Genomic DNA, 53,181 nt, shown 5'->3' with positions numbered 1-53,181 from the left:
GGTCGCCGTAGGGCAGGGCGCCCGCCGGATCGTCGGCGCGGTGCATCAGCTGGATGCGGTCGAGCCAGTCCTTCGCCCGCTCGACCGCCGCCTTCTCGGCCCGGCGATAGGCCGGCAGGCCGAGGAGCCCCGCGATGGTGAAGCCGGAGGCCACCATCAGCGGGTTGTGCTGGGCCACCAGCAGGTTTTCCAGCACGGTCATGCCGGTGAACAGGCGGATGTTCTGGAAGGTGCGGGCGACCCGCGCGTTCCGGTTCACCGCGTAGCCCGGCAGCTGCTCGAGCAGGAACTCCGCGCCGTCGCGGTGGCGCAGGGTCATCATGCCTTCCGTCGGCTTGTAGAAGCCGGTGATGCAGTTGAAGACCGTGGTCTTGCCGGCACCGTTCGGGCCGATCAGCGCCGTGATGTCGCCGCGGCCGACCCGGAACGACAGGTCGTTGACGGCGACGAGGCCGCCGAAGCGCATGGTGACGTGATCGACCGTCAGGACCGGGTCGGCCATGCGGGGGGAGGCGAACGTCTCGGCCATCAGCCGTGGCCCTCCTTCACGAGCGAGCCCGAGATGCGCTTGCGCTCCTTCAGCACGATCGAGGGCGCGCGCTCCGAGATCAGGCCGCGGGGGCGCCAGATCATCATGATCACCATGGCGAGGCCGAACAGGAGCAGGCGGTACTCGCTCGGATCGAAGCCCTCGCCGAACACCGCCTTGAGGAAGCCGAGGTTGCGCAGGAGTTCCGGCCCGCCGACCATCGCGACCGCCGCGACCGCGACGCCGATCTGCGAGCCCATGCCGCCGAGCACCACGATCGCCAGGATGATCGCGCTCTCGAGGAAGTTGAAGCTCTCCGGGCTGACGAAGCCCTGGCGCACCGCGAAGAACGAGCCGGCGAAGCCGCCGAACATCGCGCCGAGCGCGAAGGCCGTGAGCTTGGTGTTGGTGGTGTTGATGCCGAGCGAGCGGCAGGCGATCTCGTCCTCGCGCAGCGCCTCCCAGGCCCGGCCGATCGGCAGGCGGCGAAGCCGCAGGGTCACGCCGTTGGTGATGAGGGCCAGCGCCAGGATCAGGTAGTACAGGAAGATCACCCGGTGCATCGGGCTGAAGTCGAGTCCGACCTTGGCGGCGAACCCGTCCTCGTCCGCCGTGAACGGGATACCGAAGAAGGTGGCGCGGGGGATCGACGAGATGCCGGCGGCGCCGCCCGAGAAGTCGGTCCAGTTGATGAGGACGAGGCGGATGATCTCGCCGAAGGCGAGGGTCACGATGGCGAGGTAGTCGCCGCGTAAGCGAAGGACCGGGAACCCCAGCACCATGCCCCACAGGCCCGCGAACAGGCCGGCCAGCGGCAGGCAGACCCAGAACGACAGGCCGAACACCGTGGAAAGCAGCGCGTAGGAATAGGCGCCGACGGCGTAGAACGCGACGTAGCCGAGATCGAGGAGGCCCGCGAGCCCGACCACGATGTTGAGGCCCCAGCCCAGCATCACGTAGGTGAGGATCAGGATGCCGAGATCGATCCAGTAGCGCGATTCGCCGAGGCCCCCGGTGCCGAGCACGACGAGCAGCGGAAAGGCGAGCGTGACGCCGAGGAAGGCCGGCAGGGCGTAGGACGAGAGCTTTTGCGAGGCGTTCGGCTCGGCGTGGACCGCCTCGGTCGCCTGGACCGGCGACGGGGTCAGCGCCCGGCGGGCGTCGCGGTTGGCCAGCACCAGGCGCTGCGCGAGCCGCGCGACGAAGACGACGCCGCACAGGATGGCGACGAGGCCCCAGCGCGGCACGAGGTCGAGCGAGGAGGTCTGGCTCAGGTCGGTGCGGAAGGCGATGACCGGAATGCACAGGCCGAGGGTGACGAGCGCGAACAAAGCCGCGTCCTTCACGATCGCCGCCATGTCGGTGGCGGCGCGGTCGGCGGCGTTCGGCGCCGCCAGGGTGTTGGCCGGGTTCGCCATCAGACCTTCTCGACCTCGGGCCGGCCGAGGATGCCGGACGGCATGAAGATGAGCACGATCGCGAGGATCGAGAACGCCGCCACGTCCTTGTATTCGATGGAGAAATACGCCGACCAGAAGGTCTCGACGAGGCCGATGAGCAGGCCGCCGAGCACCGCGCCGGGCAGGCTGCCGATGCCGCCGAGCACCGCCGCCGTGAAGGCCTTGACGCCGGGGGTGAAGCCGTCGGCGAAGGACACGACGCCGTAATAGAGCAGGTACATCGTGCCGGCGACCGCCGCGAGCGCGGCACCCAGCACGAAGGTCAGCGAGATGGTGCGGTCGACGTCGATGCCGAGAAGCGCTGCCATCTTGCGATCCTGCTCGCAGGCGCGCTGCGCCCGGCCGAGCGGCGTCTTCTGCACCAGGTACCAGAACCCGGCGAGCAGCACGACGGTCGTCAGCATGATGATGATCTGCTTGTACGAGAGCGCCACGGCGTAACCGTTATCCCCGGTCCACAGCGTGATCACGTCGCGCATCATCGGCGGCGTCGGCTTGTTGCGGGCGCCCTGCACCACCTGGACGAAGTTCGACAGGAAGATCGAGACGCCGATCGCCGAGATCAGCGGCGCGAGCCGGAACGAGCCGCGCAACGGCCGGTAGGCGATGCGCTCGATCGCCCAGCCCCACAGGGCGGTGAGAACCATCGCGCAGATCAGCACGATCAGCAGCGCGAGTGCGATCGACGAGATGCCGAGCCAGGTCGTGACGATCAGGAAGGTGATCAGCGCGATGAAGGCGGAGAGCATGAACACGTCGCCGTGGGCGAAGTTGATCATGCCGATGATACCGAACACCATCGTGTAGCCGATGGCGATGAGGCCGTAGATCGACCCCAGCGTCAGCCCATTGATGAGCTGCTGCGCGAAGACCTCCATGCGGTCACGTTCTCCATTCGCGGGCTGTTCGGGCCCGTGCCTCCCTGGCCGCGCCCCGTCATCCGGGTGTCACGGCCGTCCCTTGCCGTGAGCCTTAGCAAGCACCGCACCACTCGACAATCCGGGGTTGCCGAGCGGGTGTGCGAAAGGCCGACTGGCCGTGACCCTACGGCTCCGCTACCCTCTCGGCGAGGCCCGTTCCACAACGACAAGGGGAGGCTCGCCGCCATGGCGATGACGATGACCGGCGAGGTCGTGCTGCCGGCCGACCAGCAGACCGTGTGGGAGAAGCTCAACGACCCGGAGGTGCTCAAGCGCTGCATCCCGGGCTGCGAGACCCTGGAGAAGGTCGGGGACAACGAGCTGCAGGCCTCGGCCAAGATCGCCGTCGGCCCGGTCAAGGCGACCTTCAAGGGCAAGGTGACGCTGACCGACATCGACCCGCCGAACGGCTACCGCATCACCGGCGAGGGCCAGGGCGGCGTCGCGGGCTTCGCCAAGGGCGGCGCGGTGGTGCGCCTGGAGCCGGCCGAGGGCGGCCAGACCAAGATGACCTACGACGTCGAGGCCAGCGTCGGCGGCAAGATCGCCCAGCTCGGCGGCCGCCTGATCAACGGCGTCGCCAAGAAGTACGCCGACAATTTCTTCGACACCTTCGCCAAGGAGGTCCAGGGCAGCGGCGTCGCCGGCGAGACCTCGGCCGCCTGAGCGCACCTTCGATCGCCCGCGATCAACTTGTTGCGAGGCGAATGGGCAGAATGCCGCGAATCGGCGAAAAAACGGCCGGTTTGCGCGCCAAAAGGCCGAGGCGGAGCGCCTTGACCGGCGCTTCCGCCCGGTTGACACTCGAATTCGAGCGATTCCAGAGAGGCACGGCCGGCCCGGCCACCACGAGCGACAGGGTCCGACAGACAGGATCCGCGGGTTTCCGGCCAGGAGGAGGATGTCCACCATGAGCGCTGTCAGCCTGACGGTGAACGGCAAGGCCGTGACCGCCGACATCGATCCGCGCACCCTGCTGGTGCAGTACCTGCGCGACACCCTGCGTCTCACCGGCACCCATGTCGGCTGCGACACCTCGCAGTGCGGCGCCTGCGTGGTCCATCTCGACGGCGAGGCGATCAAGGCCTGCACCGTGCTGGCGGTGCAGTGCGACGGCCGCTCCGTCACCACCATCGAGGGACTGGCCTCGGGCGGCGAGCTGCACCCGATGCAGGCGGCCTTCCGCGAGCATCACGGTCTCCAGTGCGGGTACTGCACCCCCGGCATGATCATGACCGCGGTGGACCTGGTGCGGCGCAAGGGCAATGCGCTCGACGAGCAGACCATCCGGCACGAGCTGGAGGGCAACATCTGCCGCTGCACCGGCTACCACAACATCGTCAAGGCGATCGCGGCGGGGGCGGAGAACATGGCAGCCGAGCCGCAGAAGGTCGCGGCGGAGTAACGCGACGCTAACCCTCCCCCCTCTGCGGGGGAGGGTGCCCCACAAAGTGGGGCGGGAGAGGGGGCGACGCTTCCGGAGATGTCGCGACTATTCTGAAGGGCGCTACTCTCGGCAGCGTCGCGCTGCCCCTCTCCCGGCTCGCTCCGCTCGCCACCCTCCCCCGCAGAGGGGGGAGGGTTCACGGTCTGCGCTATCCGAAAAAATGTCCGCATCATCCGGACCAACAAAAAACGCCACGACAATCCGAGGCCGGCCTCTCGCGCCGGCCCGCTGAGGCCAGATCCGGGAGAGACACGCACATGACCGCCACGGGCATCGGCGCCTCGGTGCGCCGCAAGGAAGACCAGCGCTTCATCACCGGCAAGGGCCGCTACGTCGACGACTACAACCGTCCGGGCCAGGCCTATGCCTACTTCCTGCGCTCGCCGCACGCGCATGCCACGATCCGCGGCATCGACACGGCGGCCGCCGCCGCGATGCCGGGTGTGGTCGGGATCCTGACCGGCGAGGACTTGGCCGCCGACAAGGTCGGCGGGCTGATCTGCGGCTGGATGATCCACTCCAAGGACGGCACGCCGATGAAGGCCGGCGCCCACCCGGCGCTGGCGCAGGGCAAGGTGCGCTACGTCGGCGACCACGTCGCGGTGGTGATCGCCGAGACCCTGGCCCAGGCCAAGGACGCCGCCGAGGCGATCGCCGTCGATTACGACGTGCTGCCGGCGGTGGTCGAGACCGCGAAGGCCGCGGGCGCCGGCACGGTGGTGCACGACGTCGCCCCCGACAACACCGTGTTCAACTGGCATCTCGGCAACCAGGCCGACGTCGAGGCGGCCTTCGCTCGCGCGGCGCACGTGACGAAGCTCGACATCGTCAACAACCGCCTGGTTCCGAACCCGATCGAGCCCCGCGCCGCGGTCGGCGAGTACGACGAGGCCGAGGAAGCCTTCACCCTCTACACCACGAGCCAGAACCCGCACGTCGCCCGCCTCGTGCTCTCGGCCTTCATCGGCATCGCGCCGGAGAACAAGCTCCGGGTAGTGGCGCCCGACGTCGGCGGCGGCTTCGGGTCGAAGATCTTCATCTACGCCGAGGAGACGGTCTGCGTCTGGGCGGCGAAGAAGGTCGGCCGGCCGGTGAAGTGGACCAGCGACCGCACCGAGGCGTTCCTGTGCGACGCCCACGGCCGCGACCACGTCACCCATGCCGAGCTGGCGATGGACGAGGGCGGCAAGATTTTAGGCCTGAAGGTCCACACCATCGCCAATCTCGGCGCGTATCTCTCGACCTTCTCCTCGTCGGTGCCGACCTACCTCTACGCGCCACTCCTGTCGGGCCAGTACAACATCCCGGCGATCTACTGCGAGGTGGATGCGGTCTACACCAACACCGCGCCGGTCGACGCCTATCGCGGCGCCGGGCGTCCCGAGGCGACCTTCGTCATCGAGCGGCTGGTCGAGGTCGCGGCGCGCGAGCTCAACCAGGACCCGGCGAAGTTCCGGCGCAAGAACTACGTCAAGAGCTTCCCGCACCAGACGCCCGTCATCATGATGTACGACGGCGGCGACTACTCCGCCTCGCTCGACAAGGCGCTGGAGATCGCCGACCACAAGGGCTTTCCCCGCCGCCGGCGCGAGAGCGCCCGCAACGGCAAGCTTCGCGGCATCGGCTTCTCGTCCTACATCGAGGCCTGCGGCATCGCCCCCTCGCAGGCGGTGGGCTCGCTCGGTGCGGGCGTGGGTCTGTGGGAATCGGCCGAGGTGCGGGTGAACCCGACCGGGTCGATCGAGGTGCTGACCGGCTCGCACAGCCACGGGCAGGGGCACGAGACCACCTTCGCCCAGCTCGTCTCCGACCGGCTCGGCGTGCCGATCGAGAGCGTCACCATCGTCCACGGCGACACCGACAAGGTGCAGTTCGGCATGGGTACCTACGGCTCGCGCTCCGGCGCGGTCGGCATGTCGGCCATCGCCAAGGCGATCGACAAGGTCGTGGCCAAGGGCCGCAAGGTCGCGGCCTACGCGCTGGAGGCCGGCGAGGACGACATCGAATTCAAGGACGGCCGCTTCTCGGTCGCCGGCACCGACAAGTCTCTCGCCTTCGGCGAGGTGGCGCTGCAAGCCTACGTCGCCCACAAGTTCAGCGGCGCGCAGCTGGAGCCCGGCCTGAAGGAGGGGGCGTTCTACGATCCCACGAACTTCACCTTCCCGGCCGGGATGCACATCTGCGAGCTCGAGGTCGACCCCGATACCGGCGTCGTCACCATCGAGAAGTTCACCGCGGTCGACGATTTCGGCAACGTCATCAACCCGATGATCGTCGAGGGCCAAGTCCATGGCGGCATCGCGCAGGGCGTCGGCCAGGCCCTGTTCGAGGGCGCGCTCTACGATTCCGACGGCCAGCTCGTCACCGCGAGCTTCATGGATTACCGCATGCCGCGGGCGGCCGACCTGCCCTCGTTCGAGGTCGGCATGACGGTGACGCCGTGCCCGTCGAACCCCCTCGGCATCAAGGGCTGCGGCGAGGCCGGCGCCATCGCGGCGCCGGCGGCGGTGATGAACGCGCTCACCGACGCGCTCGGCCACGAGAACATCGCGATGCCGGCGACCCCGCTGGCGGTATGGCGGGCGGCTCAAGAGAGCCCCCACCTGCGCCCCGAGGCCGCGGAATAAGATCAAGTCTGGAGAGCATCATGTACGCTTTCGCCTATCACCAGCCGACCAGCCTCAAGGAGGCCGTGAGCCTGCTTTCCGGCGAGGACGCCAAGCTCGTCGCCGGCGGCCACACCCTGATCCCGACGATGAAGCAGCGCCTGGCCGCCCCCGGCACGCTGATCGACCTCGGCAAGGTGCCGGACCTCGTCGGCATCGAGCGCAGCCCGCGCTCGATCACCATCGGCGCCATGACCACCCACGGCGCGGTGGCCGACTCGAACGACGTCAAGGAGGCGATCCCGGCTCTGGCCGAGCTGGCCGCGCTGATCGGCGACCCGGCGGTGCGCCACCGCGGCACGATCGGCGGCTCGGTCGCCAACAACGATCCGGCGGCCGACTACCCGGCGGCGTGCCTCGCGCTCGGCGCCACGATCAGCACCAACAAGCGCAAGCTCAGCTCGGAGGAATTCTTCACCGGGCTGTTCGAGACGGCGCTTGAGGAGGGCGAGATCGTCACCGGCGTCTCGTTCCCGATCCCCCACAAGGCGGCCTACGAGAAATTCCGCAACCCGGCCTCGCGCTACGCCCTCGTCGGCGTGTTCGTCGCCAAGCGCCCGAGCGACATCCGCGTCACGGTGACCGGCTCGGGCTCGAACGGCGTTTTTCGCTGGACCGAGGCCGAGGAGGCTTTGGGCAAGCGCTTCGCCGCGAAGTCGCTGGAGGGGATGTCGCCGTCGGCGAGCGGGCTCAACAGCGACATCCACGCCGATGCCGACTACCGCGCCCACCTGATCGGCGTGATGGCGCGCCGCGCGGTGCAGAAGGCGGCGGATCGGTAAGCCGCGACGGCGTCAAGAGAACCCTCCCCCCAACGAAACTCGGGCCTGCCCGAGTTCCTCATCCTCTTGCCCAAGTCGGGCAAGCCCGACTTGGGACGGGGGAGGGTGCCCCGTGGATGCGGGGCGGGAGAGGGGACCGCGACGGTGCCGAACGGTGGCGCCCGTGATCACGGTCGCGACCTCTCCGGAAGCGTGGTTCCCCTCTCCCGACCCCCGCTGACGCGGGGGCCACCCTCCCCCGCAGAGGGGGGAGGGGATGGAACGGCGCGGTTCCGCTCTAATATTCCACCCTCTGAGTATTCGGCGGAAAGCCGACCGCCCTCGCGAGAAGCCCCCTCCGCCGAATGAATCTCCCCGCCTCCATCGACGCCACCCAGGCGCTGCTCTCCTCCGCCGGCTACGTCGCCGACCGCGCTCTCTCGACCGTCGTCTTCCTGTCGCTCAAGCTGGGACGCCCGCTCTTCCTCGAAGGCGAAGCCGGCGTCGGCAAGACCGAGATCGCCAAGGTGCTGGCGAAGTCCCTCGGGCGGCCGCTGATCCGGCTGCAATGCTACGAGGGGCTCGACGTCGCGGCCGCCGTCTACGAGTGGAACTACGCCGGCCAGATGATGGCAATCCGGCTCGCTGAGGCCGGCGGTGCCGTCGACCGCGAGCGGCTGGAATCGGAACTCTTTTCCGAGCGCTACCTGATCCGCCGGCCGCTGCTCCAGGCGCTGGAGCCCGGCGCGGGCGGGGCGCCGGTGCTGCTGATCGACGAGCTGGATCGCACCGACGAGGCCTTCGAGGCCTTCCTGCTCGAAGTGCTGTCCGACTTCCAGGTGACGATTCCCGAACTCGGCACCGTGCGCGCGCCCGAGCCGCCGCTGGTGATCCTGACCTCGAACCGCACCCGCGAGATCCACGACGCCCTCAAGCGCCGCTGCCTCTATCACTGGGTCGATTACCCGGACGCGGAGCGCGAGTTGCAGATCCTGCGCTCGCGCCTGCCGAACGCGCCCGAAGCCCTGTCGCGCCAGGTCGTCGCCTTCGTGCAGGCGATCCGCAAGGAGGACCTGTTCAAGGCGCCGGGCGTCGCCGAGACCCTGGACTGGGCCACCGCGCTCGTCGAGCTCGACGCCATCGCCCTCGACCCGACGCTCGTCATCGACACGCTCGGCGTCTTGCTGAAGTACCAGGACGACATCCAGGCGATGCAGGGCGGGCGCGCCAAGGCGCTCCTCGACGAGGTGAGATCGTCCGCCGGATGACAGACGGTCTCCCGGGCACCGGCCGGCTTCCCGACAACATCGCGTATTTCGCCAGGGCCCTGCGATCTGCGGGCGTGCCGGTCGGGCCCGGCGACGTGATCGACGCCGTCACCGCGGTGGAGGCCGCTGCCATCGGCACCCGCGAGGACTTTTACTGGACGCTGCACGCCGTGCTGGTGCGCCGGCACGAGCACTCGGCCCTGTTCGCCGAGGCCTTCCGGCTGTTCTGGCGCCGGCGCGACCTCATCGAGAAGATGATCGCCCAGATGTCGCCGGTCGCCCCCGACAAGGCGCCGTCGAAACCCCCGAATGCCGGCGCGCTCCGGGTGCAGGAGGCGCTGTCGCCGAAGACCGAGCGGCCGAAGCCCAAGGTCACGGAGGAAGACCTCACGACCGTCACCCTGTCGGTGTCGCAGGCCGAGGTGCTGAAGGGCAAGGACTTCGCCCAGATGAGTGCCGACGAGGTGGCGCAGGCCCGCCGCCTGATCGCCTCGTTGCGGCTGCCCGACGACGCCACCCGCACCCGGCGGTTCGAGGCGCGACCGCGCGGACGCATCGACCCGCGCCGCAGCTTCCAGCGCACGGTGCGGGCGGGCGGCGCCATCGACCTCGCCTTCCGGGCGCCGCGCGAGCGGCCGCCGCCGATCGTGGCGCTCTGCGACATCTCCGGCTCGATGGCGGAGTATTCCCGCCTGTTCCTGCACTTCCTGCACGCCATGAGCGAGCAGCGCCGGGTGCACAGCTTCGTCTTCGCGACGCGGCTCACCAACATCACCCGGGAACTCACCCGCCGCGATCCCGACGAGGCGCTCGCCCGCGCCAGCGCCCGGGCGCAGGACTGGGAGGGCGGCACCCGCATCGCCGAGGCGCTACACCTGTTCAACCGGCACTGGTCGCGCCGGGTGCTCGGCGGCGGCGCCGTGGTGCTGCTGTTCACCGACGGGCTCGAGCGCGAGGTGACGCCGGAGCTGACCCACGAGATGGACCGCCTGCGCCGCTCGTGCCGGCGGCTCGTCTGGCTCAACCCGCTCTTGCGCTTCGAGGGTTTTTCGGCGCGGGCCAGCGGCATCCGGGCGATGCTGCCCCACGTCGACGATTTCCGGCCGATCCACAGCCTGTCGGCGATGGCCGATCTCTGCCGCGCGCTCGGCGCACACCAGCCGCGCGGCCGCGCCCCGAAGGCGTGGTTGCGCGCGGCGGGCTGACGCCTAACTCTTGTGGCGGGGCTCGCCAGTCCCGGAGACCATTTCCATGCTGTCGACAGATACCGACATCCTCGCCACCGCCGAGACCTGGCGCGAGGCCGGCCGCGGCGTGGCGCTCGCCACCGTGATCGAGACCTGGGGCTCGGCCCCGCGCCCGGTCGGCAGCCACCTCGTCATCGACCAGGAGGGCAACTTCCTCGGCTCGGTCTCGGGCGGCTGCGTCGAGGGCGCGGTCATCGCCGAGGCCGCCGACGTGATCGAGGACGGCAAGCCGCGGGTGCTGGAGTTCGGCGTCGCCGACGAGACCGCCTGGCGGGTCGGCCTGTCCTGCGGCGGGCGCATCCGCGTGCTGGTCGAGCCGGTCGCGTGAGGCTCGACATCCTGCGGGAGATGAACCGGGAGCGCGCCGCCCGCCGCGCCGTCATCCTGGTGACCAACACCGCCGACGGCGCCCAGCGCCTGGTGCGCGAGGCCGACGCGGAGGGCGACCCGCTCGCCGCCGAGCTGTCGGCGCGGTTCCGCTCAGGGAAAAGCGGGATCGTCGAGGCCGAGGGGCAGTCGCTGTTCCTCACCGTCCAGGTGCCGCCGCCGCGCCTCGTGGTGATCGGTGCCGTGCATATCAGTCAGGCGCTCGCCCCGATGGCGCGCCTGACCGAGCTCGACGTGACCATCATCGATCCGCGCACCGCCTTCGCGACGCCGGAGCGCTTCCCCGACGTATCCCTGCTGGCGCTCTGGCCGGACGACGCGCTCGCCCAACTGCCGCCCCTCGACCGCTACACCGCGCTCGCCGCCCTGACCCACGACCCGAAGATCGACGATCCCGCCCTCGTCGCGGCGCTGAAGGCTGAGTGCTTCTACGTCGGCGCGCTCGGCTCGCGAAAGACCCACGGCCGGCGCGTCGAGCGCCTGACCGCCGCGGGCCTGGGCGAGGCGCAGATCGGCCGCATCGCCGCGCCGATCGGCCTCGACATCGGCGCCGTCAGCCCGGCCGAGATCGCCGTCTCGGTGCTGGCGCAGGTGATCGCGGCCTTGCGCCAGGATCGGCGCCGGGCCCCCGCATGAGGTTCGGCCCGGTTCCGATCGGAGAGGCCGCCGGGCTGATCGCCGCCCACTCGGTGCGCGCCGGCGATGCGGTGGTGAAGAAGGGCCGGCCGATCGGCGCCGAGGAAGCGGCCCGGCTCGCGGCGGCCGGCATCGCCGAGGTGGTGGCAGTCGCCCTCGAACCGGGCGATGTCGGCGAGGACGCGGCGGCGCAACGGCTCGCCGCCGCGGTGGCGGGGCCGGGCGTCACCGTCGAGCCACCCTTCACCGGCCGCTCGAACCTGCACGCCTCGCAAGGAGGCCTGCTCGTCCTCGACGAGGGGGTGATCGCGGCCGTCAACCGCGTCGACGAGGCGGTGACCCTCGCGACCCTGGTGCCGTTCAAGCCGGTCGTGCTCGGCGAGATGGTCGCCACCGTCAAGATCATCCCCTACGCGGTGCCGGGCGCGGTGCTGGAGCGTGCGCTCGCCGCAGCGGCGCCGGCGATCCGGGTCGCGCCCTACCGCCTGAGCCGGGTCGTGGCGATCTCGACCCTGCTGCCCGGCCTGAAACCCAGCGTCGTCGACAAGACCCTGCGCACCCTCGAGGCCCGCCTCGACCCGGCGGGAGCCCGCATCGTCGGCGAGGCGCGGGTGCCGCACGAGGCCGGCGCCGTGGCGAGGGCGCTCGGCGAGGCGATCGAGCGCGACGGCGCGGAACTCGCGGTGGTGTTCGGCGCCTCGGCCATCGCCGACCGGCGCGACGTGATCCCGGCCGGGATCGAGGCGGCGGGCGGCGTGGTCGACCATCTCGGCATGCCGGTCGATCCCGGCAACCTGCTGCTGCTCGGGCGGTTGCGCCAGGATTCGCCGAGCCCGGTGCCGGTGATCGGCGCCCCCGGCTGCGCCCGCTCGCCGAAGGAGAACGGCTTCGACTGGGTGCTGCAACGGCTCCTCGCCGGCCTGCCCGTCAGCCGCGACGACATCGTCGGCTTCGGGGTCGGCGGGCTCCTGATGGAGATCGTGTCGCGGCCCCAGCCCCGGGACGGCGGGGAGAGCGCGGATGAGGCCTGACCCGGTCGGCGCTGTGCTGCTCGCCGCCGGCCGCGGCACCCGCTTCGGCGCGAGCCCGAAGCTCCTGAGCCTTCTCGACGGCAAGCCGCTGGTGCGCCACGCGGCCGAAGCCGCGGTGGCGGCGGATCTCGGGCCGGTGGTGGCGGTGCTCGGCCACGCCGGCGACGAGGTGCGCGCCGCGCTCTCCGGGCTGCCGCTGACGCTCGTCGAGAATCCCGACTATGCGGAGGGCCTGTCGACCTCGCTGCGCGCGGGGCTCAGTGCCCTGCCGGAGACCGTCCCGGCGGCGCTCGTCCTCCTCGGCGACATGCCGCGGGTCGGGCCCGGCCTGCTGGTGCGCCTCGCCGAGGCGTTTCGCGCAGCGGCGGTCCCACCCTCGGCGGTGGTGCCGGTGCGGGACGGGCATCGCGGCAACCCGGTGCTGCTCAACCGCCGCCTGCTGGCGGACGGCCTCGCCGGCCTCACCGGCGACCGCGGCGCCGGGCCGCTGCTGGCGCGGCGCGACGACGTTCTGGAATGGCCGGTGGACGATCCGGGCGTGCTGGTCGACGTGGACACGCCGGCGGCCCTGGCGGGGCTGACCTGAGTCGTCGCCCGATGCCGTGGTCGAGGCCCCTAGGAGCCCGTCCGCTCGGCCTCCACGGACTTGGCATTCTCCAGGTCATTCCGGGCTCCGCTTTCGTGGCGCCGGAATGAACTGGTGGATGTCAATGACGTCGTGAGATCGGGCAACCTTCGGGATTAGAGGGCCGTGCCGGTCTTACGCCCCGGCCGCCGCGGCACCCAGGTTCAGCAGCCCCATCACCGCGGTGAACACCGCGTAGACGAAGCCGAGGTTGAGCAGCACGCCGAGTACCCCGATGCCAAGGCCTGCCGCCACCACGACGCCGTCGCGCTCGACGAGGCCGAGGCCGACGAGGGTCACGGCGAGGCCGAGGGGGATCTGGCCGACGAGCGGGGCAGCGACGATCAGCACCAGGGACAAAGCCAGGATCAGCAGACCCATGGTCCGCATGCCGATGTCGTTCTCGAACACCCGCAGGCGCGGCCGCGACCAGCGCTCGAGCCGGCGCAGCAGGGGCACGGCGCGGGAGACGGCACGCTGGAGGTCGGAGCGGGCGATCGAGCGGCCGAGCAGCGCGCGCGGCAGCCACGGCGCCGACATGCCGGCGGCGATCTGCGCCGCCACCAGGGCGAGGAGCAGGCCGCAGATCAGCGGGATCGGCGGCGGCATCGGCAGGCAGTTCGGCAGGCCGAGCAGCACGACGAGCAGCGCGAAGGCCCGGTCGCGCAGGACCGCCACGATGTCGCCGACGGTCAGCCGCTCGGTCTCCTGGGCGGCGAGGACGGTCAGGACCTCGGAGGTGCGGGCGAATTGCGTCACGGGGGTCTGGCCGTCCGGTGCCGGGGAGGCGTCCCCTTGCGGGAACGCGGCGCCCGTGGATGACGGGACGGCGCTCGCCGGCGGGGTCGCGGCGCCCCGGGCCGGGGTCGCCCGGCCTCCTCTAGCCCACTCCGCAGCCCGGGCCAACCCGCGCGCGTGGGTGGCGCGCGCGCCGAGATCGGCGCGGACGGGCCCGGCGGCGAGAAGGGGGCCGAGCCGCCGTCGAAGCGGCCCGGCCGCCGAGAGGATGCGCCTGTGCATGGTTCACCGACGTGAGCGCCGCGCTGCTCAACAGCGCGGCCGTGACGGGCCTCTCACACGGCCAACCGGGCAATCGTAGGGCAGAGCCGTCGAAAAAAGGCCGGGCGCCCCGATTTCAGTGCAGCGTCAGCACCCCGTTCACGGCCCGGAACTCCGCCGGCTTGATGAGGTGCGAATGCGCCACCCGGACCGAGTGCAGCGGTCCCTCCAGCTCACGCTTCCAGAAATCCAGGAAGCCGGTGAGCACGGGGAAACGCGGGGCGAGGTCGTAATCCTGCCAGACGTAGGTTTGCAGCACGCCGGGATGATCGGGAATGCGGTAGAGGATGTGGGCCGTCGTCAGCCCGTATCCCTCGATCTGCTGCCGGAACTCCTTGGAGACCATGACACCTCCTGACGGGTTGAGGATCCTTCTCGGGTGCGTAGCGCTTTGCCGGCCAAGCGTCCGATGATGCGGTTAATCAATGGTTACGCTCAAGTGAAAAGAGTATCTAATGCGTTGATTTTTCAAGCAATAGCAGCCTAGTCGAGCGAGTGCTGACAGTCCCGGCGCACATCGCCTCGTCTGCGGTCCGGGCCGCGCCGGATCGCCATCCTGTGCAGTCGCCGCGCCCGTTCGATCACCTGTGCCATCGTCCAGGCCGCGTCTTGACGCAGCGTCTTTTGGAAAAGATATTTCCATGGACGCAACGGCAGGCTCGGTCCTCGTGCCTCATCCCCCGGTTCGACTTCTCCTGCTTCGCGCGGCGGCCGGCCTGGCCTGCCCGGAGGCGGCGCTCGCCGACGAGCGGGACGACGTGCGGACCGTGCTGTTCGGCAGCCTGGATGCCGGCCGCTCGACCTTCGTCAGCGCCGGGGCCAAGGTGGCGCCGGGCGGGATCGCCCGGGACGGCATCGTCACCCTCGCGACCCTCGGCTACGGCCTGCGGCCGGAGCGGGACTGGTGGGGCGATCCGCGCGCCAAGGCCGGCCTCGCCCCGCCGCGCACCCTGCGCCACACGGTGCAGGCCGGGGCGCTCGCCGGGTGGCAATGGGTGCGCGGCTGGGGCGTCGCCGCCCTGTTCGCCGGACCCGAACTCGCCTTCGAGGTGCTGGACAGCCCCGGCACGACGCGGCTGCCGGCCCCGCGCCCCGGCCTGCGGGTGCAGGGCGAGCTATGGGCGCGGCCGAGCGAGGCGACGCTCGTCACCGCGACCCTGATCGGCGGCACCGCGCGCTGGAGCGCCTGGGGCCGGGTCTCCTGGGGCATGCGCGTTCCGGAATGGACCGCGGCCTATCTCGGGCCGGAGGCCGCGCTCTACGCCGACCGGACCGGCTACCGGAAGTGGAGCCTCGGCCTCCACGCCACCGATTTCGCGCTGGCGCAGCTGAGCTTCCGCGTCTCGGCCGGCTGGGTCTACGAGGAGCAGATCCGGCGCCCCGGCGCCTACGGCACGCTCACCGCCTGGCTACCGCTCTGAGGACAGCGAGCCGAGGAAGCGCGCCGAATCCGCGACGATCGTGTCGCGGCGCGCCGGCGCCATCTTGTCGAGGGTGCGGTAGGGCATCGCGAGGCGCGGGTTGCCGCGCAAGGTCTCCTCGTTCCCGATCAGGAAGTTCCAGTACAGGTAGTTGAACGGGCAGGCGGCCTCGCCTTCCTTCTTCTTCACGTCGTAGGCGCAGCCGCGGCAGTAATCCGACATCCGGTCGATATAGGCGCCGGACGAGGCGTAGGGCTTCGAGCCGAGGAGCCCGCCATCGGCCCACAGCGCCATGCCGTGGACGTTGGGGAGTTCCACCCACTCGTAGGCGTCGGCGTAGACGACGAGGAACCACTCCTCGACCTGGCGCGGCGCGAGGCCGGCGATGAGCGCGAAGTTGCCGAGCACCATCAGGCGCTGGATGTGGTGGGCGTGGGCGAAGGCTTTCGTGTCGCGCACGCATTCGGCGAGGCAGGCCATGGCGGTCTCGCCCGACCAGTAGAACCACGGCAGGTCGCGGGTGGCGTTCAGCGCGTTGGTCTCGGGGTAGTCCGGCATCCGCGCCCAGTAGAGCCCGCGCACGTATTCGCGCCAGCCGAGGATCTGGCGGATGAAACCCTCGACCGCGTTGAGGGGCGCCGCGCCCTCGCGCCAGCGCTCTTCCGCCGCCCGGCACACCTCCTCGGCGTCGAGAAGCCCGAGATTGAGCGCTGGCGCGATCAGCCCGTGATACAGGAACGGCGTGCCGGAGCGCATCGCGTCCTGGTAGTCGCCGAACTGCGCCAGGCAGTCGTCGAGGAAGTGGCGCAGGGCCTCGAGGGCCTCGGCGCGGGTCACCGGCCAGCCGAAGCCGTCGAGGTCGCCGAAATGGTCGGGGAAGCGGCGCGCGACGAGGTCCATCACCTCCCGGGTCACCGCATCGGGCGGGAAGCGCCGGCGCTCCGGCACGGCGTGGCCGGCGGGCAGGCGGCGGCGGTTGTCGTGGTCGAAGTTCCATTGCCCGCCCACGGGATCGCGCCCCTCCATCAGGAAGCCGGTGCGCCGGCGCATGGCGCGGTAGAAGGTCTCCATCCGCAGGACCCCGCGCCCCTCCGCCCAGCGGGCGAAGACCGGACGCGCGCACAGGAAGCGGGTGTCGTCCCGGATCTCGACCGGCAGCCCGAACCGCTCCTCCCAGTCCAGCATCATCGCCTCGACCCGCCACTCGCCGGCCTCGGTCACGACGATCCGGTCGGGCCGGTGACGCGCGACCGCGCGGGCGAGCTCGCCGGTGAACGAGCCGGCATTGCCGGGATCGTCGAGGACGACGTAGTCGACCGTGACGCCGCGCTCGCGCAATTCGGCGGCGAAGTGGCGCATGGCGGAGAAGACCAGCACCAGCTTCTGCTTGTGGTGGCGCACGTAGGTCGCCTCCTCGGTGACCTCGACCATCAGCACCGTGTCGGTGGCGGGATCGAGATCGGTGAGGGTGGCGAGCCGCGGATGGAGCTGGTCGCCGAGGACGAGGCGGAGCGTGCGCATGCGTGCTCAGCCCCTGGCGCAGGCATGCGAAACGTTGGCTAACACTCGCGCCATTGCGGCTCCCCTTCGGCTGACCATAACCCTAGCTAGAGCGGTTAGGGACGCCGGCGCGCGGGTTGCGCCGGGCCGAACCGACGCAGGGGCGGGCGGGTTGAGTTCCGTCCGCCGGGAATGATCGGGTCTGAGGAGTCGCGTCGTGAAATTCGCCTTCGCGGGAATCGACTTCCTGGGCGGTGTGTTCGAGGCCCTGGTCGCGGCGGGCTGGCAACCGATCAAGCTGTTCTCCCGCCCCTGCGACGGGATCTACGACCAGAACGAGACGGTCGTGGCGCTCGCCCGGCGCCACCGGGTGCCGATCCAGCTCTCGCGCATCCGCGTCGCCGACATCGAGGCCCTGTCGGCCGAGCACGGGCGCGACTGGGCGCTGGTGGTAGCGGGCTATCCCTGGCTCGTCACCGGCTGGCCGGGCCGGGTGCGCTACGCCCTCAACATCCACCCCTCGCCGCTGCCCGACGGCCGCGGGCCCTACCCGCTGTTTCGCGCCGTCCTCGATTCCTACGAGAGCTGGGGCGTGACCGCCCACGTGCTCGCCGAGGAGGGCTTCGACATCGGCGACATCCTGGCGCAGGACCTCTTCCCGATCTCCGGCACGGAGACGCACGAGACCCTGCTCGCCCGCTGCCAGATGGCGGCGATGCGGCTCGCCCGCGGGCCGATCGCCCGCGACCTGCCCGCCCTGTGGCGCAAGGCCGAGCCGCAGGGCGACGGCGCCTACTGGCCGCGGGTCACCGATCTCGACCGCACCCTCGATTTCCGCCAGCCGGTCGCGGCGATCCTGCGCCGAGTCCGGGCCTTCGGGTCGATCGAGACCCTGGCGCGCGTCAACGACAACCGGATCTTCGTGCAGGAGGCCGAGGGCTGGACGGAGGCCCACCGCCACGCCCCCGGTACGGTGGTGCACGCCTATCGCCGCCAGATCCTGGTGGCGGCCCGGGACGGCTACGTGCAGATCACCCGCTGGAGCAGCATCCCGCTCGCCGATGCCGGCAAGACGGGGCGCTGAGGCGATGCCGAAGATGCGCCGCAAGGGCGACTTGCCGCAGAAGCTGTGCGCCCAGTGCGGCCGGCCCTTCGCCTGGCGCAAGAAGTGGGAGCGGGTCTGGGACGAGGTGCGCTACTGCTCGGATGCCTGCCGGCGGGCGGCGTACCGGGGCGAGCCGGCGCGGTCGCCCGACTCACCCCCTTCCCGATAGCTCACGCCTCGAGGTGGCGGGCCGGAAACAGCCGCCAGACCAGCCCGCCGCGAGGCCCGAGCAGCATCGAGGCGACGTAGAGGGCGCCCGCGGCGAGCACGATCGCCGGCCCGGTCGGCAGGCTGGCGTAGTACGAGACGAGAAGCCCCGCCACGCTCGCGACGAGCGCCAGGATCACCGCCGCCGGCATCAGCCCGCTGAGGTCGACGGCCCAGAACCGGGCGGTGATTGCCGGCAGCAGCATCAGCCCGACGGCGAGCAGGGTGCCGAGCGCCGCGAAGCCGCCGACGAGGTTGAGCACCACCAGGGCGAGGAAGGCGTAGTGCACCGGCCCGCTCGCCCGGCCGACCGAGCGCAGGAACAGCGGATCGACGCATTCCATCACCAGCGGCCGGTAGGCGACGGCGAGGCCCGCGAGGGTCACGGTGGCGATGCCGCCGAGCAGCACCAGGGCGTCGTCGTCGAGCGCCAGCACCGTGCCGAACAGGATGTGCAGGAGGTCGATCGACGAGCCCCGGGCCGAGATCAGCAGCACGCCGGCGGCGAGCGAGATCAAGTAGAACGCCGCCAGGCTCGCATCCTCGCGCAGCACCGTCGAGCGGGCGATGAAGCCCGAGAGCAGCGCCACCGCGAGGCCGGCGACGAGGCCGCCGAGCGTCATCGCCGGCAGCGACAGCCCGGCCCACAGGAAGCCGACCGCCGCGCCGGGCAGGATGGCGTGGCTCATCGCCTCGCTCATCAGGCTCATGCGGCGCAGCGTCAGGAAGACGCCGACCGGGGCGGCGCCGACCGACAGGGCGACGCAGCCGGCGAGCGCCCGGCGCATGAACGAGAACTCGACGAAGGGCGCCGTGAGGAGATCGATCACGCGGCGTGCCCGTGGGTGTGGTCGTGGTGCGCGTGGTCGTGCGACGCAGGATCGTGGGCCGCGGGCTCGTGCGGGCCGTGATCGTGATCATGATCGTGCCCGGGTGCGGCGCGGCACACCGGCGCGTCCTCGTCCCAGGCCTCGCAGAGCCGGCGGGCCCGGCGCAGGTTGTCGGCGGTCAGCACCTCGGACGTCGCCCCCCAGGCCACCGCCTCGCGGGCGAGGAGCAGCGTCGAGGGGAAGTGCCGGGCGACCTGGTCGAGGTCGTGCAGCACCGCCACCACGGTGCGACCCTCCGCGTGCCAGCCGTGGACCAGGCCCAGGAGCTCGTCGGTGGTGCGCGCGTCGATCGCCGCGAAGGGCTCGTCGAGCAGGATCACCCGCGCGTCCTGCAGCAGGACGCGGGCGAACAGGGCGCGGCGCAGCTGGCCCCCCGACAGCGTGCCGATCGGCCGGCGCTCGAAGCCGGTGAGCCCCACCGCCGCGAGCGCCGCCGCGACGGCGGCCCGGTGCGGCTTCAGGGCCCGCCACGGCCCGACTTGGCGCCACAGCCCCATCGCAACGAGGTCGAACACGCCGATCGGGAACGCCCGGTCGATCTCGGCGGCCTGGGGCAGGTAGGCGATGTCCTGCCGCGCCAGGCCGGAGCGGGCGACCTCGCCCTCCAGCGGCGCGATCTCGCCCATGATGCCCTTGAGCAGGGTCGACTTGCCGGCGCCGTTCGGCCCGACCACCGCGGTGAGCGATCCCGCCGGGATCGTGCCGTCGAGGTGGTGGACCGCCGGATGGCGGGCATAGCCGAGGGTGAGGCCGCGGAAGGCGAGGGCGCCGCCCGGGGTAGAGGATAACGTGCCGATCGGCGCGGGATGCTTGAGCGGTACCGTCACGCCATGGCCCAGCCGATCAGGCCCCAGAGGGCCGCTGCCAGGAGCGCGGCCACGGCGAGGCGCGGCCCGACGCCGACCCGCAGCAGGGAGAACGGTGCGGTCTGGGATCGCGGAGCGGCGTCGGCCCGCGGGGCGTGCGAATGCGGCATCGGCGAATCGGTCGTTCGGGTCCGGCTCGCGCCCTCGGCGGGCGGGCGCACGGACCCCATATAGGGGCGGCCGGCTGCCGCCCCGAGGCGGATCGTTACACTGTAACAGGCAGGGCCTGTCAACCGCCGCCGGGTTGGGGTAGGACGGCGTCCGGAGGGTGGCGGATGGACGAGCACGGAACCTGCGGGCATCACGGTCACGGCCACGAGGAGCACGGGCCCGCCCGGACGGCCGACCTCGTCGCGCGCGCCGAGCGGCTGGCGCAGGATCTCGGCCTGCAATTCACGACGCTGCGCCGCCGCACCCTGGAGGTGGTGGCCGAGGAGGGGCGCCCGCTCGGCGCCTACGACATCGCCGAGCGCCTGAGCGCCCCGGGCAAGCGCGTCGCCGCGGTCTCGGTCTACCGCGCCCTCGACTTCCTCACCGAGCACGGCCTCGTCCACCGCATCGCCAGCCGCAACGCCTTCGTCCCCTGCGAGCACGGCCACGGTGCCGGCGAGAGCGCGGTGTTCCTGATCTGCCGCAGCTGCGGCAGCGTCGACGAGACCATCTCGGCCGAGATCGAGCGCAGCCTCGACCGGACGCTCGCCCAGGCCGGGTTCAAGCCGGCGAGCCGGATCGTCGAGATCGAGGGGGAGTGCGGGGCGTGCCAGGGGCGGGGCGAGGGAGGCCGCTGACAGGGCCCGATATCCCCCTGTGGTGCTCGGGTGTCGCCACGCGGTCCATCGGCCCGCCCGGCAGCTCTCCCGTGTTCCGGCGCAGGAATCCGTGCCGCTGCAGCCCGTTCGAGGAACCCACAGGGCCGATCTCGCCATGAACGAGGCCGTGTGCCGCCCCGCGTCAAGGTCGAGGGCTGCGCGGAGTACGAGGCGTAGTGAACGGTCGTCCGACCCCGTCCCGGACTTCACCCAGCTGCCGGCCCGGAAGCCGATCTCGGCTCCTGACCAGTACGAGGGGGAGATGCAAGCGAAGGTGGCTCTGGGAGATGGGATGCCCGGCATACGGGCACGCCGGCCTCAATACGCGTTCTTGAACGCGCTCCGCGCCACCACCGTCATCACCAGGATCCTGATGTCGAACCACAACGACCAATTGTCGATGTAGAACAGGTCGTGCTCGACCCTGCGCTGCATGTCGGCATCGGTCAGGGTCTCGCCGCGCAGGCCGTTCACCTGCGCCCAGCCGGTGATCCCCGGCCGCACGTTGTGGCGCCGGGCGTAGAGCGCGATGCGGCGCTCGAAGCTGCGGTCGTGGGCCACCGCGTGGGGGCGGGGGCCGACCAGCGACATGTCGCCCCGGATCACGTTGAGGAGCTGGGGCAATTCGTCGAGGTTGGTGCGGCGCAGAACGCGGCCGATCCGGGTGATGCGGTCGTCGTCGCGGGTCGCCTGGCGGAAGGCGGCGCCGGACTCCTGGCGCATGCTGCGGAACTTGAACACCCAGAACGCCTCCTGGTTGAAGCCGTAGCGCTTCTGCCGAAACAGGCTCGGGCCACGGCTGTCGAGGCGGATCAGGATCGCGATCAGGATGAGCAGCGGCGAGAGCGCGACGAGGCCGAGCGAGGCCACCACGACGTCGAAGGTGCGCTTGGCGGCGATCTCCAGGGGGGAGAGGGGCGCACGGCCGACATTGATGCCGGTGAGCAGGCCGACCCGGCCGAGGCGGACGTCGCTGAAGCGGTCCATCACCCGGCCCGGGCGCAGGTGCAGGGCGACCGGCACCCGCAGGAAGGCGTCGACGCAGGCCTCGAGGTCCTCGACATCGGCCCAGGGCACAAGCACGAACACGTCGTCGGGCCGCAGGAAGCGCACGACCGACACGCTGAGGTCGAGATCCTCGGCGAGCTGGGCCTTGCGCGCCTCCGGCTCGGTGCCCGGGCCTGAGCTGCGCAGGGTGCTGACGCCGATCACCCGCAGGCCGAGCGCCGCGGTGTCGTGGGTGGCGTAGAAGCTCGCGACGTCCTCCTCGTAGCCGATCAGGTGGATGCGGCGGGCGGAATCGGAGCGCGGCGTGATGAGCCGGCGCACCAGGGTCACGGTGGCGAGGCGGGTGGCGACGAGGACCGGCAGGCCGGCGAGGAAGGTCGCCAGCGTCGCCACGCGGGAATGGTCGCCGGTGGTCTTGCTGAGGAAGCCGAGGACCAGCACCACCGTCCAGGCGCCGAGCCAGAGGCTGACCATCCGGCGGAAACGCGGCGCGCGGGCGAGGTAGTTCTCGATGCTGTACTCGCCGCGCGCGACGTTCGGCAGCACCACGAACAGGCCGAGGAACAGGCCGACCGCCAGCGATGGGCCGAGGTCCGGGTGCCGCTCGTAGGAGACGAGGTGGTAGATCGTCTCGCAGGCGAGACCGGTGACCGCCACCGCCACGAGCTCGGCGAGCGCCGCCCCGCCGGCGATCGCGACGCGCAACGCCGCCCGGCCGCGGCGGGGCAGGAGCGCGTTCCAGACCGCGCGCGCCTCCGAGGTGGCGAGGTGGGCATCGCCGTCTCCGGGGAACCGTTCGTGTCGCATGGCGAGAAGACCCGTGACCGCTGGCTGTGCCGGCGTGGGACGGACCGGGCGGGACCGTGCCGTTTCCGCACGTCCCCCGGGCCGTCGCCGGCTGGTTGACGGTCGGGCAGCAAGCCCGGGACCGGCGGCATCCCAGCCCTGCGGCGAGAGACGGGACGGGAGGATGCGACGGGTGTATGTGAAGCTCGCCGCAACCCCTGCGGACCGTCGGTGACGGGTACGGGGCGCGCGGCGGGAGCGGTCCGCGCCAGGACCGCCAGGGGAGCGAAGCGGGCGATGGATGCGCGAGCGAGCGAGGGCGGCGTGGCCGTGGAGGCGTCGGTGACCGGGCCGCCGGTGGAGGTCGTGACCAGGGCCCCGAGCCCGGCCGCCGCCGCAGGTCCGGCGGCGGTGGTTCTGGGGGGCCTGAGCCTGTCGCACCTCCTCAACGACATGATCCAGTCGCTGCTGCCGGCGATCTACCCCCTCCTGAAGCAGGCCTACAGCCTCGATTTCGGCCAGATCGGCTTCCTGACCCTGGCCTTCCAGCTCACCGCCTCGCTGCTGCAACCGGTGGTCGGTTTATTCACCGACAAGCGGCCGATGCCGTTCTCGCTCGCGACCGGCATGCTGCTGTCGCTCTGCGGCCTGCTGCTCCTTTCCCATGCCGGCTCGTACGGCCTCCTGGTCATGGCCGCCTGCCTCGTCGGCCTCGGCTCGGCGATCTTCCACCCCGAGGCCTCGCGGGTCGCCCGCCTGGCGTCCGGCGGGCGCTACGGCTTGGCCCAGTCGGTGTTCCAGGTCGGCGGCAATGCCGGCACGGCGCTCGGCCCCGTGCTCGCCGCCTTCATCGTCGTGCCCCTTGGCCAGCCGAGCGTGGCTCTGTTCGCGGTCGCGGCGCTCGCCGGGTTCGTGGTGCTGAGCCTTGTCGGGCGCTGGTACCGCGACCGCCTGCGGTCCGGGGCGGCGCGGGGCAAGAAGGGCGGGGCGGCCGTCCGCACGCTGCCGCGCTCGAAGGTGGTCGCCACCATCGCGGTGCTGCTGGTGCTGATCTTCTCCAAGTATTTCTACATGGCGAGCCTCAGCTCGTACTTCACCTTCTACCTGATCCACCGCTTCGGCGTGTCGGTGCAGCAGTCGCAGCTCTACCTGTTCGTGTTCCTCGGCGCGGTCGCGGCCGGCACGGTGGTGGGCGGGCCGATCGGCGACCGGTTCGGCCGCAAGGTGGTGATCTGGGGCTCGATCCTCGGCGTGCTGCCGTTCACCCTGGCGCTGCCGCACGTCAACCTGTTCTGGACCGTGGCGCTGACCGTGCCGATCGGCCTGATCCTGGCCTCGGCGATGCCGGCGATCCTGGTCTACGCCCAGGAGCTCCTGCCCGGGCGGGTCGGGCTGGTGGGCGGCCTGTTCTTCGGCTTCGCCTTCGGCATGGGGGGCCTGGGGGCCGCGATCCTCGGCGAGGTCGCCGACCATACCAGCATCGAGTTCGTCTACCGGATCTGCGCCTTCCTGCCGGCGGTGGGCCTGCTCGCTGCGTTCCTGCCGCGGCTCGACGCCCCCAAGGCCGCCTGACACCGGCGGCCTGACACCCGGGCACCCGTTACCCATTCGCGGCGCGGGGGCGGCCTGACCGGGCCACCCCCGCGTCCCGCCGTCACCCGTTCCGGGCGACGGTCTGGATCGTCTCGAACCCCTCGAATTGCGGGTGGCCGAGATAGAGCGGCTTCGTGCCCGGGGCGCGGCTATGCGCCTTGCGGAACTGCTCGGAGCGGGTCCAGGCCTCGAAATCGGCCTTCGAGGACCAGATCGTGTGCGAGGCGTAGAGGATGTGGTCCTCCGCTTCCGGCCCGCGCAGCAGGTGGAACTCGACGAAGCCCGGCATCTCCCCCAGGTGGCTGTCGCGCCCGAGCCAGACCTGCTCGAAGTCCTGGGCGGCGTCCTTGTAGACCTTGAACCGGTTCATGGCGATGAACATCACGGGCGTCCCTTCTCGGCGTTCTCGCGGGCTCATGCGAACGGCTTAAGTCGTTTGCGCATCAGGCCGCCGGACCAGCTCGATCTCGTCGGTGCCGCGCCCGGATATCCGGGGTGTCGGGCATGGCGACAATTCGAGAATGGACCCGCGGTTCGTCCCCGACGATCCCTGGTCTTGCGGGCCCGGCCCGTGAGATGGGAACCTGTTCGCCATCGGCAAGGTGACCTGTCGGATGCGGGCCGACCCCACCGGATACGCAACTGCCGGACCGGCCCCACTCAGTATTTTTTTCACCTTTGTTCCCTTGGGGAATTCACTCGGAGCGTGTAGACGTGAGTTGGGTTGCATGGCAGACCCGCATCCGCGTCGTCAGCTTGGCGACGGGATGGCGTCGAACGGACGGGAACGACTGGGTTTTGCGCGGTCCGGTCAGGACGCCGGGGTGGGCGGTGGCCGGAACGGGCGATCGGGGAAACGAGCGGACCGGATGCGAGGCGTCTTCGCCGCCGGCCCGGGGACGAGCGTCCGCGAGGGGGGCCGGAGCGGGAAGCGACGGCCGACGCGGGCATGGACGACGCGGGACGGCGGCCCTCTGAGATCGGGGAGGGGGCTTCCGGCAAGCCAGCACGTGAGATGTCGAGGACCGATGCCCAAGCAAACCACTGAGGTCGACCGTCTCGTCGGAGTCCGCATCACGGCCCTGCGCAAGGCCAAGGGCTTGAGCCAGACAGCGCTGGGCAACGCCGTCGGCGTGACCTTCCAGCAGGTGCAGAAATACGAGAAGGGCCAGAACCGCGTCGGCGCCGGCCGCCTGCGCGAGATTGCCCGGCTGCTCGAGGTGCCGGTCTCGGCCTTCTTCGAGGACCAGACCGGCGGCGAGACCGGCGACGACAACGTGTTCGGCTTCCTAAGCGCGCAAGGCGCGATCGAGCTGCTGCGCGCCTACGTGCAGATCGAGGACGAGCAGCTGCGCCGCGAGGTGCTGGCGATCGTGCGCTCCGCCGCCCGCCTCGGCCGCCATGCCGCCGCGGCGAGCGGCGAGGGCACCAGCGCGGCCGCCGAGTAGGGCCCGGCTGCGCTCGGCGCAGCCCGACACGAACCTCGGCCGCGCTCAGCGCAGCCCGACGAGGTGGAAGAAGCTGCCGCTGACCCGACCGCGCCGGTGCCCGGCGAGGCCCGGGCTGCGGCCTTCCGCGTCGGTCACCTCGGCCAGGGCCTCGTCCGGCCCCGGTGGCGGCGTGAGTTCGCTGGCGTAGTGGAACTCGTGCCCGACGAGGCCCTGCCCGGCGGCCCCGAGCGCGCCGGCGCCGACGAGCGTCGCGATCCGGTAGCCGAGATGCAGGCGGCGGCGCGCGTAGGACGTCGCGACCGGCAGGAGGCCGGCCATGCGGTGGGTCGTGCCCTCGGCATCCTCCAGGCTCTCGCCCAGCACCATGTAGCCGCCGCACTCGCCATGGACGGGCTTCGTCCCGGCGAAGGCGCGCAGGCCGTCGAGGAAGCGCGACGCGGCTGCGATCGTGCCGGCATGCAGCTCCGGATAGCCGCCGGGCAGCCAGCAGGCGTCGCACCCGGCCGGCGGCGCCTCGTCGGCCAGCGGCGAGAACGGCACGATCTCGGCCCCGGCGGCGCGCCAGCCGGCCTCGAGATGCGGGTAGACGAACGAGAACGCGGCGTCGCGCGCGACCGCGAGGCGCTGGCCGGGCGGCGGCGGCAGATGCCCGATCGCCGGTTCCGGGACCCGCCCGCCGGCGGCGGCCACCACCGCGTCGAGGTCGATCGAGGCCTCCGCCAGATCGGCAAGGCGGTCGAGACGGGCGTCGAGATCCGCGGTCTCCCCGGCCTGGATCAGCCCGAGATGGCGCTCGGGGAGGACGAGCGCGGCCTCCCGCGGCACCGCGCCGAGCACCGGGATTCCTACCTTCGCCAGCCCGACCTCGACGAGGCGGCGGTGGCGCGGGCTCGCCACCTTGTTGAGGATCACGCCGGCGAGGTGGAGGCGCGGGTCGTAGGCCCGGATCCCGAGGGCGGTGGCGGCGGCCGATTGCGCCGCGCCCGAGACGTCGAGCACCAGCACCACAGGCCAGCCGTAGCGCGCGGCGATGTCGGCGTTGGCGCCGCTGCGGCCCTCTTGCGCGACGACGCCGTCGAACAGGCCCATCGAGCCCTCGGCGAGCAGCAGGTCGGCCCCCGCCCCGGCCCGGCCCGCCACCGCGTCGAGGAGTTCGCCATCCATGGCGAAGCTGTCGAGGTTGTAGCTCGGCCGGCCGGTGGCGGCGGCGTGGAAGGCGGGGTCGATGTAGTCCGGCCCGCACTTCGCCCCGGCGACCGAGAGCCCCCTGCGGCGCAGGGCGCGCAGCAGCGCGAGGGTCACGGTTGTCTTGCCGGAGCCGGAACGGGCGGCGGCGACGAGGAGGCCGCGGGGGGAGCGTGCGGTCACGAAGGTGTCCATCTTCTGGCGATCGGCGCGCATTCACCGCGCCGGCCTACGGTGATACCACGCCGCATGGATGCGACACGACCACGGGAGACCCTGCGCCGCGGCTGGACCACCGGCGCCTGCGCGGCCGCCGCCGCCAAGGCGGCCTATGCGGGCCTCGTCACCGGCGCCTTTCCCGACCCGGTCGAGATTCCGCTGCCGAGCGGCGCCCGCCCGGCCTTCGCCCTGGCGCGGACCGGGATGGTGGCAGACGGGGCGCTCGCCGGGGTGGTCAAGGATGCCGGCGACGATCCGGACGTGACCCACGGGGTGCTGGTGCTGGCCACCGTGCGACGGGGTCCGCCGGGCTCCGGCATCGCGTTCCGGGCCGGGCCCGGCGTCGGCACCGTGACCCGGGCCGGGCTGCCGCTGCCCGTCGGCGAGCCGGCGATCAACCCGATGCCCCGGCGGATGATCGCGGCGTCGATCGCGGAAGCCGCGGGCGGCCTCGGCGGTCCGGCGGACGTGGTGGTGGAGATCGCGATTCCCGGCGGCGAGGCGCTGGCGCAGAAGACCCTGAACCCGCGGCTCGGCATCCTCGGCGGCCTGTCGGTGCTCGGCACGACCGGGGTCGTGGTGCCGTATTCCTGCGCCGCCTGGATCGACAGCATCCACCGCGGCATCGACGTCGCCCGCGCCGGTGCCCTCGACCACGTCGCGGGCGCCACCGGCTCGACCTCGGAGGAGGCGGTGGCGCGCCTCTACGGCCTGCCGCCCCAGGCGCTGATCGACATGGGCGACTTCGCCGGCGGCATGCTGAAATACCTGCGCCGCCATCCCGTCCCGCGGGTGACCGTGGCGGGCGGCATCGCCAAGATGGCGAAGCTCGGCCACGGCCTCCTCGACCTGCATTCGCGCTCGGGCCCCGTCGACCTCGCCTGGCTGTCGGAGCGGGTGGTGGAGGCCGGCGGCGCGCCCGACCTCGCCCGGCGGGCCGCGGGGGCGAACACGGCGCTGGAGGTGCTGCACCTCGCGCAAGGCAGCGACCTGCCCCTCGCCGACCTCGTCGCCCGCTACGCCTGGGCGACGGCGGCAAAGGCGCTCGTGGGCTCAGGGACTTCGCTCGAGGTGGTGGTGTTCGACCGGGAAGGCGGGCTCGTCGGGCGGGCGCCGTTTCATCCGGTCGGGTGAGGAACCTCGTCAACGACCCGGTGACTCGTCCGGCTCCACCGGGTCGAGGGCCGTCAGTAAAGGTCGGTCGACCCGGGCTGACTGAGCACGGCTGGATCGGACCAGTGATATCGAATCACCGGCCGATCGCCGCCGCCGGGAACGTTATGCGTGCTGCGCTCGACGGCCACGCCGCCACGCCGCTCGTAGAACCGGCGCGCCGCCTCGTTCTGCTCGAAGCACCACAGGTAGATCCCCGAATCGGGATAGCTGCGCAGGGACCAGTCCGCGGCGGCGGCGAGCAGGCCCGCCCCTAACCCCCGTCCCTTCGCCTCGGGCAGGACGTGGAGATTGTCGATCAGCGTTCCCCAGCGCTCATCCTCCACCCCGACCGCGCAGACGAAGCCGACCGGCGCGTCGGCGGTCTCGGCGATGAAGGCGGTCACGTGCGGATGATGCGGCCCGATGCGGGACGCCCACGCGCCGAGACGGTCCTCCTCGATCGGACCGGAGAGGAAGTCCGGATCGAGGATCCAGCGATAGGCGCTTCTCCAGCTCGCCGTGTGGATCCGTGCGAGCAGGGCCGCATCGGCCTCGGTGGCAAGTCTCATCCGCATGAGCGAGGTTTACGGACGGGGCGCGAAACCCGCAACGGCCGGAAGCCGTCGCGGGTCGGGTCACGTCGACCGTGATCCGGCCTGCACCGTCACGGCCCCGCCCGGCCGGAACCGCCTGTCGTAATCCGCCGCATACAACGCGCTCTCGCGAAACGCCGTCGCCCCGAGCGCCGGCCCGACCAGGATCAGCGCCGTGCGCTCCAGCCCCGCCGCTGCGACCTGGGCCGCGATGTCGGCGAGGGTCCCGCGCAGCACCCGCTCGTCCGGCCAGGTGGCGCGGAACACGACCGCCGCCGGACAGTCCGGGCCGTAATGCGGGACCAGCTCGGCGACGACCGCGTCGATGACGTGGATCGACAGGTGCACGGCGAGGGTCGCGCGGGTCGCCGCGAAGGCGGCGAGGCGCTCGGTGTCGGGCATCGCCGAGGCGCGGCCGGTGGTGCGGGTGAGCACCACCGATTGCGCCACCTCCGGCACCGTCAGCTCGCGCCCGAGCACCGAGGCGGCCGCCGCGAAGGCGGGGACGCCGGGGGTAAGGTCGTAGGGAATGCCGAGGCGGTCGAGGCGGCGGGTCTGTTCTGCCACCGCGCTCCAGATCGAGAGGTCGCCGGAATGCAGCCGCGCCACCTCGAGGCCGGCCGCGTGGGCCGCCGCCATCTCGGCGACGATCGCGTCGAGGGAGAGGGGCGCGGTGTCGACGATTCTCGCGCCCTCCGGGCACCAGGACAGGATCTCCGGCGCGACGAGGGAGCCGGCGTGGAGGCAGACCGGGCAGCGGGCGATGAGGTCGCGGCCGCGTACGGTGATGAGGTCGGCCGCGCCCGGGCCGGCGCCGATGAAGTGGATCATGAGAGAAGGGCGTCTCCGCTGGCGGCGAGCGCGCAGGTGGCGCCCGCCGAGGCGATGCGGGGCAGGACGAGGCGGCCGTCCGGGCCGGCGGCGGCGAGCGCCGCCGCCTCGGCCAGCGAGCCGACGCCGCGCAGGGCCTCGATGCGGACCGAGCGGGTGACGACCCGGCGGCCGGCCTCGCGCAGGGCCTCGACCCCGACGGCGACGAGGGGCACGCCGAGCGTCCCGGCTGCCTCGACGATGGCGCGGTCGCCGGCCCGGTCCGCGGCGGTGGCGAGGCCCGCGAGCATCAGCCCTGGCCGGTCGGCCTGGCGCAGGCCTTCGGCCACCAGTGCCAGGATCTCCTCGGCCGAGGTGGCGTGGCGGAATCCGATGCCTGCGATCAGCGCGCGGGGCGCCTCGGTCGCGGGCGTGCGGGCGGGGCCTTGCAGGAGCGGCGGCGGCGGGGCGGCGCCCGGAACCCGCGCCTGGATGATCGCGGGCGTCACGGCTTCGTCAGCGCCCATTGCGTCACCGGCATCGCCGGGCGCCAGCCGGTGAGATGGCCGACCGGCTCGGCCCGGGCGACCGAGAGGCGCCGCAGGCTGCCGCCGCGCTCGGCGTGGAGGCGCAGCAGCAGCGCCTCGCTCTCCAGCGTCACCGCGTTGGCGACGAGGCGCCCGCCGGTCGGCAGAGCGTCGAGCACCGTCGCCACGAGCACCGGATTGGAGACGCCGCCGCCGAGGAAGGCCGCGTCCGGTGCCAGCAGCCCGGCGAGGCTGTCCGGAGCCCGGCCGACGACGACCCGGAGGTCGGGCACGCCGAGGTTGCGCGCGTTTCGGCGGATGCGGGCGGCGCGCTCCTCCCGGGCCTCGACCGCGACGGCCCGGTTGGCCGGATGGCGCAAGGACCACTCGATCCCGATCGAGCCCGAGCCGGCCCCGACATCCCACAGAAGCTGGCCGGCGCGGGGGCGCAAGGCCGCGAGGGTGACGGCGCGGATCTCGGCCTTGGTGAGCTGGCCGTCATGCTCGAACCAAGCGTCGTCGAGGCCGGGACTGAGCGGGATCACCCGGGCGTCCATGTCCGCCACCACCTCGACCGCGATCGTATTGAGCGGGTCGATCCCATCCTCGGAGAAATCCGCGGCGAGACCGGTGCGGCGGCGCTCCCGGGGACCCCCCATCGCCTCGAGCACCGTCAGTCGCGATCGCGAAAAGCCGCGCTCGGACAGGAGCGTCGCCAGCTTCTCCGGCGTCGTCCCGTCCCAGGACAGGAGCAGGAGCCGGGCGCCGGGCTGAAGGTGGGGGATCACCCGCTCCAGCGCCCGTCCGTGCAGGGTCAGGCAGGCGGTCTCGGCCAGCGGCCAGCCGAGGCGGGAGGCCGCTAGGCTGAAGGCGGAGGCCTGCGGGAAGGCGGCGATCTCGTCTGCCGGCACCAGCCGCGCCAGCTCGGCGCCGACGCCGTAATGGAACGGATCGCCGGTGGCGAGCACGCAGGTCGGCTGCCCGCGCCGGGCGAGGATCGCCGGATAGGCGTCGGCGAGCGGGCTCGGCCAGGCCAGGGTCTCGGCGGCGAGCGGCGCGGCGAGTTCGAGGTGACGGCGGCCCCCGATCACCAGCCCGGCACCGTCGAGGGCCGCGGCCGCCGCCGGCGACAGCCCGGCGCGACCGTCCTCGCCGATGCCGACGATGAACAGCCAGGGAGTTTTCGCGATGCTCGACTCGGGGCGAGGCTCAGGCGAGAAGGCGGCCATGCGCATCCTCATCCTGGGCGGCACCACCGAGGCCGCGGGGCTGGTCCGGCTGCTCGCCGGCCGGCCGGATTACGACGTCACCTTGTCGCTCGCCGGGCGCACGGCGGCGCCGCTCGCCCTGCCGGCGCGCACCCGCATCGGCGGCTTCGGCGGGGCGGAGGGGCTGGCGGCCACCCTGCGCGACGACCGGATCGCGGCGTTGATCGACGCCACCCACCCCTTCGCCAGGGTGATCTCCCGCAACGCGGCACTCGCGAGCCGGGCGGCGGGGGTGCCGCTCCTCGCGGTCCGGCGCCCGCCCTGGCGGCAGGTCGCGGGCGACGATTGGTGCGAGGTCGACAGCGTGGCGGGGGCCGTGCCGGCCCTGGGCGAGGCCCCGCGGCGCGTATTCCTGACGGTGGGCCGGCTCGAACTCGCCGCCTTCGCGGCGGCACCCCGGCACCGCTACCTCGTGCGCACCATCGAGCCGGTCGGCGACGCGCTGCCGGGGATCGACGTCACGGCGATCGAGGCCCGCGGGCCGTTCGGGCCGGCCGAGGAGGAGGACCTGATGCGCCGCCACGGCGTCGAGGTGCTGGTGACCAAGAATTCCGGCGGGGCGGCGACCTACGGCAAGATCGCGGCGGCCCGGTCGCTGGGCCTGCCGGTGGTGATCGTGCGGCAGCCGGATCTGCCCGACGTCCCCCGGGTGGCGGAGGCCGGCGCCGCCCTGGCCTGGCTGGAGGCTCATCGGGCGACCGACCGCGGCGTGTAGACGAAGGGCGCCTGCCCCTCCCGCGGGATCAGCCGGGTCGCGCTCGCCCCGATCATCACCAGGGTCGCCATGTCGGCGGAGGCCTCGCGCGCCTCGGCCAGCGTCAGGATGCGGATCGCCTCGTCGGGCCGGCCGACGGCGCGGGCGAGGATCACCGGGGTCTCGGGCGCACGTTGCTCGGCGGCGAGGCCCAACGCCGCGCCGAGCTGCCAGGGCCGCGCCCGCGAGATCGGGTTGTAGAGCGCCACGACGAGGTCGGCGGCGAGCACGGCTTGGAGCCGGGCGGTGACGACCTCCCAGGGCTTGAGGTTGTCCGACAGCGAGATCGCGCAGAAATCGCCGCCGAGCGGGGCGCCGACCCGGGCGGCGGCGGCCAGCATCGCGGTGATGCCGGGTTCGACCGTGATGGAGAGCGAGCGCCAGGCCGGATCGCCGGATTCCAGCGCCTCGAAGAGCGCCGCCGCCATGGCGAACACGCCGGGATCGCCCCCCGACACCACCGCGACCCGACGGCCGGCGGCCGCGAGTTCCAGGGCGTGGCGGGCGCGGTCGACCTCGACCCGGTTGTCGCTGGCGTGGCGCGTCAGCCCCGGCCGCTCCGGCACCCGGGCGACGTAGGGAAAATAGCCGATCAGGTCCTGCGCGGCGTCGAGCGCGCTCGATGCGGCCGGCGTCAGGTAGCGCGGGTCGCCGGGCCCGAGGCCGATCACCGTGACCGATCCGCTCACGGCCGGCGGCCCTCGCCCGGCACCAGCACCATCGAGAAGTAGGGCGCACGGTCGTCAGGCTTCTCGTTGAGCGCCGTCACGCTCTCGCCCGCCATGGTGCCGCGCTCGACGTAGACCGCGCGGCCGATCAGCCCGGCCTCGGTGAGCGCCGCGCGCACCTTCGGCAGGTGGCGGCCGAGCTTCATCACCACGGCGGCGTCGGTCGTCTTCAGGCGCGCGACGAGCGTCGCGTGGGGCAGCGTGGCGGGGAGCACGGTGAGCACGTCGTCGCCCCAGGTGATCGGGGTGTTGGCCCGGGTCCAGCAGCCCGACATGCCGGTCACGCCCGGCACCACCTCGACCGGGAAGCGGTCCTTGAGGCGGCGCCACAGGTGCATGAACGAGCCGTAGAAGAACGGATCGCCCTCCGACAGGATCGCGACGTCGCGGCCGGCCGCCAGCACCTCGGCGAGGCGGGACGCGGCCTCGTCGTAGAAGGCGGCGAGCGCCGAGACGTAGGCTGGGTCCTCGGGGTGCAATTCGGTGGTGTAGGGGTAGGGCAGCGGCCATTCGCGGGCCGGATCCTGCACCACCGCATCGGCGATGGTGCGGGCGTTGCCGCGCTTGCCCGCCTTGCAGAAATGCACGAGGTGGTGGGCGCGCTCCAGCACCCGCACCGCCCGCACGGTGAGGTAATCCGGGTCGCCCGGCCCCATGCCGACGCCGTAGAGCGTGCCGGTGACGGCCGTCGCCGGGGCGGAGGGGATCTCGGCCGCGTCCGAGCCGAGGAAGTCGGAAGGACCGTCCATCACTCGATCTCGTTGGCGAGCGCGTTGACGGCCGCCGCCGCCATGGCGCTGCCGCCGCGCCGGCCGCGCACCACCAGGAACGGTACCCGGCCATCCTCGGCGAGCGCGTCCTTCGATTCGGCCGCCCCCACGAAGCCGACCGGCACGCCGATCACCGCCGCCGGCGGCGCCACGCCCTCGTCCAGCATCTCGAGCAGGCGGAACAGAGCGGTCGGTGCGTTGCCGACGACCACCACTGATCCGGCGAGCTGGTCGCGCCACAATTCCATCGCGGCGGCGGTGCGGGTGGTGTCGAGGGTCCTGGCCAGCTCCGGCACCCGGGGGTCGGAGAGGGTGCAGACCACCTCGTTGCCGGCCGGCAGCCGCGCCCGGGTGACGCCGTCGGCGACCATGCGGACGTCGCACAGGATCGGGGCGCCGCGGCGCAACGCCGCCTCCGCCGCCTCGGCGAAGTCCGGCGACAGGTCGATGTCGGCGGGCAGGTCGGTCATGCCGCAGGCGTGGATCATCCGCACCGCCACCCGCTCGGCGGCGCCGTGGAAGCGCGCGAGGTCGGATTCGGCGCGGATCATCGCGAAGGAGCGCGCGTAGATGGCGGCGCCGTCGCGGATATAGTCGAGGCGCGGGTTCATGCGGGCTCCCGGAATGCGTCTCTCAGGTCCGAGGGATCGTCGAGGGTGGGTCGGACTCGCACGCTCTCTAGCCGCTCCAGCACGTCGCCGAAAGTCAGGACGAGATCGGTGGCCTTGCCGGCGTTGCCCCCCAGCACCACCCCGTAGCGGCCGTCGGGCCGCCCGACCAGGGTGAGGGCGGCAGGCCCGGGCTGGGCGCAGCCCTTCGGGCAGCCGGAGACGTGGGCGGTGGCCCCCGTCCGCGCGAGAGGGGCGAAGGCCGCGGCGAGACGATGGGCATCGGCTTGCGCCGGCGTGCCGCCGGAGGCGCAGGCCGGGGCACCCGGGCAAGCGGCGACCGCCCGGCGCGGGTCGGCGGGATCGACGATCAGGCCAGTGGTCCGGGCTTCGTCGCGCAGGGCCTCGGCGGTGGAGGCGTCGCGGGCCGCGAGCGCGACGCCGCGGCCCGGCGTGAGGACGAGATGGCCGTCGCTGTGGGATTCGCTCCAGGCGGCGAGGCGCTCGAGGAGCGCGGCGTCGCAGCGGCCGAAGGGGAGTTCCGCGAGGAGCGTGCGGCCGTACAGGCCTGCGGGTAGGGCAGTGGTTGCTGGGGGAGCTTCGCCCAGCTTGAATTCGGCCAGGAGGGCGTCGCGCTGCGATTGCGAGAGGGCGCGCATGCGGCGGGCGCCGGAAGCGGCAAGGCCGTGGAGGAGGGTGCGCAGGATGGCGAGGGCGATGGGGGCGGGGAAGGGTGCGAGCCAGAGCTGGCCGTCGGGGATGGCGACGGCGAGCTGGAGGGCGGGCAGCTGTTCCTTGCTCACGCCGACAGCGTGCGTGTGCGGGACCGCCTCGGTTCCCAGCAGTGGCGCGGGATCCCCTCTCCCGAGTGGGAGAGGGGTAGGGGTGAGGGTGGCGCGGCTCCGTGTGAATCGCCGAGCGTCGAGCTGCGCAGCTCGACGGTTCAGGTTCGTTGCGGAACCCGAGCCACCCTCACCCCTACCCCTCTCCCACTCGGGAGAGGGGATCCCGCGGGTTGCAATGAGGTTGGATAATCCTGGAACGACCCTCACCCGGACATCCGCCTCGACCGGCCCGAGGCCGCCCGTCTCATCCTCCACCGCCACCAGCGCCTTCGCCGGCAGCCCCGCGACTTCCCGGCCGATCGCCTCCACAACCGTCACGACGGCGAGACACTCCGCCCCGGCGAGCGGCGCGTTGAGCGTCAGTCGCTGCGGCCCGCCATCGTGGCGCACGTCACCCAAGTCGGCATCGCCCAGGATCGCGACGACGCACCCGTGGCTCTCCGCCGTCACCCCGCGGATCTGAAGGTTCCCCCGGGCGGTGACGTCGAGGAGGCCGTTGCCGCCCTCCCGCGCCGCGCGGGCTGCGGCCCGGGCCTGGTCCGCGCTCAACCGTCCGGCGACCGGATGGAGCCGCACGAGGAGGCCGTCGCCGGTCGGCATCGGCCGGGCGAGGCCCGGGCACCAGCCGCGGCGAGGGGCGGGCTTCACGGGCGCCGGATCCAGGGAAGCGGAGCTCATTCGGCGGCCTCGCGGGTGTCGAGGGCGGCGAGCGAGTTGCGCCGGCTGCGCCACAGGCCGCGGTCGCGCAGGGCGGCGAAGCGGTCGCGCAGCGCCCGGGCGACGCCCGGATTGGCCGCCTCGATCGCCGCGAGCACGTCCGCGTCGCCGAGATAGGCGTCGTAGAGCCGGTCGATGTCGGCATCCGCGACCGCGTCGGTGGCCGCCGCCATGACGAACACCGCGTCGAGCCCTTGCGCCAGTTCCTGCGCCCCGCGCCAGCCGTGGCGCAGCTGCGCGGCGATCCAGCGCGGGTGGGCGAGGCGGCCGCGCACCAGCCGGGCCACGTCCTCGCGGGCGGTGCGGGTCCGGGGCACCTCGGGACGGCTGGTGTCGAGGCTGTAGAGGATCGGTGCCGCGCCGAGAGACGCGGCCGCGGCGGAAAACCCCCCCATCGCATCGGCGGCGGCGTCGCCGTCGAGGAGGTCGCGTTCGGCGACGTCGAAGGCGTGGAGATAGGCGTCCGCCGCCGCGACCCGGGCGGGGAAATCGGCGTCCTCGGTGCCGGTCGCCTCGGCCGTCGCGTCGAGATAGGCCCGGGCGAGGTCGTCGCGGCCGCTCCACGCGCCGTCGAGGGCGAGCGCGGCGGTGCCGGCGCCGTAGCGGCCGGGGGCCGCGCCGAAGACCCGCGCCGGTGCCTCGCCGCGGCGGCGGGCGGCGGCGAGCGGGTTGTCGGCGTCGTCCTCCTCGCGCGCCGCGACCGCCCGGGCGGCGCGGTCGAGGAGGGCCAGCGTCTCCGGGAAGGTGTCGCGGAACGCGCCGGAGACCCGGACCGTCACGTCGATCCGCGGCCGGTCGAGGAGGGCGAGCGGCAGCACCTCGAAGCCGGTCACCCGGGTCGAGGCGTGGTCCCAGACCGGGCGCACGCCCATCAGCGCCAGGGCCTGCGCCACGTCCTCGCCGCCGGTGCGCAGGGTCGGCGAGGCCCACAGATCCATGACGAGGCGGGCCGGATACTCGCCCTCGTCCTGGAGGTAGCGCCGCACCACCTCGGCGGCGGCTTTTTCGCCGAGCATCGCGGCGGCGCGGGTCGGCAGGGCACGGGGATCGAGGGTCGCGAGGTTGCGCCCGGTCGGCAGCACGTCGGCCCGGCCGCGGGCCGGGGAGCCGGCGGGGCCCGGCGGCACGAAGCGGCCGTCGAGGGCCTTCAGCAGGCCCGCCCGCTCGGCCGGGCCGCATTCGGGATGGATGTCCGGGCCTGCGCCAAAGACGTGCAGCCCGTCGCGCATCGTCACCTCGGCGAGATCGCACAGGTGAGCATCGAGGGCGGCGAGCGCGTCGGGCATCGGCGTCGCACGGTCGATCCCGGCGGCGGCCAGCAGCCCCGCATCCCCGGCCCGCTCCAGGATGCCGCGGGCGATGAGATCCGCCCGGCGCGGGTCGAGCACGGTGGCGGCGGAATACTCCTCCACCAGCTCGCGCAAGGTGGCGGCCTCCGGGTCGAGGCCGGCCTCGGCGGTCTCCGGCGGCAGGTGTCCGATCGTGACGGCGCCGATGCGGCGCTTGGCCGGCGCCGCCTCGCCGGGGTCGTCGACGATGAAGGGATAGATGACCGGCAGCGCCCCGATCGCGAGCGCCGGCCAGCAGGCGGTGGAGAGCGCCACCGCCTTGCCGGGCAGCCACTCGGTGGTGCCGTGGGTGCCGAGATGGATCACCGCGTCGCAGGCCTCGCGCAGCGCCAGGTGGAAGGCGAGGTAGGCGTGGGACGGCACCGCATCGGGATCGTGGTAGCCCGCCTTGCGGTCGCCCTTGTGGCCGCGGTCCGGCTGGAGCGCCACCAGCACGGAGCCGGCCTGCACGGCCCGGAACCGGAAGGCACCCTCTCGAAGCGCCGGATCGTCGGCAGGCTCGCCCCATTCGGCCGCGAGGGCGGCGCGCGCCTCTGCCGGCAGCCGGGCGCGCCAGGCCTCGTAGGCCGCAAGCGGCACAGCGAGGCTCGGGGCGTCCTCGGTGAGCCGGCGCATCAGGGCGTCGGGCTCCGGGATGCCGGAGACGGCGTAGCCCTCGGCGCCGAGGAGTTCGAGGATTCGCTGCGCGCTCGCCGGGGTGTCGAGCCCGACCGCGAAGCCGGCCCGGCCCCCGCGGGCGGGGTAATCGGAGAGAACCAGCGCGAGGCGGCGCTCCGACCGCGTCGTGGCGGCGAGGCGGGCCCAGGCGGCGGCCCGGTCGGCGGTGGCGGTAATGCCGGAGAAATCCGGTACCGCCCGGCGCTCGCGGAATCCCTCGACCTCGGGCGCTTCCTCCTTGTGCGAGATCGGGAAGCCGGAGAGCCGGCCGTCGAATTCCGGCAGCGCCACCTGCATGGCGAGGTCGGCGGCGCCGAGGCCCCGGGCCGAGGCCACCCAGGCCTCCCGGCTGGCGCCGACGGTGAAGGCCTGGATCACCGGGCAATCCGCCTCGTCGAGGACGAAGCCAGCCTCGTCCCGGGCCGAGAAGGCGGTCGCCGCGACGATCACCGCGGGACGCTGCACGGCAATGGCGGCGCGAACCGCCGCAACCGCCTCCGGATCCTTGAGGCTCGCCACCGCCACGATGGCGGGGGTGAGGCCGCGCTCCCACAGGGCGGCCGCGAGGGCGGTGGCCGGCGCGGTGTCGCCGCCGAGGATCGCCGAGCGGTAGACGAGGACGAGCGCCCGGGGCAGGGCCGAGGCGGGCTCCGGCCTGTCGCGCACGCCGCAGCCCGGGCACCAGGCAAATCCCCGCGGCAGCGCGCGCGGCGGCTCGGCCGCCACCGGCCGGCCGAGTTCAGCGGCGATCCGGGTCAGGAGCCGGCGCAGGTTGTCGGGCCCGCCGGCGCGGAAATACCCGTCGAGGGCCGCGAGCAGCTCCCGCGCCACGGTCGAGACGGCGTCGAGGCGCGGGTCGGGCCGGTCGCATCCCGGCAGCACCGCGAGGGGGATGCCGTTGGCCCGGCAGGTCTCGGACAGCCGCTCGAGCCCGTAGCGCCAGTAATCGAGCCCGCCGAGGCAGCGCACCAGCACGAAGCGGGCCCGCGCGATCACCGCGTCGGCGTAGAGGTCGACGGAGAGTGGGTGGCGCAGCTGTGCGAGCTTGGCGAGCCGCAGGCTCGGCCAGTCGCCCGGCAGCCCCGCATAGGCCTGGCCGAGGCCGGCGAGGTCGGAATCGGTGAAGGACAGGACGACGATGTCGCCGGGCGCCTGGCCCAGATCGACCGCCGCCTCGCCCTCGTCGAGGGAGACCGTATCGATGCGCAGGAGGTGCATCGGTTGTCAGACCCCCGAGACCAGGCGGGGCCGCGGAGGGAAGACGACGCCGTCGTAGATGTCCGCCAACGCCACGCTCGTGCCGAGTTCCGGCAGGTCGATCGTCTGGTCGAGCCCGGCGACGAGGCGTCGATGCCAGGCCCCGTCCGCATCCCGGCGCCACAGGGCGATCTCGGGGGCGTTCGGCTCGACCAGCAGGATCACCGCGAGGCTCCCGACCGACTTGTATTCCTCGAGCTTGTCGAACGCGTCGAAGTCGCGGGTCGAGGGTGACAGCACTTCGACGATCAGGCGCGGCTCCGCGGCGACCAGCCCGTTCGGGTCGCGGGTGCCGCAATCGACGCCGAGGTCCGGCCGGCGGATCTGCCCGGGCAGGGTCTCGACGCTGCCGTCGCCGGTGAAGGGGCGGCACGGCGTCCCGCGCAGCCGGGTGCGGAACTCCGCCACGAGGTTGACCACGATGTCGTCATGCACGTTGCGGGCGCCCGCCATCATGCAGACCGGCACCCCGCCGACCAGCTCGTAGCGCTCGTCCTGGCGCTCCTGCCAGGCGAAGAACTCCTGCACGCTCCAGCGCCGCGGCGCGGGCTCCGACATGCGATGCCCTCCGGGGCTGGGGTTTCTAGAGGTCGGAGGCGACGCGACTTGGACGATATAATGTCCACCACCCGCCGACCAAGACGGTGCCCAGATCCCGGGCAAGCCCGGGATCTGTCGCGGAGGCGGGGGAATGCACTCGACCCGGGCGTTCGAGCCCTCAGCCCTTCAGCGCCGCCGCCACCGCCTCCTTGTCGAACCCGGTGAGCCCGATCACCACCAGCGTCCCGTCCCGGTGCTCGCCCGGACGCCAGGGCCGGTCGTAATGGTGCGCGACGCGGCGGCCGACGCCCTGGACGACGAGGCGCATCGGCTTGTCGGCGACGGCGCAGAAGCCCTTGATCCGCAGGACCCCCGCCACCTCGGCGGCCTTGGCGACGCGGGCGGCGAGGTCGTCGGGCGAGCCGGCGGCCTTCACGGGGAGCGCGACGCTCTCGAAATCGTCGTGGTCGTGGTCCTCCTCGGTCTCGTGGTGCGAGGGCCGGGCGGCGAGATCGTACTCCGCCGCGGCGCCGAGGCCGAGCAGCACGCGGGGATCGAGAGCGCCGTGGGCGGTCTCGACGAGCTTGACCGCGCGCGGCAGGTGCGCCTCGACCTCGGCACGGACGCGGGCCCGCTCGCCCTCGTCGAGGAGGTCGGACTTGTTCATCACCACGAGGTCGGCGCAGAGGAGCTGGTCCTCGAACACCTCCTCGAGCGGGTTCTCGTGCTCGACGCTGGCATCGGCCGCGGCTTGCGCGGCCATCGCGTCGGGATCGTCCGCGAAGGCGCCCGAGGCTACCGCAGGGCCGTCGACCACCGCCACCACGCCGTCGACGGTCACCCGCGAGCGGATCGCCGGCCAGTTGAAGGCCTGGACCAGGGGCTTGGGCAACGCGAGGCCGGAGGTCTCGATCAGGATGTGCTCCGGCGGCTCGGGCCGGTCGAGGAGCTTATTGAGCGCCGGCACGAAGTCGTCGGCGACGGTGCAGCAGATGCAGCCGTTCGGCAGCTCCACCACCGCGTCGGCGTCGCAGCCCGGGATGCCGCACTCGGCGAGCAGCGACCCGTCGAAGCCGACATCGCCGAACTCGTTGACGATGATCGCGAGCCGCCGGCCGTCGTTGTGCTCGACGGCGTGGCGCACCAGCGTCGTCTTGCCGGCGCCGAGGAAGCCCGTGACGATGGTGCAGGGGATCTTGTTGAGGATGGTCATGTGTGAACCGGCGCGGGAGGGAGGCGGGCGACGACGCCCTTGCGGAATTCCTGCGGACGCTCGCGCCAGGGCACGATACCGTCCGGGGTCCCGGCATAGAGGCCGACGCCGTCGAGGATGACCTCGGGGGAAATCGTGGGGTCGAGGTCGCCGTAGACGTAGGTCCAGCGGCCGGGGCTCGCGACAGCGACCGTGCAGGGCCGCTTGCAGACCGACAGGCATTCGACCGGCTCGATCCGCACGGCCGCGCCGGGCCGGGCCGCGAGCGCCCGCGTCAGCGCCTCGTGCAGGCGGGCGCCGGCGCGCGGACCGTCCGCCGGGTCGGCGGCGTCGCGGCAGGTGGTGCAGACGTAGAGGGTGCAGATGTCGGAGGGGATCGGCTCGTTCACGCGGCGACCTCGCTGCGGCGCGCGGCGCCCCTCGTCCCGGCGACGGCACCCCAGGCCCAGCCGAAGGCGAGGCCGAGCACCGCCCAGAACGCGAAGGCGACCGCCAGCGACCGGGCGGCGAACTGCGCCGCGTAGACCGGAGGCATCGCCGAGATCTCCTCGGGCCCGTGCGGAGCGCCCCAGGCGTGCGGCGTGACGATGAGCGCGAGGCCGACAGCGATCGCGGCCGGCCCGCGGCGGATCGCCACCAGGTAGAGGCCGAGGGCCGTGGCGAGCGCGGTCGCCACCCACCAGAGCTGGCGCGACTCGAGGGCGGCGGCCGCGGTGCCGGGCAGTTCCGGCGGCAGCCCCACCGCCGGCGCGAGGCTGGCGGCGAGGAAGCCGCCGATGGCGAAGCGCAGCGCCTCGGCGGGCGTGACCTCGCGGCCGGCCGCGACCAGCACGGCACCGAGCAGCAGCGCGTAGCCGACGCCGCTCACCAGGGTGGCGAGCGCCGTGAAGGCGAGGCGCGGCAGGCCGGGGGCCGGCTGCCATTGCGGCTCGCCGCCGTGGTCGTGCCCGGCAGAGCCGTGGCCGGCATGGGCCAGCACGATCAGCGGGTTGGCGGAGACGCGGGTGGGGGCGGGGCTCTCCGCCGTCTCGTACTTCTCCGCCGCGAGGATCAGCGGCGAGGTGAGGGCGAATTGCAGCAGCGAAGTCACGCACGCGGCGAGAAAGCCGGCGACCAGGGCCGCGGCGAGCAGACGTTTCGTCATGGGAGCGTTTCCTGCACGACCAAAGCGCCGCGGGCCCGCGGCCCCTCGGGGCGCAGGCCGCGCGGCTCGACGAGGGTCAGGCCCCGGTCAGTGGCAGGGGAAGTTGTGGGCGTGGCGCCAGTCGTGCGCGGCGTTGTGCAGGGCGACCACGGGTGCGAAGCCGGAGACGAACAGGAGCCCGATGCCGAGCGTGGCGGCCAGGAGGACGGCGCTCAGGCGCTCGCCGACGAGCGCGGGGGAGAGGGACCGGGTGATCGCGACCATGACGAACTCCTGCCGCCCCACCGGCGGCGTCGAGAGAAAGGGGTGACGGCAGGTCTCCTGGCTCGCGGCTTCCTGCCGGCCCACCGCCTTCCCGGATCGCTCCAGTGGCCGATGGCGGACCGTGTGCGACCGCTCACAGTTGCGGGGGCAGCCGCGGCGTACCGGACGAAACCCGGCTCCCGCGTTCCCTTTTCACCTCGTCGCCGAGGCACCGTCGTGCGCGACCCTAGCCGGTCGCCTGCGCGCTTGCAATCGGTGCCGCCTGCCGCGACACCTCCGGCGCCGAGATTTCCGCACAGGAGGGCCGAGTGCCGGATCCGATTCGCGCCGCCCCGCGCCTGACCCTGGTGCTGGGCGGCGCCCGCTCGGGCAAGAGCCGCTACGCCGAAGCGCTGATCGAGGCCCTGCCGGGGCCCTGGCGCTACGTCGCGACCGCGCAAGCCTTCGACGGCGAGATGCGCGCGCGCATCGCCGAGCACCGCGCCCGCCGGCCTTTGCCGTGGGAGACGGTCGACGCGCCGCGCGATCTGCCGGCGGCGATCGGCCGGGCGCCGACGGGCCGGCCGGTGCTGGTCGATTGCCTGACCCTGTGGCTGACGAACGCGATGCTGGATGACGAGGCCGACCTCGAGGCCGAGATCGACGCACTGGTGGAGGCCTGCCGGTTGGCGGCCGGGCCGCTCGTACTGGTCTCGAACGAGGTGGGATTCGGCATCGTGCCGGAGAACGCGCTCGCCCGCCGGTTCCGCGACGAGGCCGGGCGGCTGCACCAGCGGCTCGCGGCCATCGCCGACCGGGTGGTGCTGGTGGTGGCCGGCCTGCCGATGATCCTCAAGGGAGACACGCCATGAGCGACGACGAGGCGGCGCGCCACCGCGCCAAGATGGAGAAGCGCAAGGCGGTGCAGGACGCCGAGGTCGCGGGCAAGACGATCGAGAAGGGCCTGCTCATCGTCCATACCGGCCCCGGCAAGGGCAAGTCGACCGCCGCCTTCGGGCTGATGCTGCGGGCCTTGGGCCGCGGCTGGCGGGTCGGGGTCGTGCAGTACATCAAGGGCGCCTGGGAGACCGGCGAGCGCTTCGCGCTGGAGCGGTTCGGCGACCAGGTCGCGTGGCACACGATGGGGGAGGGCTTCACCTGGGAGACCCAGGACCGCGACCGCGACGTGGCGGCGGCCCGCGCCGCCTGGGCGAGGACCGAGGCGCTGATGGCCGATCCGGCGATCCGGCTCCTGATCCTCGACGAGCTCAACATCGCGCTGCGCTACGACTACCTGCCGCTCCACGAGGTGGTGGCGGCGTTGAGCCGGCGCCGACCGGACCTGCACGTCGTGGTGACGGGCCGCAACGCCAAGCCGGAGCTGGTCGCGGCAGCCGACCTCGTCACCGAGATGGGGCAGGTGAAGCACCACTTCGCCGCCGGGGTGAAGGCGCAGGAGGGCATCGAGTTCTGATTGACCGCCCGGGTAGGACAGCGCTACAGGCTCGGCCATGACCAGCGCCCTCCCGACCGGACTGTATTATTCGCCGCGCACCTAGCGGCGGAGTGCTCGTCATCTCTCTCAACCGCTGCGACGTGTCGGCGGTTGGGGCTTTCCGAGGAAATCCAGGCCCGCCGACCTCGCCCCCGCTCCGAGGTCTCCCGTGCCGTCCTCTCCCATCCCGCTCCCCGCCCTCGGCCTGATCGGTTTTGGCGCCTTCGGGCGCCTCGTCGCCGCGCATCTGGCCCCGTTCTTCACGCTTTGCGTCCACGACCCCTTCGCGCCCGCTGCCGCCTTCGCGGCGGCAGGGGTCGACGCGTGCGGCCTGGACGAGGCCGCCGGCTGCCCGGTGGTGATCCTGGCGACGCCCGTCCCGACCCTCGCCGAGGTGGTGCGAAAGGTTGCCCCGCACCTGCGGCCGGGCGCCCTCGTCCTCGATGTCGGCTCGGTGAAGGTGCGGCCGGCCGAGATCATGCGCGCCGGCCTGCCGCCTTGCGTCGACATCGTCGCGACCCACCCGCTGTTCGGGCCGCAGAGCGCGCGGGACGGCCTGCGCGGGCTCAAGATCGCGGTCTGCCCGGTGCGCGGCGACCGGGGCGTGGAAGTCGGCGTCTTCCTGCGCCGGGCCCTCGGGCTCACGGTGATCCTGACCACGCCGGAGGCGCATGACCGCGAGGCGGCGGCGGTGCAGGGCCTGACCCACCTGATCGCCAAGGTGCTGGTGGCGATGGAGCCGCTGCCGACCCGGATGACCACCCGCAGCTTCGACCTGGTGATGCAGGCCGTCGGCATGGTCCGGCACGACGCGCCGGAGGTCTACCACGCGATCGAGCGCGAGAACCCCTACGCCGGCGAGGTGCGGCGGCGGTTCTTCGAGCTGGCGGCGCGGATGGAGGGGGAACTGGAGGAGGTCGAGCCGGCCGGCGCCGGGGGCTGAGACTGGCCGCGGGGTTTTACGAAACCCTCCGCGTCATCCCGGATCCCGCTTCGCGGTCCCGGGATGACCGGGTGGTGGCACGATATCCTCGGGGGAAAGGAGAGGGCAGAGCCCTACTCCCCCGCCGCGTCCTCCGCCGCCCGGTCCCGCTCGCGGCGCTTCTCCATCGCCCGGACCGAGACGATCGACGCCTCGTAGAGGAGCAGCATCGGGATCGCGAGCGAGAGCTGGCTGATCACGTCCGGCGGGGTCAGCACCGCGGCGGCGACGAAGACCAGCACGATCGCGTAGCGGCGGCGCTCCTTCAGGAACTTCGAGTCGATCAGCCCGATCTGGCCCAGCAGGGTCAGGATCACCGGCAGCTGGAACGCGATCCCGAAGGCGAAGATCAGCGTCATGATGAGCGAGAGGTACTCGTCCACCTTCGGCAGGAGCTCGATCGTGGCCTCGCCGGGCTGGCCGATCTGCTGCAGGCTGACCGAGAACCGGATCAGCAGCGGCATCGCCAGGAAGTAGACGACGAGGGCGCCGAGCAGGAAGAAGATCGGCGTGGCGACGAGGTAGGGCAGGAAGGCCCGGCGCTCGTTGCGGTACAGGCCCGGCGCCACGAAGGCGTAGAGCTGGGTGGCGACGACCGGGAAGGACAGGAAGCCGGCGCCGAACACGCTGAGCTTGATGTTAGTGAACACCTGCTCGAGGAAATGGGTCGCGATCAGCCGCGCCTTCTCGGCCCCCACCACGCTGACATAGGGGTGGACGAGGATGTTGTAGATGTGCTGCGCGAAGAAGAAGCAGACGAAAAACATCACCCCGAAGGCGAGCAGCGACTTGATCAGCCGCGAGCGCAGCTCGATCAGGTGCTCGATCAGGGGTGCGCGCGAGGCCTCGATCTCGGCTTCATCGGCCTCGGTGATCATGCGGTCGGGCCCGTGCTGGCGGTGTCGTGGGGGGTGGAGGAGGCGGGCGCGGCGCGGGCCGCGTCGGCCTTGAGCTGCGCGGTCGCGGCGGCGAGCGCCGAGACCGACGGCTTCTCGGCCGCGGGCTCGGGCTGCGGGTAGGCCGGCGGTGCAGCGGGATCGACCGGGTGAGCGGGCTCCGGCAGTGCCGCAAAGGATTCCGACGGGAGAGGGTCGGTGCCCGGCAGTGCCGTCGTCGCGGGCTTGGGCACGCCGTCGACGGCGCCCTTGATCTCGTTGCGGATGGTCTGGACCGGGTTGAAGCCGGTCGCGGTCGCCGACGAGACGCTGCGGTTGATGCCCTCGACCTCGCGGCGGACCTCGTCGAGCTCCGCCTCGCGCATCGCCTCGCTGAACTGGCTCTGGAACTCGCCGGCCATGCGCTTGAGCCGGGCGGTGACCTGGCCGACGGTGCGCAGGGCCTTGGGCAGGTCCTTGGGGCCGATGACGACGAGCGCGACGCCGCCGATCAGCATCACCTCGCCCCAACTCATATCGAACATGGCGAAACGGCCCTGCTACTCGCGCGGCGCGACTGTTGTGCGGGCGCCTCGCGCGGGCTGTCTAGCACGCCGGTGCGCCGGCGCCAGTCACCGTCAGCAGGTTCCCGCAGCAGGTTCCCGCACGGTTGCCGGCGGCCGGCGACGAGGGGCGGGATGGCCTGCCGGGATGCCCTGCAAGGAGCGCGGAGGCGCGGAGCCGGGCCGGATGCCACGCGCTCCTCGCGGGGATGATCTTCGAGGGACCGCTCAGCCGACCTTGCGGTCGACGTTCGGCTCGGTGGTTCCGACCGGCGGCATCTGCGCGGTCGGCACATGCGTCGGCGCGACGGGAGCCGGCGGCACGTGAACCGGCTGGACCGGGGTCGGGTGCACCACCGGCGGGGCCACCTGCACCGGCGGGACCTGCGCGTGGGGCACCTGCGCCGTCGTGGTCGGGGCCTGATCCTCGTCGGCCATGCCCTTCTTGAAGGCCTTGATGCCCTTGGCGACATCGCCCATCAGGTCGGACACCTTGCCGCGCCCGAACAGCAGCATGATGATCACGCCGACGACGATCCAGTGCCAGATACTCGCGCCGCCCATGGTTCTCTCCTGCGCAGCGTCTCACGCCGCTGCGGCACTCTCGCGGGGCGCCGTGGACGCCCCAAACCTCTGATCCCGCAGGCCCAACGGCGACCCGAGCGCCTGCGGTGCGGCCGGAACGTAAGGACGGCGGGAGGCGAAAACAAGCGTTTCCTCGGGGGCCGGCGGAATGCCCCACCCGGGATTTCAGCCCGCCGCGGCGTCGCCGGGCGCCGGCGGATCCTGTTTTGGATCCTCCAGGGGATCCTCGTCCGGCCCGCCCGCGCCGCCCGGCTGGGGCACCCGGAAGCCGGCGGGCAGCCGTCCCTCGATCAGCCCGAGGCCCTTCAGTTCCTCCAGGCCGGGCAGGTCCGAGACGGCGTCGAGGCCGAAATGATCGAGGAAGGCCGGGGTGGTGCCGTAGGTCACCGGCCGCCCCGGGCTGCGGCGCCGGCCGCGCAGGCGCACCCAGCCGGTCTCGAGCAGCAGATCGAGCGAGCCCTTCGAGGTGGTGACGCCGCGGATCTCCTCGATCTCGGCCCGGGTCACCGGCTGGTGGTAGGCGACGATGGCGAGCGTCTCGAGGGCGGCCCGCGACAGTTTTCGCGGCTCCGGCACGCCGCCGCGCAGGGCGGGGGCGAGGTCGGGCGCGGTGCGGAAGGCGTAGCCGCCGGCCACCCGCGCGAGCGTGATCCCCCGGGGCGCGTAAGTACGCGCGATCTCGGCGAGCACCGACGACACGTCGGTCCCGGTCGGCAGCCGGGCGGCGAGGTCGGCCTCGGAGAGGGGCGCGGGCGCGCTGAAGATCAGCGCCTCGGCGAGGCGGGCGGCCTCGGAGGGGGGAGGCGGGGGAGTGGTCTTCGCCACGCGGGCTCAGCCTCCGGCGGCGCGGATCTGGATCGGCGCGAAGGGCTTGTCCTGGCGCAGCAGGATCTGGCCCTCGCGGGCGAGCTCCAGCACGGCCGAGAGCGAGGAGGCGCGCACGGTGGCGCGGCGCCCGGGGTCGGCGAGGTACCGGGCGAGGCAGGAATCGAGGTCGGTCCAGTCGTCCCGCGGGCCGACCAGCCGCTCCAGCGCGGCGCGGGCGTCGACCAGGGACCACACGCTGCGCGGCGGCAGCGTCACCTGCGCCCGCGCCTGCTCCTGGCGCTGGCGGGCGTAAGCCGCGATCAGGTCGTGCAGGGTGACCGCAAGGGCACCCGGCGCGGTGACGATGGGCTCCGGCGGGACGGCGCCGCGGCCGAACACGTCACGCCCGAGCTGGGAGCGCCCGGCGAGCATCGCGGCGGCGGCGCGGATCGCCTCGAGGCGGCGCAGCCGCAGGCTCAGGGCCTCGGCGAGATCGTCGGCGGCGGGCTCGGGACCCCGGGGTGGGGCCGGCAGCAGCAGGCGCGACTTCAGGTAGGCGAGCCAGGCCGCCATCACCAGGTAATCCGCCGCCAGCTCCAGCCGCAGGCGGCGCGCCTCGTCGATGAAGGCGAGGTACTGCTCGACCAGCGCCAGGATCGAGATCCGGGCGAGGTCGACCTTCTGGCGCCGTGCCAGTTCGAGCAGCAGGTCGAGGGGGCCCTCGAAACCGTCGACGTCGACCACGAAGGCCGCGCCCTCGGCGGCCTGCGGCATGCCGTCGACGAAGCCGTCCGCCATCTCAGGCAGCGGCGGCGAGCCCGGCATCCAGGCGGGCGCGGGCCTCGGCCGGGTCGAAGGCCGGGGCGGCGGGAGTCAGGCGGGCGAGCGCGCTGTCCGCCCGGCGCAGGGCCTCGCCGGCGAGGACGGGGGCGGCCGCGACGACCTCCTCCATCTCGGCCCGGACGCCGTTGCAGTGCAGGCCGATGTCGCAGCCGGCCCGGAAGGCGGCGGCGGCGCGATCCCGGAAGCTGCCCGACAGGGCGTTCATCGACAAATCGTCGGTCATTAGCAGGCCGTCGAACCCTATGCGGCCGCGCACGATCTCGCGGATGATCGTGGCCGAGGTGGTGGCCGGGCTGTCCGGGTCGAGGGCGCGGAACACCACGTGGGCCGACATCGCCATCGGCAGGTCGGCGAGCGCCCGGAAGGGACGGAAATCGTGGGCGTCGAGGTCGTCGAGGCTCGCCTCCACCACCGGCAGGGCGTGGTGGCTGTCGGCGCCGGCGCGGCCGTGACCGGGCATGTGCTTGACCACCGGCAGCACGCCGCCGGCCATCAGCCCCTCGGCCACCGCCCGCCCGAAGGCCGCGACCACCGCCGGATCGGTGCCGTAGGCCCGGTCGCCGATGACGTCGTGGGCGCCCGGCACCGGCACGTCGAGGACCGGGGCGCAATCGACGTTGATGCCGACCTCGGCGAGGTCGTGCGCCATCAGGCGGGCGCCGAGATGGGCCAGCGCCGGGCCGGCCTCCGGGCCGCCGGCGCGAAAGTAGGCCCGGCCGGACGGGTAGGGCTGCCAGTGCGGCCGCGTCATGCGCTGCACCCGCCCGCCCTCCTGGTCGATCAGGATCGGGGCATCGGCCCGGCCGACGGTCTCGCGGAGCGCCGCCGTCAGGGCGCGGACCTGCGCCGGCGTCTCGACGTTGCGCTTGAACAGGATGAAGCCCCAGGGCTGCACCGCGCGGAAGAAGGCGGCCTCCTCGGGGCTCAGGATCGGGCCGGCGCAGCCGAGGATCAGGGCGAGGGTCATCGACGGCGGCTCTCGTCGGTTGGAGAGGGAGGACAGGGTCGTACGCTCCCGCCCGGCGCCCATGCGGACGCCGACACGCGGGAATCGCAAGCGGAAAAGAGCGGAGAATCTAGGCGATTCGCCGACCCGCGACTGTCGGCGGGACGACACAGGCGGGTCGGAATTCGGGCGCCCGCCCTGACGATCGCTGCCGCCGCGCGGCAGTCCCGCCGGGTACCCGGACGATCCGAGCCGCGATTCTTCGCGGCTCGGACTGCTCCGGCACTCAGTTCTTGGCGACGAAGCAGGCGGCGCCCGCGGCCTTGAGCTTGCCGCACAGGCCGTCGGCGCTGTCCTTCGCCATCGGCCCGACGCGGACGCGGTAGATCGACTTGCCGTTGACCTCGGCCTGGCGGATCAGCGGCGACTGCCCGCCGAGCACGGCGCCGTAGCGCTCCTGGGCCTGGCGGAACGCGACCTCCGCCTCCTTCTCGGTGGCGCGCACCGAGAGCTGCACCGAGAAGCCGCCGACCGGCGCCTGGGACGCCGGCACCGCCTGGGTGGTGGACGGCGCCTCGGCGGAGGCGACGCGCTGCACCGGCTTTACCCGGGGCGATTCGGGGGGCGGGGTCTCGGCGGCGGGCGCCTCGGCGACCGGGGTGCGGGCGGCAGGCGCCGTCGAGATGGTGCGCGGGCCGCGCGGGGTGACCGGCGCCGGAGTCGAGCCCGTCGCCTCGCTCGGCAGGGTCATGGTCGGGATCGGCGAGGCCGCCGGCGCCTGGGCGGCCTGCGCCTGCGCGGCGGCCTGGGCCGCGCGCTGCGCCTCGGCCGGCGACGGCTCGGGCCGGACGGAGACGGTGCGCACCCGGCGCGGCTCGCCGAGGGATTCGGTCAGCGCGTTGCCCGGGGTGGCGGGGGCCGCCGACGCGCCGGCCTCGGCGGCGAGCGAGCGGGCCGCCTGCTTCACGTCGAGGGGCTGCTCCTCGCGGTTGACGATGCGGATCTGGCCGTCCTTGGCCGGTGCGGTCGCGGTGCGCTCGTAGATCTGCTTGTTCTGGTCCGGGATCTCGACGCCGCCGGCATTCTGCGGCGCCACCTTCAGCGGCGTCTGGTCGGCCACCACCAGGATCGGCGCGCCGGAGCGGCTGTGGTGGAACGCCTTCCAGGTCAGCGCGCCGCCGATCGAGGCCGCGACGATGCCGAGCGCCGTGCCGACGAGGGCGATGCGCCGGCGGCCCCGCGGCCGCGGCTCGGGCGTCGGCTCCGGCGCGGGAGCGGCGGCCTCCGGCTCGGAGTCGGTCTCGCGCTCGACCGCGGCGAGGTACTGGTTGAAGGCGGAGGCCGGCGTCTGGGCCGGCATCGGCGCCCCAAGGTTTGGCATCCCAAGGGTCGGCTCGCTGCGGGAAGCCAGGGCGGTCTCGGTCGGGGGCGCCTCGCCGTAGCTCGGCATCACCGGCTCGACGCGGCCGCGGGGCTCGGCGGCGCGGGTCGCCTCCTTGGCCTCCTTGGCCTCGAGCAGGGCGCGGAACGGGTCGTCCTGGCCGACGATGCGGGCGAGCTCGGCGAGGGGATCGGGCCTCGCACCCGGGCGGGCGGGAGCCGGCTGCCGTTCCTGCTCGTAGCCGTCGTAATCGACGGGAACCCGGGAAGCGTTGGTCGTCATGGCAGCACCATCCTGTTCGCCCTCGCGTCACCTCACCGCGCGTCGGGCCCGGCTCGGCGGCACCGGCCGCCGCTCCCGATATGGGAAGGGCGGCCGTCAGATCCCATCGCTCGCGTCCCGTCGCGGCCTGGCCGCACGGCCTGCCGCGACGTCCGGTCGCGCTCCGGTCCCCGGGCCGATCCCTCAGCGCATCTCGTCGGGGGCACCGACGCCGAGGATCCCGAGATTGGACGCGACCACGCCCTTGAGGGCAGCGACGAGGGCCAGCCTCGCCTCGGTGGACTTTCTGTCGGTTTGATTAACAAACCGTAATTGCGGCAAGTCTTTGCCCTTGTTCCAGAAACTGTGGAACGCGCTGGCGAGCTCGTAGAGGTGGAACGCGACCCGGTGCGGCTCGTGCGCGGCCGCCGCCGCCTCGATGACGCGCGGCACCTGGGCGATCAGGCGCATCATCTCGATCTCGCCCGGATCGGTCAGGCCCGACAGGTCGGCCTTCGCGAGGGCTTCCGGCGACAGGTCGAGATCGGGAAACGCCTCGCGGGCCTGGCGGAACACCGACGCCGCGCGGGCATGCGCGTACTGGACGTAGAAGACCGGGTTGTCCTTCGACTGCTCCACCACCTTGGCGAGGTCGAAATCCAGCGTCGCGTCGTTCTTGCGGTAGAGCATCATGAACCGCACGGGGTCGCGCCCGACCTCGTCGATCACCTCGCGCAAGGTGACGAACTCGCCCGCCCGCTTCGACATCTTCACCGGCTCGCCGCCGCGCAGGAGCCGCACCAGCTGGCACAGCTTGACGTCGAGCGCCGCCTTCCCGTCCGACACCGCCTTGACCGCCGCCTGCATGCGCTTGACGTAGCCGCCGTGGTCGGCGCCGAGCACGTCGATCAGCTCGACGGCGCCGCGCTCGACCTTCGAGCGGTGGTAGGCGATGTCGGAGGCGAAGTAGGTGAAGCTGCCGTCGGACTTCAGCAGCGGCCGGTCGATGTCGTCGCCGAAGGCGGTGGCGCGAAACAGCGTCTGCTCGCGGTCCTCCCAATCCTCCGGCAGCTGGCCCTTGGGCGGCGGCAGGCGGCCCTCGTAGACGAGGCCCTTCTCGCGAAGATCCGCGATCAGCGCCGCCACGGCGCCGCCGTTCCCGCCGCCCTGGAGGGTGCGCTCGGAGAAGAACACGTCGTGGTGGATCCCGATGGCCGCCAAGTCCTCGCGGATGCGGTCCATCATCCGGTCGATGGCGAAGTCGCGCACCGGCGCCAGCCACTCGCTCTCGGGCTGGCCGAGGAGCGTGTCGCCGTATTTCTCCTTCAGCGCCTGCCCGACCGGCACGAGGTAGTCGCCCGGATAGAGGCCTTCCGGGATCGTCACCGTCTCGCCGAGCGCCTCGCGGTAGCGCAGGAAGGCCGAGCGGGCGAGCACGTCGACCTGCGCGCCGGCATCGTTGATGTAGTACTCGCGCGTCACGTCGCGGCCGGCGGCGATCAGGAGGTTCGCCAAGGCGTCGCCGAACACCGCGCCGCGGCCGTGGCCGACATGCATCGGCCCGGTGGGGTTGGCCGAGACGTACTCGACGTTGACGCCGCCCGGGGTGGGGGCGCCGCGGCCGTAGGCCTCGCCCTCGCGCAGAACCGCCCGCACCACCTCGGCGTAGATCTCGGGGGTCAGCCGCAGGTTGATGAAGCCCGGCCCGGCGACGCTCGCCTCCGTCACGCGGGGATCGGTGCGCAGGTCGGCCGCCAGCGCCTCGGCCAGCGCCTTCGGATTGGTGCGCGCCTCCTTTGCCAGCACCAGGGCGGCGTTGGTGGCGAGGTCGCCGTGGCTCGGATCGCGCGGCGGCTCGACGACGACGCGGGCGCGGTCCAGCCCCTCCGGCAGGGTGCCGGCGCGGGTGAGCGTCTCGAGCGCCTCGCCGATGCGGGCCTCGAAGGCGGCGAAGATGTTCATGCGTTGACCAGTTCTGCAAAGTTCGGGCCGGGAGCAAGCGTGTCGCACCCGGCCGCCGGGCTCTTCTCACGCCGAGGCAGGCGGCTGCAAGCGGGGCCGTTCGGACGGGAGGGCGGCTCCTCCCTTGTCGCCGCCGGGCCGATGCTGCAAAGCGTCCGGGCGTCACCGGCCGGATTCGCCGGCCCTTCAGAGACAAACGATTCGGACCGCGCCATGCACGACATCCG

The 53,181-nt window shown here is 72.7% G+C and carries 56 protein-coding genes and 1 riboswitch (2 of these 57 cut by a window edge); of the genes, 22 read left to right on the top strand and 34 right to left on the bottom strand.

Features of this window, described 5'->3' with window-relative positions; translation table 11 throughout:
- The 3 genes in view from ACS5PV_RS09630 to ACS5PV_RS09620 are tightly spaced (each overlapping or abutting the next) and all read right to left on the bottom strand, a layout consistent with a single transcriptional unit that may run on beyond the window.
- A protein-coding gene (locus tag ACS5PV_RS09630; RefSeq protein WP_455395120.1) for an ABC transporter ATP-binding protein crosses the window boundary here: on the bottom strand, positions 1 to 529 show its 5' portion. The gene continues 365 nt to the left of window position 1, outside the view; only the first 529 of its 894 coding nucleotides appear in the window; the start codon lies at positions 527 to 529; its stop codon lies off the left edge, out of view.
- Positions 529 to 1,947, bottom strand: coding sequence for a high-affinity branched-chain amino acid ABC transporter permease LivM (gene livM / locus ACS5PV_RS09625; RefSeq protein WP_455395119.1), 1,419 nt, complete (start codon positions 1,945 to 1,947; stop codon positions 529 to 531). The genes ACS5PV_RS09630 and livM overlap by 1 nt, the downstream gene beginning before the upstream one ends.
- Positions 1,947 to 2,867, bottom strand: a complete 921-nt coding sequence (locus ACS5PV_RS09620) for a branched-chain amino acid ABC transporter permease (protein WP_048464326.1) — start codon at positions 2,865 to 2,867, stop codon at positions 1,947 to 1,949. Before ACS5PV_RS09620 ends, livM begins: the two co-directional genes overlap by 1 nt.
- Before the next feature lie 228 nt (positions 2,868 to 3,095).
- On the opposite strand from ACS5PV_RS09620, the gene ACS5PV_RS09615 reads away from it, so the two are divergent.
- The 10 genes from ACS5PV_RS09615 (at position 3,096) to ACS5PV_RS09570 (ending at position 12,938) form a co-directional block, all read left to right on the top strand.
- Complete coding sequence (locus ACS5PV_RS09615) at positions 3,096 to 3,575, top strand: CoxG family protein (RefSeq protein ID WP_455395118.1); 480 nt, start codon at positions 3,096 to 3,098, stop codon at positions 3,573 to 3,575.
- Between the two features lie 244 nt (positions 3,576 to 3,819).
- The gene (locus ACS5PV_RS09610; protein WP_455395117.1) at positions 3,820 to 4,314 is read left to right on the top strand and encodes a (2Fe-2S)-binding protein; all 495 of its coding nucleotides are present in this window, start codon (positions 3,820 to 3,822) and stop codon (positions 4,312 to 4,314) included.
- Positions 4,315 to 4,613: 299 nt separating this feature from the next.
- The gene (locus ACS5PV_RS09605; RefSeq protein ID WP_455395116.1) at positions 4,614 to 6,983 is read left to right on the top strand and encodes a xanthine dehydrogenase family protein molybdopterin-binding subunit; all 2,370 of its coding nucleotides are present in this window, start codon (positions 4,614 to 4,616) and stop codon (positions 6,981 to 6,983) included.
- A 20-nt stretch (positions 6,984 to 7,003) separates the two neighbouring features.
- On the top strand, positions 7,004 to 7,804 hold the full coding sequence (locus ACS5PV_RS09600) for an FAD binding domain-containing protein (RefSeq protein WP_455395115.1): 801 nt from the start codon (positions 7,004 to 7,006) through the stop codon (positions 7,802 to 7,804).
- A gap of 344 nt (positions 7,805 to 8,148) precedes the next feature.
- Complete coding sequence (locus ACS5PV_RS09595) at positions 8,149 to 9,051, top strand: AAA family ATPase (RefSeq protein ID WP_455395114.1); 903 nt, start codon at positions 8,149 to 8,151, stop codon at positions 9,049 to 9,051.
- Entirely contained in the window at positions 9,048 to 10,256 is a 1,209-nt protein-coding gene (locus ACS5PV_RS09590; protein ID WP_455395113.1) for a vWA domain-containing protein, read from the top strand. The genes ACS5PV_RS09595 and ACS5PV_RS09590 overlap by 4 nt, the downstream gene beginning before the upstream one ends.
- A 46-nt stretch (positions 10,257 to 10,302) precedes the next feature.
- Positions 10,303 to 10,626: an XdhC family protein gene (locus ACS5PV_RS09585; RefSeq protein WP_455395112.1), complete on the top strand. Its 324-nt coding sequence runs from the start codon at positions 10,303 to 10,305 to the stop codon at positions 10,624 to 10,626.
- On the top strand, positions 10,623 to 11,321 hold the full coding sequence (locus tag ACS5PV_RS09580; RefSeq protein ID WP_455395111.1) for an XdhC family protein: 699 nt from the start codon (positions 10,623 to 10,625) through the stop codon (positions 11,319 to 11,321). Before ACS5PV_RS09585 ends, ACS5PV_RS09580 begins: the two co-directional genes overlap by 4 nt.
- Positions 11,318 to 12,352, top strand: coding sequence for a molybdopterin-binding protein (locus ACS5PV_RS09575; RefSeq protein WP_455395110.1), 1,035 nt, complete (start codon positions 11,318 to 11,320; stop codon positions 12,350 to 12,352). Before ACS5PV_RS09580 ends, ACS5PV_RS09575 begins: the two co-directional genes overlap by 4 nt.
- On the top strand, positions 12,342 to 12,938 hold the full coding sequence (locus ACS5PV_RS09570) for a nucleotidyltransferase family protein (RefSeq protein WP_455395109.1): 597 nt from the start codon (positions 12,342 to 12,344) through the stop codon (positions 12,936 to 12,938). Before ACS5PV_RS09575 ends, ACS5PV_RS09570 begins: the two co-directional genes overlap by 11 nt.
- Positions 12,939 to 13,112: 174 nt before the next feature.
- On the opposite strand, the gene ACS5PV_RS09565 is transcribed toward ACS5PV_RS09570, so the two are convergent.
- Together ACS5PV_RS09565 and ACS5PV_RS09560 are read right to left on the bottom strand one after the other, a co-directional pair.
- On the bottom strand, positions 13,113 to 13,736 hold the full coding sequence (locus tag ACS5PV_RS09565; RefSeq protein ID WP_455395533.1) for an exopolysaccharide biosynthesis protein: 624 nt from the start codon (positions 13,734 to 13,736) through the stop codon (positions 13,113 to 13,115).
- A gap of 376 nt (positions 13,737 to 14,112) precedes the next feature.
- Positions 14,113 to 14,382 (bottom strand): usg protein, encoded by a 270-nt coding sequence (locus ACS5PV_RS09560; protein ID WP_455395108.1) that lies wholly within the window; start codon positions 14,380 to 14,382, stop codon positions 14,113 to 14,115.
- Between the two features lie 295 nt (positions 14,383 to 14,677).
- Here ACS5PV_RS09560 and bcsS point away from each other — a divergent pair, with 295 nt between their 5' ends.
- Positions 14,678 to 15,457, top strand: coding sequence for a cellulose biosynthesis protein BcsS (gene bcsS, locus ACS5PV_RS09555; RefSeq protein ID WP_455395107.1), 780 nt, complete (start codon positions 14,678 to 14,680; stop codon positions 15,455 to 15,457).
- On the opposite strand, the gene ACS5PV_RS09550 is transcribed toward bcsS, so the two are convergent.
- On the bottom strand, positions 15,446 to 16,978 hold the full coding sequence (locus ACS5PV_RS09550) for a cryptochrome/photolyase family protein (RefSeq protein ID WP_455395106.1): 1,533 nt from the start codon (positions 16,976 to 16,978) through the stop codon (positions 15,446 to 15,448). The genes bcsS and ACS5PV_RS09550 overlap by 12 nt on opposite strands.
- 196 nt (positions 16,979 to 17,174) lie before the next feature.
- Here ACS5PV_RS09550 and ACS5PV_RS09545 point away from each other — a divergent pair, with 196 nt between their 5' ends.
- Positions 17,175 to 18,041 (top strand): methionyl-tRNA formyltransferase, encoded by an 867-nt coding sequence (locus tag ACS5PV_RS09545; protein ID WP_455395105.1) that lies wholly within the window; start codon positions 17,175 to 17,177, stop codon positions 18,039 to 18,041.
- Positions 18,042 to 18,045: 4 nt separating this feature from the next.
- Positions 18,046 to 18,231 (top strand): DUF2256 domain-containing protein, encoded by a 186-nt coding sequence (locus tag ACS5PV_RS09540; protein ID WP_455395104.1) that lies wholly within the window; start codon positions 18,046 to 18,048, stop codon positions 18,229 to 18,231.
- A gap of 1 nt (position 18,232) precedes the next feature.
- Here the strand turns inward: ACS5PV_RS09540 and ACS5PV_RS09535 are convergent, their stop codons facing one another.
- Genes ACS5PV_RS09535 through ACS5PV_RS09525 form a run of 3 tightly spaced genes read right to left on the bottom strand, consistent with a single transcriptional unit; the run spans position 18,233 to position 20,135 of the window.
- Entirely contained in the window at positions 18,233 to 19,099 is an 867-nt protein-coding gene (locus ACS5PV_RS09535; protein WP_455395103.1) for a metal ABC transporter permease, read from the bottom strand.
- Positions 19,096 to 19,986, bottom strand: a complete 891-nt coding sequence (gene aztA / locus ACS5PV_RS09530) for a zinc ABC transporter ATP-binding protein AztA (RefSeq protein ID WP_455395102.1) — start codon at positions 19,984 to 19,986, stop codon at positions 19,096 to 19,098. The genes ACS5PV_RS09535 and aztA overlap by 4 nt, the downstream gene beginning before the upstream one ends.
- The gene (locus ACS5PV_RS09525) at positions 19,983 to 20,135 is read right to left on the bottom strand and encodes a hypothetical protein (protein ID WP_455395101.1); all 153 of its coding nucleotides are present in this window, start codon (positions 20,133 to 20,135) and stop codon (positions 19,983 to 19,985) included. The genes aztA and ACS5PV_RS09525 overlap by 4 nt, the downstream gene beginning before the upstream one ends.
- Positions 20,136 to 20,300: 165 nt before the next feature.
- Between ACS5PV_RS09525 and ACS5PV_RS09520 the strand changes: the two genes are divergently transcribed.
- On the top strand, positions 20,301 to 20,813 hold the full coding sequence (locus ACS5PV_RS09520) for a Fur family transcriptional regulator (protein ID WP_455395100.1): 513 nt from the start codon (positions 20,301 to 20,303) through the stop codon (positions 20,811 to 20,813).
- A gap of 339 nt (positions 20,814 to 21,152) precedes the next feature.
- Here the strand turns inward: ACS5PV_RS09520 and ACS5PV_RS09515 are convergent, their stop codons facing one another.
- A complete protein-coding gene (locus ACS5PV_RS09515) occupies positions 21,153 to 22,649 on the bottom strand; it encodes an undecaprenyl-phosphate glucose phosphotransferase (protein ID WP_455395099.1) in 1,497 nt (498 codons plus the stop codon).
- A 276-nt stretch (positions 22,650 to 22,925) separates the two neighbouring features.
- Between ACS5PV_RS09515 and ACS5PV_RS09510 the strand changes: the two genes are divergently transcribed.
- The gene (locus ACS5PV_RS09510) at positions 22,926 to 24,200 is read left to right on the top strand and encodes an MFS transporter (RefSeq protein ID WP_455395098.1); all 1,275 of its coding nucleotides are present in this window, start codon (positions 22,926 to 22,928) and stop codon (positions 24,198 to 24,200) included.
- 82 nt (positions 24,201 to 24,282) lie between these two features.
- Here ACS5PV_RS09510 and ACS5PV_RS09505 read toward each other — a convergent pair whose 3' ends face one another.
- On the bottom strand, positions 24,283 to 24,603 hold the full coding sequence (locus ACS5PV_RS09505; RefSeq protein ID WP_455395097.1) for an antibiotic biosynthesis monooxygenase family protein: 321 nt from the start codon (positions 24,601 to 24,603) through the stop codon (positions 24,283 to 24,285).
- Positions 24,604 to 25,249: 646 nt separating this feature from the next.
- Between ACS5PV_RS09505 and ACS5PV_RS09500 the strand changes: the two genes are divergently transcribed.
- Positions 25,250 to 25,669: a helix-turn-helix domain-containing protein gene (locus ACS5PV_RS09500; protein WP_455395096.1), complete on the top strand. Its 420-nt coding sequence runs from the start codon at positions 25,250 to 25,252 to the stop codon at positions 25,667 to 25,669.
- 45 nt (positions 25,670 to 25,714) lie between these two features.
- On the opposite strand, the gene ACS5PV_RS09495 is transcribed toward ACS5PV_RS09500, so the two are convergent.
- A complete protein-coding gene (locus tag ACS5PV_RS09495) occupies positions 25,715 to 27,052 on the bottom strand; it encodes a cobyrinate a,c-diamide synthase (RefSeq protein WP_455395532.1) in 1,338 nt (445 codons plus the stop codon).
- A gap of 54 nt (positions 27,053 to 27,106) precedes the next feature.
- Between ACS5PV_RS09495 and ACS5PV_RS09490 the strand changes: the two genes are divergently transcribed.
- On the top strand, positions 27,107 to 28,210 hold the full coding sequence (locus ACS5PV_RS09490; RefSeq protein WP_455395095.1) for a cobalt-precorrin-5B (C(1))-methyltransferase: 1,104 nt from the start codon (positions 27,107 to 27,109) through the stop codon (positions 28,208 to 28,210).
- Between the two features lie 53 nt (positions 28,211 to 28,263).
- On the opposite strand, the gene ACS5PV_RS09485 is transcribed toward ACS5PV_RS09490, so the two are convergent.
- The 4 genes from ACS5PV_RS09485 to cbiE are packed head-to-tail and all read right to left on the bottom strand — an operon-like array spanning position 28,264 to position 31,390.
- A complete protein-coding gene (locus ACS5PV_RS09485) occupies positions 28,264 to 28,806 on the bottom strand; it encodes a GNAT family N-acetyltransferase (RefSeq protein WP_455395094.1) in 543 nt (180 codons plus the stop codon).
- Between the two features lie 60 nt (positions 28,807 to 28,866).
- Positions 28,867 to 29,655 carry a precorrin-4 C(11)-methyltransferase gene (cobM, locus tag ACS5PV_RS09480; RefSeq protein WP_455395093.1) on the bottom strand — a complete coding sequence of 263 codons (789 nt, stop codon included), beginning with the start codon at positions 29,653 to 29,655 and terminating at the stop codon, positions 28,867 to 28,869.
- Positions 29,652 to 30,161: a cobalamin biosynthesis protein gene (locus ACS5PV_RS09475; RefSeq protein WP_455395092.1), complete on the bottom strand. Its 510-nt coding sequence runs from the start codon at positions 30,159 to 30,161 to the stop codon at positions 29,652 to 29,654. Before ACS5PV_RS09475 ends, cobM begins: the two co-directional genes overlap by 4 nt.
- Entirely contained in the window at positions 30,140 to 31,390 is a 1,251-nt protein-coding gene (gene cbiE, locus ACS5PV_RS09470) for a precorrin-6y C5,15-methyltransferase (decarboxylating) subunit CbiE (RefSeq protein ID WP_455395091.1), read from the bottom strand. Before cbiE ends, ACS5PV_RS09475 begins: the two co-directional genes overlap by 22 nt.
- Here cbiE and ACS5PV_RS09465 point away from each other — a divergent pair.
- Positions 31,389 to 32,144: a cobalt-precorrin-6A reductase gene (locus ACS5PV_RS09465; RefSeq protein WP_455395090.1), complete on the top strand. Its 756-nt coding sequence runs from the start codon at positions 31,389 to 31,391 to the stop codon at positions 32,142 to 32,144. The two genes, cbiE and ACS5PV_RS09465, sit on opposite strands and share 2 nt — an antisense overlap.
- Here ACS5PV_RS09465 and cobJ read toward each other — a convergent pair.
- The 10 genes from cobJ to ACS5PV_RS09415 form a co-directional block, all read right to left on the bottom strand.
- Entirely contained in the window at positions 32,117 to 32,872 is a 756-nt protein-coding gene (gene cobJ / locus ACS5PV_RS09460) for a precorrin-3B C(17)-methyltransferase (protein WP_455395089.1), read from the bottom strand. The two genes, ACS5PV_RS09465 and cobJ, sit on opposite strands and share 28 nt — an antisense overlap.
- Entirely contained in the window at positions 32,869 to 33,660 is a 792-nt protein-coding gene (locus ACS5PV_RS09455; RefSeq protein ID WP_455395088.1) for a precorrin-2 C(20)-methyltransferase, read from the bottom strand. The genes cobJ and ACS5PV_RS09455 overlap by 4 nt, the downstream gene beginning before the upstream one ends.
- Positions 33,660 to 34,292 carry a precorrin-8X methylmutase gene (locus ACS5PV_RS09450; protein ID WP_455395087.1) on the bottom strand — a complete coding sequence of 211 codons (633 nt, stop codon included), beginning with the start codon at positions 34,290 to 34,292 and terminating at the stop codon, positions 33,660 to 33,662. The genes ACS5PV_RS09455 and ACS5PV_RS09450 overlap by 1 nt, the downstream gene beginning before the upstream one ends.
- Positions 34,289 to 35,782, bottom strand: coding sequence for a nitrite reductase (locus ACS5PV_RS09445; protein WP_455395086.1), 1,494 nt, complete (start codon positions 35,780 to 35,782; stop codon positions 34,289 to 34,291). The genes ACS5PV_RS09450 and ACS5PV_RS09445 overlap by 4 nt, the downstream gene beginning before the upstream one ends.
- A gap of 26 nt (positions 35,783 to 35,808) precedes the next feature.
- Positions 35,809 to 39,075 carry a cobaltochelatase subunit CobN gene (gene cobN, locus ACS5PV_RS09440; protein WP_455395085.1) on the bottom strand — a complete coding sequence of 1,089 codons (3,267 nt, stop codon included), beginning with the start codon at positions 39,073 to 39,075 and terminating at the stop codon, positions 35,809 to 35,811.
- 6 nt (positions 39,076 to 39,081) lie between these two features.
- Entirely contained in the window at positions 39,082 to 39,672 is a 591-nt protein-coding gene (locus ACS5PV_RS09435) for a Uma2 family endonuclease (protein WP_455395084.1), read from the bottom strand.
- 160 nt (positions 39,673 to 39,832) lie between these two features.
- Positions 39,833 to 40,867, bottom strand: a complete 1,035-nt coding sequence (cobW, locus tag ACS5PV_RS09430) for a cobalamin biosynthesis protein CobW (protein WP_455395083.1) — start codon at positions 40,865 to 40,867, stop codon at positions 39,833 to 39,835.
- On the bottom strand, positions 40,864 to 41,256 hold the full coding sequence (locus ACS5PV_RS09425; RefSeq protein WP_455395082.1) for a DUF1636 family protein: 393 nt from the start codon (positions 41,254 to 41,256) through the stop codon (positions 40,864 to 40,866). Before ACS5PV_RS09425 ends, cobW begins: the two co-directional genes overlap by 4 nt.
- Positions 41,253 to 42,011: a CbtA family protein gene (locus ACS5PV_RS09420; RefSeq protein WP_455395081.1), complete on the bottom strand. Its 759-nt coding sequence runs from the start codon at positions 42,009 to 42,011 to the stop codon at positions 41,253 to 41,255. The genes ACS5PV_RS09425 and ACS5PV_RS09420 overlap by 4 nt, the downstream gene beginning before the upstream one ends.
- 87 nt (positions 42,012 to 42,098) lie before the next feature.
- Positions 42,099 to 42,275, bottom strand: coding sequence for a CbtB domain-containing protein (locus ACS5PV_RS09415; RefSeq protein ID WP_093571268.1), 177 nt, complete (start codon positions 42,273 to 42,275; stop codon positions 42,099 to 42,101).
- Between the two features lie 30 nt (positions 42,276 to 42,305).
- Positions 42,306 to 42,506: riboswitch (cobalamin riboswitch) on the bottom strand.
- Between the two features lie 107 nt (positions 42,507 to 42,613).
- On the opposite strand from ACS5PV_RS09415, the gene cobU reads away from it, so the two are divergent.
- The 3 genes from cobU to ACS5PV_RS09400 all read left to right on the top strand — a co-directional run bounded on the left by cobU (position 42,614) and on the right by ACS5PV_RS09400 (position 44,692).
- Positions 42,614 to 43,126 carry a bifunctional adenosylcobinamide kinase/adenosylcobinamide-phosphate guanylyltransferase gene (cobU, locus tag ACS5PV_RS09410; protein WP_455395531.1) on the top strand — a complete coding sequence of 171 codons (513 nt, stop codon included), beginning with the start codon at positions 42,614 to 42,616 and terminating at the stop codon, positions 43,124 to 43,126.
- Positions 43,123 to 43,728 carry a cob(I)yrinic acid a,c-diamide adenosyltransferase gene (gene cobO / locus ACS5PV_RS09405; protein ID WP_455395080.1) on the top strand — a complete coding sequence of 202 codons (606 nt, stop codon included), beginning with the start codon at positions 43,123 to 43,125 and terminating at the stop codon, positions 43,726 to 43,728. The genes cobU and cobO overlap by 4 nt, the downstream gene beginning before the upstream one ends.
- 190 nt (positions 43,729 to 43,918) lie before the next feature.
- Complete coding sequence (locus tag ACS5PV_RS09400) at positions 43,919 to 44,692, top strand: prephenate dehydrogenase/arogenate dehydrogenase family protein (protein WP_455395079.1); 774 nt, start codon at positions 43,919 to 43,921, stop codon at positions 44,690 to 44,692.
- 113 nt (positions 44,693 to 44,805) lie between these two features.
- Here ACS5PV_RS09400 and tatC read toward each other — a convergent pair whose 3' ends face one another.
- From tatC to argS, 8 genes are all read right to left on the bottom strand, one after another.
- Positions 44,806 to 45,609, bottom strand: coding sequence for a twin-arginine translocase subunit TatC (tatC, locus tag ACS5PV_RS09395; RefSeq protein ID WP_455395078.1), 804 nt, complete (start codon positions 45,607 to 45,609; stop codon positions 44,806 to 44,808).
- Positions 45,606 to 46,151, bottom strand: coding sequence for a Sec-independent protein translocase protein TatB (tatB, locus tag ACS5PV_RS09390; protein ID WP_455395077.1), 546 nt, complete (start codon positions 46,149 to 46,151; stop codon positions 45,606 to 45,608). Before tatB ends, tatC begins: the two co-directional genes overlap by 4 nt.
- Positions 46,152 to 46,397: 246 nt before the next feature.
- Entirely contained in the window at positions 46,398 to 46,733 is a 336-nt protein-coding gene (locus ACS5PV_RS09385; protein ID WP_455395076.1) for a twin-arginine translocase TatA/TatE family subunit, read from the bottom strand.
- A gap of 186 nt (positions 46,734 to 46,919) precedes the next feature.
- On the bottom strand, positions 46,920 to 47,579 hold the full coding sequence (gene scpB / locus ACS5PV_RS09380) for an SMC-Scp complex subunit ScpB (RefSeq protein ID WP_455395075.1): 660 nt from the start codon (positions 47,577 to 47,579) through the stop codon (positions 46,920 to 46,922).
- Positions 47,580 to 47,585: 6 nt separating this feature from the next.
- Complete coding sequence (locus ACS5PV_RS09375; RefSeq protein ID WP_455395074.1) at positions 47,586 to 48,359, bottom strand: segregation and condensation protein A; 774 nt, start codon at positions 48,357 to 48,359, stop codon at positions 47,586 to 47,588.
- A gap of 1 nt (position 48,360) precedes the next feature.
- On the bottom strand, positions 48,361 to 49,371 hold the full coding sequence (gene nagZ, locus ACS5PV_RS09370) for a beta-N-acetylhexosaminidase (RefSeq protein WP_455395073.1): 1,011 nt from the start codon (positions 49,369 to 49,371) through the stop codon (positions 48,361 to 48,363).
- 265 nt (positions 49,372 to 49,636) lie between these two features.
- On the bottom strand, positions 49,637 to 51,013 hold the full coding sequence (locus tag ACS5PV_RS09365) for an SPOR domain-containing protein (protein WP_455395072.1): 1,377 nt from the start codon (positions 51,011 to 51,013) through the stop codon (positions 49,637 to 49,639).
- Positions 51,014 to 51,196: 183 nt separating this feature from the next.
- Complete coding sequence (gene argS, locus ACS5PV_RS09360) at positions 51,197 to 52,954, bottom strand: arginine--tRNA ligase (RefSeq protein WP_455395071.1); 1,758 nt, start codon at positions 52,952 to 52,954, stop codon at positions 51,197 to 51,199.
- 213 nt (positions 52,955 to 53,167) lie between these two features.
- Between argS and serS the strand changes: the two genes are divergently transcribed.
- Positions 53,168 to 53,181, top strand: partial view of a serine--tRNA ligase gene (gene serS / locus ACS5PV_RS09355; RefSeq protein WP_455395070.1) — the 5' end (the start) only. It continues 1,303 nt past the right edge of the window; only the first 14 of its 1,317 coding nucleotides appear in the window; it begins with the start codon at positions 53,168 to 53,170; its stop codon lies beyond the right edge, outside the window.

This window comes from Methylobacterium sp. Gmos1 (genome assembly GCF_053764715.1).
Note: the sequence above shows the minus strand (reverse complement) of the source record. Positions and strands in the feature narration are given on the sequence as shown.

What these genes read in the sequence shown, in the direction of transcription:
- livM (WP_455395119.1), bottom strand. Translation starts at nt 1,947, where the DNA reads ATGGCGAACCCGGCCAACACCCTGGCGGCGCCGAACGCCGCCGACCGC.
- ACS5PV_RS09620 (WP_048464326.1), bottom strand. Translation starts at nt 2,867, where the DNA reads ATGGAGGTCTTCGCGCAGCAGCTCATCAATGGGCTGACGCTGGGGTCG.
- ACS5PV_RS09615 (WP_455395118.1), top strand. Translation starts at nt 3,096, where the DNA reads ATGGCGATGACGATGACCGGCGAGGTCGTGCTGCCGGCCGACCAGCAG.
- ACS5PV_RS09610 (WP_455395117.1), top strand. Translation starts at nt 3,820, where the DNA reads ATGAGCGCTGTCAGCCTGACGGTGAACGGCAAGGCCGTGACCGCCGAC.
- ACS5PV_RS09605 (WP_455395116.1), top strand. Translation starts at nt 4,614, where the DNA reads ATGACCGCCACGGGCATCGGCGCCTCGGTGCGCCGCAAGGAAGACCAG.
- ACS5PV_RS09600 (WP_455395115.1), top strand. Translation starts at nt 7,004, where the DNA reads ATGTACGCTTTCGCCTATCACCAGCCGACCAGCCTCAAGGAGGCCGTG.
- ACS5PV_RS09595 (WP_455395114.1), top strand. Translation starts at nt 8,149, where the DNA reads ATGAATCTCCCCGCCTCCATCGACGCCACCCAGGCGCTGCTCTCCTCC.
- ACS5PV_RS09590 (WP_455395113.1), top strand. Translation starts at nt 9,048, where the DNA reads ATGACAGACGGTCTCCCGGGCACCGGCCGGCTTCCCGACAACATCGCG.
- ACS5PV_RS09585 (WP_455395112.1), top strand. Translation starts at nt 10,303, where the DNA reads ATGCTGTCGACAGATACCGACATCCTCGCCACCGCCGAGACCTGGCGC.
- ACS5PV_RS09575 (WP_455395110.1), top strand. Translation starts at nt 11,318, where the DNA reads ATGAGGTTCGGCCCGGTTCCGATCGGAGAGGCCGCCGGGCTGATCGCC.
- ACS5PV_RS09570 (WP_455395109.1), top strand. Translation starts at nt 12,342, where the DNA reads ATGAGGCCTGACCCGGTCGGCGCTGTGCTGCTCGCCGCCGGCCGCGGC.
- ACS5PV_RS09560 (WP_455395108.1), bottom strand. Translation starts at nt 14,382, where the DNA reads ATGGTCTCCAAGGAGTTCCGGCAGCAGATCGAGGGATACGGGCTGACG.
- bcsS (WP_455395107.1), top strand. Translation starts at nt 14,678, where the DNA reads ATGGACGCAACGGCAGGCTCGGTCCTCGTGCCTCATCCCCCGGTTCGA.
- ACS5PV_RS09550 (WP_455395106.1), bottom strand. Translation starts at nt 16,978, where the DNA reads ATGCGCACGCTCCGCCTCGTCCTCGGCGACCAGCTCCATCCGCGGCTC.
- ACS5PV_RS09540 (WP_455395104.1), top strand. Translation starts at nt 18,046, where the DNA reads ATGCCGAAGATGCGCCGCAAGGGCGACTTGCCGCAGAAGCTGTGCGCC.
- ACS5PV_RS09525 (WP_455395101.1), bottom strand. Translation starts at nt 20,135, where the DNA reads ATGCCGCATTCGCACGCCCCGCGGGCCGACGCCGCTCCGCGATCCCAG.
- ACS5PV_RS09520 (WP_455395100.1), top strand. Translation starts at nt 20,301, where the DNA reads ATGGACGAGCACGGAACCTGCGGGCATCACGGTCACGGCCACGAGGAG.
- ACS5PV_RS09515 (WP_455395099.1), bottom strand. Translation starts at nt 22,649, where the DNA reads ATGCGACACGAACGGTTCCCCGGAGACGGCGATGCCCACCTCGCCACC.
- ACS5PV_RS09510 (WP_455395098.1), top strand. Translation starts at nt 22,926, where the DNA reads ATGGATGCGCGAGCGAGCGAGGGCGGCGTGGCCGTGGAGGCGTCGGTG.
- ACS5PV_RS09505 (WP_455395097.1), bottom strand. Translation starts at nt 24,603, where the DNA reads ATGTTCATCGCCATGAACCGGTTCAAGGTCTACAAGGACGCCGCCCAG.
- ACS5PV_RS09500 (WP_455395096.1), top strand. Translation starts at nt 25,250, where the DNA reads ATGCCCAAGCAAACCACTGAGGTCGACCGTCTCGTCGGAGTCCGCATC.
- ACS5PV_RS09495 (WP_455395532.1), bottom strand. Translation starts at nt 27,052, where the DNA reads ATGGACACCTTCGTGACCGCACGCTCCCCCCGCGGCCTCCTCGTCGCC.
- ACS5PV_RS09490 (WP_455395095.1), top strand. Translation starts at nt 27,107, where the DNA reads ATGGATGCGACACGACCACGGGAGACCCTGCGCCGCGGCTGGACCACC.
- ACS5PV_RS09485 (WP_455395094.1), bottom strand. Translation starts at nt 28,806, where the DNA reads ATGCGGATGAGACTTGCCACCGAGGCCGATGCGGCCCTGCTCGCACGG.
- cobM (WP_455395093.1), bottom strand. Translation starts at nt 29,655, where the DNA reads ATGATCCACTTCATCGGCGCCGGCCCGGGCGCGGCCGACCTCATCACC.
- ACS5PV_RS09475 (WP_455395092.1), bottom strand. Translation starts at nt 30,161, where the DNA reads ATGGGCGCTGACGAAGCCGTGACGCCCGCGATCATCCAGGCGCGGGTT.
- ACS5PV_RS09465 (WP_455395090.1), top strand. Translation starts at nt 31,389, where the DNA reads ATGCGCATCCTCATCCTGGGCGGCACCACCGAGGCCGCGGGGCTGGTC.
- cbiE (WP_455395091.1), bottom strand. Translation starts at nt 31,390, where the DNA reads ATGGCCGCCTTCTCGCCTGAGCCTCGCCCCGAGTCGAGCATCGCGAAA.
- ACS5PV_RS09455 (WP_455395088.1), bottom strand. Translation starts at nt 33,660, where the DNA reads ATGGACGGTCCTTCCGACTTCCTCGGCTCGGACGCGGCCGAGATCCCC.
- ACS5PV_RS09450 (WP_455395087.1), bottom strand. Translation starts at nt 34,292, where the DNA reads ATGAACCCGCGCCTCGACTATATCCGCGACGGCGCCGCCATCTACGCG.
- cobN (WP_455395085.1), bottom strand. Translation starts at nt 39,075, where the DNA reads ATGCACCTCCTGCGCATCGATACGGTCTCCCTCGACGAGGGCGAGGCG.
- ACS5PV_RS09435 (WP_455395084.1), bottom strand. Translation starts at nt 39,672, where the DNA reads ATGTCGGAGCCCGCGCCGCGGCGCTGGAGCGTGCAGGAGTTCTTCGCC.
- cobW (WP_455395083.1), bottom strand. Translation starts at nt 40,867, where the DNA reads ATGACCATCCTCAACAAGATCCCCTGCACCATCGTCACGGGCTTCCTC.
- ACS5PV_RS09420 (WP_455395081.1), bottom strand. Translation starts at nt 42,011, where the DNA reads ATGACGAAACGTCTGCTCGCCGCGGCCCTGGTCGCCGGCTTTCTCGCC.
- ACS5PV_RS09415 (WP_093571268.1), bottom strand. Translation starts at nt 42,275, where the DNA reads ATGGTCGCGATCACCCGGTCCCTCTCCCCCGCGCTCGTCGGCGAGCGC.
- cobO (WP_455395080.1), top strand. Translation starts at nt 43,123, where the DNA reads ATGAGCGACGACGAGGCGGCGCGCCACCGCGCCAAGATGGAGAAGCGC.
- tatC (WP_455395078.1), bottom strand. Translation starts at nt 45,609, where the DNA reads ATGATCACCGAGGCCGATGAAGCCGAGATCGAGGCCTCGCGCGCACCC.
- tatB (WP_455395077.1), bottom strand. Translation starts at nt 46,151, where the DNA reads ATGTTCGATATGAGTTGGGGCGAGGTGATGCTGATCGGCGGCGTCGCG.
- ACS5PV_RS09385 (WP_455395076.1), bottom strand. Translation starts at nt 46,733, where the DNA reads ATGGGCGGCGCGAGTATCTGGCACTGGATCGTCGTCGGCGTGATCATC.
- ACS5PV_RS09375 (WP_455395074.1), bottom strand. Translation starts at nt 48,359, where the DNA reads ATGGCGGACGGCTTCGTCGACGGCATGCCGCAGGCCGCCGAGGGCGCG.
- nagZ (WP_455395073.1), bottom strand. Translation starts at nt 49,371, where the DNA reads ATGACCCTCGCCCTGATCCTCGGCTGCGCCGGCCCGATCCTGAGCCCC.
- ACS5PV_RS09365 (WP_455395072.1), bottom strand. Translation starts at nt 51,013, where the DNA reads ATGACGACCAACGCTTCCCGGGTTCCCGTCGATTACGACGGCTACGAG.
- argS (WP_455395071.1), bottom strand. Translation starts at nt 52,954, where the DNA reads ATGAACATCTTCGCCGCCTTCGAGGCCCGCATCGGCGAGGCGCTCGAG.